General features: G+C 44.5%; 47 protein-coding genes (1 of these 47 running past the window's edge). 22 read left to right on the top strand and 25 right to left on the bottom strand.

All coding sequences use genetic code 11. From position 1 onward, the window contains the following. The first annotated feature begins 484 nt into the window (after positions 1–484). The gene (locus QL919_RS08720) at positions 485–2,011 is read left to right on the top strand and encodes a DUF3360 family protein (protein WP_290189162.1); all 1,527 of its coding nucleotides are present in this window, start codon (positions 485–487) and stop codon (positions 2,009–2,011) included. A 139-nt stretch (positions 2,012–2,150) separates the two neighbouring features. Beyond that, on the top strand, positions 2,151–3,995 hold the full coding sequence (uvrC, locus tag QL919_RS08725) for an excinuclease ABC subunit UvrC (protein ID WP_290189163.1): 1,845 nt from the start codon (positions 2,151–2,153) through the stop codon (positions 3,993–3,995). Positions 3,996–4,103: 108 nt separating this feature from the next. Here the strand turns inward: uvrC and QL919_RS08730 are convergent, their stop codons facing one another. From QL919_RS08730 to lgt, 3 genes are all read right to left on the bottom strand, one after another. Then, the gene (locus QL919_RS08730) at positions 4,104–4,676 is read right to left on the bottom strand and encodes a dihydrofolate reductase (protein ID WP_290189164.1); all 573 of its coding nucleotides are present in this window, start codon (positions 4,674–4,676) and stop codon (positions 4,104–4,106) included. A 48-nt stretch (positions 4,677–4,724) separates the two neighbouring features. Further along, on the bottom strand, positions 4,725–5,600 hold the full coding sequence (locus QL919_RS08735; RefSeq protein WP_290189165.1) for a thymidylate synthase: 876 nt from the start codon (positions 5,598–5,600) through the stop codon (positions 4,725–4,727). A 75-nt stretch (positions 5,601–5,675) separates the two neighbouring features. Continuing rightward, positions 5,676–6,560: a prolipoprotein diacylglyceryl transferase gene (gene lgt / locus QL919_RS08740; RefSeq protein ID WP_290189166.1), complete on the bottom strand. Its 885-nt coding sequence runs from the start codon at positions 6,558–6,560 to the stop codon at positions 5,676–5,678. A 303-nt stretch (positions 6,561–6,863) separates the two neighbouring features. Here lgt and QL919_RS08745 point away from each other — a divergent pair, with 303 nt between their 5' ends. Both QL919_RS08745 and QL919_RS08750 read left to right on the top strand, forming a co-directional pair. After that, positions 6,864–8,501 (top strand): DUF4139 domain-containing protein, encoded by a 1,638-nt coding sequence (locus QL919_RS08745; RefSeq protein WP_290189167.1) that lies wholly within the window; start codon positions 6,864–6,866, stop codon positions 8,499–8,501. Between the two features lie 15 nt (positions 8,502–8,516). Next, positions 8,517–9,344, top strand: a complete 828-nt coding sequence (locus QL919_RS08750; protein WP_290189168.1) for an NRDE family protein — start codon at positions 8,517–8,519, stop codon at positions 9,342–9,344. Between the two features lie 151 nt (positions 9,345–9,495). Here QL919_RS08750 and QL919_RS08755 read toward each other — a convergent pair whose 3' ends face one another. Beyond that, positions 9,496–10,014, bottom strand: a complete 519-nt coding sequence (locus QL919_RS08755) for an RNA pyrophosphohydrolase (RefSeq protein ID WP_290189169.1) — start codon at positions 10,012–10,014, stop codon at positions 9,496–9,498. A gap of 583 nt (positions 10,015–10,597) precedes the next feature. Between QL919_RS08755 and QL919_RS08760 the strand changes: the two genes are divergently transcribed. After that, positions 10,598–11,011 (top strand): OsmC family protein, encoded by a 414-nt coding sequence (locus QL919_RS08760; RefSeq protein WP_290189170.1) that lies wholly within the window; start codon positions 10,598–10,600, stop codon positions 11,009–11,011. Positions 11,012–11,025: 14 nt separating this feature from the next. Next, positions 11,026–11,451, top strand: a complete 426-nt coding sequence (locus QL919_RS08765) for an MAPEG family protein (RefSeq protein WP_290189171.1) — start codon at positions 11,026–11,028, stop codon at positions 11,449–11,451. 77 nt (positions 11,452–11,528) lie between these two features. Here the strand turns inward: QL919_RS08765 and QL919_RS08770 are convergent, their stop codons facing one another. The 7 genes from QL919_RS08770 to QL919_RS08800 form a co-directional block, all read right to left on the bottom strand. Continuing rightward, complete coding sequence (locus tag QL919_RS08770; protein WP_290189172.1) at positions 11,529–12,563, bottom strand: tRNA-dihydrouridine synthase; 1,035 nt, start codon at positions 12,561–12,563, stop codon at positions 11,529–11,531. A 79-nt stretch (positions 12,564–12,642) separates the two neighbouring features. Beyond that, the gene (locus QL919_RS08775; protein ID WP_290189173.1) at positions 12,643–14,142 is read right to left on the bottom strand and encodes a UvrD-helicase domain-containing protein; all 1,500 of its coding nucleotides are present in this window, start codon (positions 14,140–14,142) and stop codon (positions 12,643–12,645) included. Between the two features lie 261 nt (positions 14,143–14,403). Next, the gene (gene tatC / locus QL919_RS08780) at positions 14,404–15,270 is read right to left on the bottom strand and encodes a twin-arginine translocase subunit TatC (protein ID WP_290189174.1); all 867 of its coding nucleotides are present in this window, start codon (positions 15,268–15,270) and stop codon (positions 14,404–14,406) included. Then, complete coding sequence (gene tatB, locus QL919_RS08785) at positions 15,270–15,983, bottom strand: Sec-independent protein translocase protein TatB (RefSeq protein WP_290189175.1); 714 nt, start codon at positions 15,981–15,983, stop codon at positions 15,270–15,272. Before tatB ends, tatC begins: the two co-directional genes overlap by 1 nt. Positions 15,984–16,045: 62 nt before the next feature. After that, complete coding sequence (tatA, locus tag QL919_RS08790; RefSeq protein ID WP_290189176.1) at positions 16,046–16,315, bottom strand: Sec-independent protein translocase subunit TatA; 270 nt, start codon at positions 16,313–16,315, stop codon at positions 16,046–16,048. 291 nt (positions 16,316–16,606) lie between these two features. Continuing rightward, positions 16,607–17,455, bottom strand: coding sequence for a bifunctional phosphoribosyl-AMP cyclohydrolase/phosphoribosyl-ATP diphosphatase HisIE (gene hisIE / locus QL919_RS08795; protein WP_290189177.1), 849 nt, complete (start codon positions 17,453–17,455; stop codon positions 16,607–16,609). Between the two features lie 172 nt (positions 17,456–17,627). Then, entirely contained in the window at positions 17,628–18,071 is a 444-nt protein-coding gene (locus tag QL919_RS08800; protein ID WP_290189178.1) for a thioesterase family protein, read from the bottom strand. A gap of 436 nt (positions 18,072–18,507) precedes the next feature. On the opposite strand from QL919_RS08800, the gene rpmI reads away from it, so the two are divergent. The 5 genes from rpmI to QL919_RS08825 all read left to right on the top strand — a co-directional run bounded on the left by rpmI (position 18,508) and on the right by QL919_RS08825 (position 23,705). Continuing rightward, positions 18,508–18,705: a 50S ribosomal protein L35 gene (gene rpmI / locus QL919_RS08805; RefSeq protein ID WP_192523947.1), complete on the top strand. Its 198-nt coding sequence runs from the start codon at positions 18,508–18,510 to the stop codon at positions 18,703–18,705. A 152-nt stretch (positions 18,706–18,857) separates the two neighbouring features. Then, the gene (gene rplT / locus QL919_RS08810) at positions 18,858–19,214 is read left to right on the top strand and encodes a 50S ribosomal protein L20 (protein ID WP_011281252.1); all 357 of its coding nucleotides are present in this window, start codon (positions 18,858–18,860) and stop codon (positions 19,212–19,214) included. Positions 19,215–19,594: 380 nt separating this feature from the next. After that, positions 19,595–20,650 carry a phenylalanine--tRNA ligase subunit alpha gene (gene pheS, locus QL919_RS08815; RefSeq protein WP_201632650.1) on the top strand — a complete coding sequence of 352 codons (1,056 nt, stop codon included), beginning with the start codon at positions 19,595–19,597 and terminating at the stop codon, positions 20,648–20,650. Between the two features lie 104 nt (positions 20,651–20,754). Next, the gene (gene pheT, locus QL919_RS08820; RefSeq protein ID WP_290189179.1) at positions 20,755–23,160 is read left to right on the top strand and encodes a phenylalanine--tRNA ligase subunit beta; all 2,406 of its coding nucleotides are present in this window, start codon (positions 20,755–20,757) and stop codon (positions 23,158–23,160) included. Between the two features lie 245 nt (positions 23,161–23,405). After that, positions 23,406–23,705, top strand: a complete 300-nt coding sequence (locus QL919_RS08825) for an integration host factor subunit alpha (RefSeq protein WP_110923573.1) — start codon at positions 23,406–23,408, stop codon at positions 23,703–23,705. A 298-nt stretch (positions 23,706–24,003) separates the two neighbouring features. Here the strand turns inward: QL919_RS08825 and QL919_RS08830 are convergent, their stop codons facing one another. Beyond that, positions 24,004–24,366: a hypothetical protein gene (locus QL919_RS08830; protein WP_201599614.1), complete on the bottom strand. Its 363-nt coding sequence runs from the start codon at positions 24,364–24,366 to the stop codon at positions 24,004–24,006. A gap of 509 nt (positions 24,367–24,875) precedes the next feature. On the opposite strand from QL919_RS08830, the gene QL919_RS08835 reads away from it, so the two are divergent. Then, complete coding sequence (locus QL919_RS08835) at positions 24,876–25,766, top strand: neutral zinc metallopeptidase (RefSeq protein WP_290189180.1); 891 nt, start codon at positions 24,876–24,878, stop codon at positions 25,764–25,766. A 97-nt stretch (positions 25,767–25,863) separates the two neighbouring features. On the opposite strand, the gene QL919_RS08840 is transcribed toward QL919_RS08835, so the two are convergent. The 3 genes from QL919_RS08840 to trxA all read right to left on the bottom strand — a co-directional run bounded on the left by QL919_RS08840 (position 25,864) and on the right by trxA (position 28,636). Continuing rightward, on the bottom strand, positions 25,864–26,103 hold the full coding sequence (locus QL919_RS08840; RefSeq protein WP_290189181.1) for a hypothetical protein: 240 nt from the start codon (positions 26,101–26,103) through the stop codon (positions 25,864–25,866). A 374-nt stretch (positions 26,104–26,477) separates the two neighbouring features. After that, positions 26,478–27,746 (bottom strand): transcription termination factor Rho, encoded by a 1,269-nt coding sequence (rho, locus tag QL919_RS08845; protein WP_290189182.1) that lies wholly within the window; start codon positions 27,744–27,746, stop codon positions 26,478–26,480. A 563-nt stretch (positions 27,747–28,309) separates the two neighbouring features. Further along, positions 28,310–28,636, bottom strand: a complete 327-nt coding sequence (gene trxA / locus QL919_RS08850) for a thioredoxin (protein WP_057761928.1) — start codon at positions 28,634–28,636, stop codon at positions 28,310–28,312. 338 nt (positions 28,637–28,974) lie between these two features. Between trxA and QL919_RS08855 the strand changes: the two genes are divergently transcribed. Together QL919_RS08855 and QL919_RS08860 are read left to right on the top strand one after the other, a co-directional pair. Further along, positions 28,975–29,688 (top strand): RluA family pseudouridine synthase, encoded by a 714-nt coding sequence (locus QL919_RS08855; protein WP_290189183.1) that lies wholly within the window; start codon positions 28,975–28,977, stop codon positions 29,686–29,688. 72 nt (positions 29,689–29,760) lie between these two features. Next, positions 29,761–31,434: an NAD(P)/FAD-dependent oxidoreductase gene (locus tag QL919_RS08860; RefSeq protein ID WP_290189184.1), complete on the top strand. Its 1,674-nt coding sequence runs from the start codon at positions 29,761–29,763 to the stop codon at positions 31,432–31,434. Between the two features lie 34 nt (positions 31,435–31,468). Here QL919_RS08860 and QL919_RS08865 read toward each other — a convergent pair whose 3' ends face one another. Further along, the gene (locus QL919_RS08865) at positions 31,469–32,410 is read right to left on the bottom strand and encodes a D-2-hydroxyacid dehydrogenase (protein WP_290189185.1); all 942 of its coding nucleotides are present in this window, start codon (positions 32,408–32,410) and stop codon (positions 31,469–31,471) included. Positions 32,411–32,765: 355 nt separating this feature from the next. Between QL919_RS08865 and rapA the strand changes: the two genes are divergently transcribed. Both rapA and QL919_RS08875 read left to right on the top strand, forming a co-directional pair. Next, entirely contained in the window at positions 32,766–35,654 is a 2,889-nt protein-coding gene (rapA, locus tag QL919_RS08870) for an RNA polymerase-associated protein RapA (RefSeq protein ID WP_290189186.1), read from the top strand. A 401-nt stretch (positions 35,655–36,055) separates the two neighbouring features. Then, positions 36,056–36,958 (top strand): acyl-CoA thioesterase II, encoded by a 903-nt coding sequence (locus QL919_RS08875; RefSeq protein WP_290189187.1) that lies wholly within the window; start codon positions 36,056–36,058, stop codon positions 36,956–36,958. A gap of 100 nt (positions 36,959–37,058) precedes the next feature. Here QL919_RS08875 and mutY read toward each other — a convergent pair whose 3' ends face one another. From mutY to QL919_RS08900, 5 genes are all read right to left on the bottom strand, one after another. Next, positions 37,059–38,306: an A/G-specific adenine glycosylase gene (gene mutY / locus QL919_RS08880; RefSeq protein ID WP_290189188.1), complete on the bottom strand. Its 1,248-nt coding sequence runs from the start codon at positions 38,304–38,306 to the stop codon at positions 37,059–37,061. A gap of 67 nt (positions 38,307–38,373) precedes the next feature. Beyond that, positions 38,374–39,312, bottom strand: a complete 939-nt coding sequence (locus QL919_RS08885; RefSeq protein ID WP_290189189.1) for a GIY-YIG nuclease family protein — start codon at positions 39,310–39,312, stop codon at positions 38,374–38,376. 24 nt (positions 39,313–39,336) lie between these two features. Then, complete coding sequence (gene ylqF / locus QL919_RS08890; RefSeq protein ID WP_290189190.1) at positions 39,337–40,293, bottom strand: ribosome biogenesis GTPase YlqF; 957 nt, start codon at positions 40,291–40,293, stop codon at positions 39,337–39,339. A gap of 126 nt (positions 40,294–40,419) precedes the next feature. Then, positions 40,420–43,569 carry a DUF2339 domain-containing protein gene (locus QL919_RS08895; RefSeq protein WP_290189191.1) on the bottom strand — a complete coding sequence of 1,050 codons (3,150 nt, stop codon included), beginning with the start codon at positions 43,567–43,569 and terminating at the stop codon, positions 40,420–40,422. A 196-nt stretch (positions 43,570–43,765) separates the two neighbouring features. Continuing rightward, complete coding sequence (locus tag QL919_RS08900) at positions 43,766–44,506, bottom strand: dienelactone hydrolase family protein (RefSeq protein ID WP_290189192.1); 741 nt, start codon at positions 44,504–44,506, stop codon at positions 43,766–43,768. Positions 44,507–44,734: 228 nt separating this feature from the next. On the opposite strand from QL919_RS08900, the gene QL919_RS08905 reads away from it, so the two are divergent. After that, a complete protein-coding gene (locus tag QL919_RS08905) occupies positions 44,735–45,250 on the top strand; it encodes a YcgN family cysteine cluster protein (protein ID WP_290189208.1) in 516 nt (171 codons plus the stop codon). Here the strand turns inward: QL919_RS08905 and QL919_RS08910 are convergent. After that, positions 45,240–46,538: a DUF4105 domain-containing protein gene (locus QL919_RS08910; protein ID WP_290189193.1), complete on the bottom strand. Its 1,299-nt coding sequence runs from the start codon at positions 46,536–46,538 to the stop codon at positions 45,240–45,242. The two genes, QL919_RS08905 and QL919_RS08910, sit on opposite strands and share 11 nt — an antisense overlap. 255 nt (positions 46,539–46,793) lie before the next feature. Here QL919_RS08910 and QL919_RS08915 point away from each other — a divergent pair, with 255 nt between their 5' ends. The 5 genes from QL919_RS08915 to QL919_RS08935 all read left to right on the top strand — a co-directional run bounded on the left by QL919_RS08915 (position 46,794) and on the right by QL919_RS08935 (position 54,336). Beyond that, the gene (locus QL919_RS08915) at positions 46,794–47,693 is read left to right on the top strand and encodes a transporter associated domain-containing protein (protein WP_290189194.1); all 900 of its coding nucleotides are present in this window, start codon (positions 46,794–46,796) and stop codon (positions 47,691–47,693) included. Positions 47,694–48,046: 353 nt separating this feature from the next. Beyond that, positions 48,047–49,621, top strand: coding sequence for an apolipoprotein N-acyltransferase (gene lnt, locus QL919_RS08920; protein ID WP_290189195.1), 1,575 nt, complete (start codon positions 48,047–48,049; stop codon positions 49,619–49,621). Positions 49,622–49,782: 161 nt separating this feature from the next. Further along, complete coding sequence (locus QL919_RS08925) at positions 49,783–50,232, top strand: hypothetical protein (protein ID WP_290189196.1); 450 nt, start codon at positions 49,783–49,785, stop codon at positions 50,230–50,232. 336 nt (positions 50,233–50,568) lie between these two features. After that, a complete protein-coding gene (locus QL919_RS08930) occupies positions 50,569–52,131 on the top strand; it encodes a peptide MFS transporter (RefSeq protein WP_290189197.1) in 1,563 nt (520 codons plus the stop codon). 387 nt (positions 52,132–52,518) lie between these two features. Further along, positions 52,519–54,336, top strand: coding sequence for an aminopeptidase P family protein (locus QL919_RS08935; protein ID WP_290189198.1), 1,818 nt, complete (start codon positions 52,519–52,521; stop codon positions 54,334–54,336). A 133-nt stretch (positions 54,337–54,469) separates the two neighbouring features. Here QL919_RS08935 and QL919_RS08940 read toward each other — a convergent pair whose 3' ends face one another. The 3 genes from QL919_RS08940 to QL919_RS08950 all read right to left on the bottom strand — a co-directional run. Next, positions 54,470–55,327: a hypothetical protein gene (locus tag QL919_RS08940; protein WP_290189199.1), complete on the bottom strand. Its 858-nt coding sequence runs from the start codon at positions 55,325–55,327 to the stop codon at positions 54,470–54,472. 116 nt (positions 55,328–55,443) lie between these two features. Next, the gene (gene fabF, locus QL919_RS08945; RefSeq protein ID WP_290189209.1) at positions 55,444–56,715 is read right to left on the bottom strand and encodes a beta-ketoacyl-ACP synthase II; all 1,272 of its coding nucleotides are present in this window, start codon (positions 56,713–56,715) and stop codon (positions 55,444–55,446) included. Positions 56,716–56,950: 235 nt separating this feature from the next. After that, positions 56,951–57,671: the 3' portion of an anhydro-N-acetylmuramic acid kinase gene (locus QL919_RS08950; protein WP_290189200.1), read on the bottom strand. The gene runs 608 nt beyond the window's last position; the window shows 721 of its 1,329 coding nt (coding positions 609–1,329); the start codon falls outside the window, past its right edge — the gene reads right to left on this strand; it ends in the stop codon at positions 56,951–56,953.

Raw genomic sequence — 57,671 nt, forward strand, 5'->3', positions numbered from 1 at the left:
CCATTCTTCTTGGTGTGTTTATCACGACAAAAAGGGCAGTTTTTTGATTCATGGCGTTGATTCCTTGCAAATATAGACAGTATATAGCGTTAGACCCTACGCCAGCATGAATAATGTCCATTACACCTAAATAGATAGAAAATTACCCCATAAATTAAGAAACATTAGATTAAGGATTGATAAAAATAAAATCATAACTACTATTAGTTATCATCTGCATAAATTATATTCATGATTGTTGATCTCATTTTTTATTGGCTAGCTTCGCAAATAAATGTTTGATAAGTTTGCCAAAATTTCAAAAGAAAACTTTAAGTTATGGCTGATATAGATACGTATAGTATCTTTACATGGTTATCAGCTCGCATTTGACAGCCTTGTGGCATACAATAGCCTGCAATTTGTGCTGGGTGCTTTATTTGATATAGACTCAGCTCAGCACATTGACAGTCAATCGAAGCCTCAGTCGACATAAGGAAATGTGATGAGTAACACTCAGATCCCTTCTCCAGGGTCTAATCAACAACCATCAAATCCATCCAATTACGACAGCGAGCCACAAGGTAGCTACCTTGATTTACATAAGCCAAGCTCTAGCTTTGATAGTCGTGACGCTTATCTAAACCATGAACTACAAATCATGCAGCCAAAACGCTGGCGCATGAACTTACCTTTCCGTGATTATCGTTTTGAGTATGAAGATACCATTCCAGCGATGGCAGCGACAATCGGTAAAGTAGTGATGGTGGGCGCCATTGCGGCAACCTTTGCAGGACCGCTTGGTTTAAGCGATGCTTTTGTCCTAGAAAACGTCCGTTATGAGCTATTAATCGTCGCGTTCTTTGTTATTTTATTCTCAGGCTTTCTGCTACCGACTGCCAACCTTGCTGGTACGCATGGTCCACTGATTCCACTGATTCCTATCGTCGTTGCCGCCGGTGGTCACCCAATGGCCTTTGGTCTGCTCATTGGAGCCTTTGGTCTGCTGCTGGCTATTAGTAAAGGGGGTAGTCTGCTGGCAAACTTGACCAGTAAAGGCGTGTGCGGTGGGTTGCTGCTTTATTTGGGCTTTATTGGCACCATCTCACAAGTCAAAAATCTATTTGCTTGGGCAGAAGGCATTGGCATGGCGCATATCGCCTTTGTCGTGATTCTACTGACGATTATACTGTATGCCGTATTAGAGAATTTCCAAAAGCGTTGGCTCGCTGTGCCGCTTAGCTGCTTATTAGGTGGTGGTGTGGCATTTGCGATGGGTGCACCCTTTGCCTTTGAAACTGCACCTGGCTTGCCAAATATGAATCCGATGTATTGGTGGGGCGAAGATACGGGTTGGATGCTAGGCCTGCCAACGGTTGAGAGCTTCGTTGTGGTGCTACCTTTTGCAGTATTAGCCGTCGCCATGTGGTCACCAGACTTTTTAGGGCATCAAGTCTTCCAAAAAATCAGCTATCCAAAACGCACTGAGCGTGTGCTGATGGATATTGATGATACGATGACCAGTGCCTCCATTCGTCAGGTGGCAGGCTCAGTATTGGGTGGTGCAAACTTTGCTTCATCATGGGGTACATATATTGTGCCAGCAGCGATTGCCAAGCGTCCTATTCCAGCAGGCGCGGTATTAACGGGATTGTTCTGTCTCATTGCAGGTATCTGGGGCTACCCGATGGATTTGGCTATTTGGGAGCCAGTGATGTGTGTGGCGCTGATTGTCGGCGTTTTTATTCCGCTACTTGAGGCAGGCATGGAGATGACGCGCGAAGGTAAAACCACGCAGTCTGCAGCGATTGTGGTATTTGCATCGGCACTGGTGAATCCTGCGTTTGGTTGGTCGATTACCCTTGTGCTTGATAACTTGGGGCTGATTGGCTCTAAAGAGCGTAGTGCAAATCTCACCAAAATGAGCCGCTGGATTATCCCTGTCGTCACTTTTGTGATATTGACTGGAGTAATGGCTATCGTAGGTATGTTGCCAGGTATCCCAGCACTATTACCAAATTTCCGTCACTAGCATTTTTGAGTTCAATATAAAAAGTCAGCCTGGTGCTGGCTTTTTTTCTGTCTGACGTTACACTGATAGTTGCCTTGCAAAACTTTCGCTATCGCCCCATAAACAGCTATATATCAGTATCTTGAGAGCAATAAAATCTATGGTTAACGTCTCAGAAACAAGCCCCGTCGACGATAAAAAAGCCCGTCTGAAGCATTTGATTCAGCGCCTGCCAAATTTGCCAGGTGTCTATAAAATGCTGGGTAAAAATGGTGATATTTTATATGTCGGCAAGGCAAAGTCGCTAAAGAGTCGCGTCAACAGCTACTTCGCTAAGACGATTGATCATCCAAAAACACGGGCATTGGTGGCACGGATACATAATATCGAGACCATTATTACTCGTAGTGAGACGGAGGCATTACTGCTCGAGCAAAACCTGATTAAAGAGTACCGTCCGCCTTATAACGTGCTACTACGTGATGATAAGTCCTACCTCTATGTGTTTATTTCAGCGGACAAGCCTTATCCGAGATTGGCTTATGGTCGTGGCAAAGGCAATCATCAAAAAGGTCGCTTCTTTGGGCCTTTTCCCTCTGCTCACGCGGCAAAAGAGACATTAGTTTTGATGCAAAAAATGTTTCAGATGCGCCAATGTACCAATACCTTTTTCAAGCAACGTAAGCGCCCTTGTCTTGAGTATCAGATTAAGCGTTGCCGTGCGCCCTGTGTGGGCTTGGTGTCGCCAGAAGAATATGCAGAAGATGTGAATAATACCATTCGCTTTCTCAAAGGCGACTCTAGCGACATTCATAATGCTTTGATTGAAAAAATGGAAGGCGCCGCCGAAGAGTTAGATTTCGAAAAGGCGGTTTTTTATCGTGACCAGCTGTCTATGCTCCGCGAAGTACAAGCACGGCAAGCGGTTTATACCGTACAGGGCGAGGCCGATGTGATTGCGATAGCTAGTCAGGCAGGTATGACTTGTGTCAACGTATTGACGGTGCGCGGCGGGCGCGTACTTGGCGGCAAAAATTACTTCCCTGATGTTGATAGTAGCGAGCCGCTCGCTGATAATTTGTCAGCCTTTATTACCTCGTTTTATTTTCAGGTGACCGATGACTTGCCAGCAGAGATTATATTGAGTCATGAGCTACCTGATCAGGTTGCGGTGAGTGAAGCATTGGCCAGTCATTTTGGTAGCAAAGTCGTCATAAAAACCAATGTACGTGAACATCGTTCAGAATGGATGGACTTGGCAAAACTAAATACCAATAATGCGCTTAAGACTAAGCTGGGCGATTATTTAGAACTGCATTCGCGCTTTGGTGCACTCAAAGACGTGCTGGCCGATGTTACTGATAGAACCATCGACCGGATAGAATGTTTTGATATTTCCCATACCATGGGTGAGGCGACCATCGGTAGCTGTGTGGTCTTTGATCAAGGTGGTGCGCGCAGGCGAGATTACCGTCAGTATGCCATCCATGATATTCAAGGTGGTGATGATTATGCTGCGATGAAACAAGTGCTGACGCGCCGTTATAAAAAGCAGCCGTTGCCTGATCTATTGCTTATTGATGGCGGTAAAGGTCAGCTGGGAATCGCCAAAGAGGTATTGACAGAGCTGGGCATTCTTAATGATACGTTGCTCATCAGTGTGGCAAAAGGTGAGGGACGCAAAGCCGGACTTGAAGTGTTGCACTTTATCGATCATGAGCCGCTTGATTTGCCAATGGACAGCAAAGCATTACATTTATTGATGCACATTCGCGATGAGGCACATCGTTTTGCTATTACAGCGCACCGTAAGAAGCGTGATAAGCGCCGTTCATCGTCAGTGCTAGAGGTGATACCAGGGCTGGGTGAGAAGCGTCGTCGGGACTTGCTGAATCACTTTGGCGGTATGCAGCAGTTGCTTGGCGCCTCCCAACAAGAACTAGCAGGCGTGCAGGGAATTGGTCCGATATTGGCGAAAACGGTTTATAAGGTGCTGCATGAGTAAGTCGATTGATATTTTCTAAATTCGGACTTATTGCCATAAAAATGGGGCTGCTCTAGAATCGTCTAGAGCAGCCCCATTTTTTAATATTTTTTGATGAATGAACAGTTATTATTTATCAGATTTTTTCATATAAGTCACAAACCTAAAATCCAAATCACTCTTTTCATCGTGCATCTGCTCAGATTCTACAGATGTTTCAAAGTCGCTTGGCAGCTCAGGATAAAAGGCGTCGCCAGCAGGGATTTCGATATCGACATGGGTCAGCTCAATACGATCGGTGTACATGAGTGCGTCACTAAACACGCGCTCGCCACCAATCACCCAAATCGTATCAAGATGTGCACCGTGTGCGAGGCTGGCTGCTTGCGTTAAAGCATCATCTAAATTATGTACGACGTGAGCATTATTTTTGCCTACTAGACCTTTTTGTTCAGCATAATCTAATTGGCTGCTGATAATAAAGCTCACGCGCTTTGGCAATGGTTTGCTACCCATAGACTCAAAGGTCTTACGACCCATAATGACGATACCTTGAATCGCATCACCATTTGCTTTGGTTGTCATTTTCTTAAAATGCTGCAAATCTGCTGAGATATGCCATGGCAGTTCATTATCTTTGCCAATACAGCGATTGCTACTGATAGCAGCGATTTGGGCAACTTCAGTATGGGCATAACTCATAATATATCCTTATTATTCTCAACAGAAAATGACGTAAAAAACAGATTTTTATACCGCTACTTTTGCTTTAATAGCCGGATGCGACTCATAACCATTTACGCTAATATCTTCGTATTGAAAAGCAAAGATATCATTAACCTCAGGGTTAAGCGTTAAGGTTGGTAGCGTATAAAGCTCGCGTGTCAGTTGCAGCTCGACTTGCTCACGGTGGTTTTGATAAATGTGACAATCGCCACCCGTCCAGATAAACTCACCAACCTCTAGTCCGCAAACTTGCGCAATCATATGGGTCAACAGTGCATAACTGGCAATATTAAAAGGCACACCTAAAAATAAATCTGCTGAGCGTTGATAGAGCTGGCAGGACAGCTTGTTGTCCGCGACAAAGAACTGAAACAGCGTGTGGCAAGGGGGAAGGGCAACTTGCTCCGCTTCACCTGGGTTCCAACCGGAGACGATGAGACGTCGTGAATTAGGGTTGGTCTTTATTTGCTCGACGACTTGGGTAATTTGATCGACACCATCGTTATTATAGCGACCATCTTCGCTCTTAGTGGCACCATAGTTACGCCACTGATGACCATAAACGGGTCCTAAATCACCAGCAGGACGATTGAAGCGCGCCGTCTGCTCAGCGGTTGCCCATTCATTCCAAATACGCACACCATTCTCTTGCAGATAATCGACATGGGTACTACCGCTTAAAAACCATAATAGCTCATAGACAATCGATTTGAAGTGAACTTTCTTAGTGGTTAATAGTGGGAATCCTGACGCTAAGTCAAAACGTAGTTGTGCCCCGAAGTGGCTTAGTGTACCCGTACCAGTGCGATCACCTTTTTCAGTACCTTCACTCATAACGTGACGCAGCAAATCCAAGTAGGCTTGCTCGTTTTTACTCTGTTTGTTATTGCTAGTAGTCATAAAGTTACTCTTTTACGCTGTTAAAACGTATTTTAATATCGCTCTTAACATATAGTGCTTTATACAAGATGGTGCCTAATAAGCCGCTTGCTTACCCCAGTCATAAATACCGCGTTTGTAAGCATAAACCAGCATGATAAAGCCTGCGATAATCATCGGGGCGCTTAATAGTTGCCCTTTCGTCATCCACCCCAATAAGATAAACCCTTGGTCAGCGTCTGGCTGACGGAAGAACTCAATGATAAATCGGCTAATACCATAACCTAATAAGAATATTGCTGAGGCCGCCATACGTGGACGTGGCTTTGAGGAATACCACCACAAAAAGATGAATAACAGCAAACCTTCAGCAAGCGCTTCATATAGCTGTGATGGGTGACGTGGCAATAAATACTGCCCATTCACTTCTAGCATCAATTCCTGCAGTTCTGGGTTGGTCTGCAATTGTTGCATATCAAAAGCAGCGGCTTGCGGGAAGTAATTCAACCAATTATAACCGCCGTCAGAGACGCGCCCCCATAGCTCGCCATTGATATAGTTGCCGATGCGGCCGAACAATAGGCCGGTCGGTACACAAGGAACGATAAAGTCAAAAACTTGGAACGCTGTTTTTTTGTATTTACGAGCAAAAAACCACATGCCAAGCATCACGCCAAGGAAGCCACCATGGAACGACATGCCGCCTTCCCAAACCTTGAGAAGGTAGGCTGGGTTTTGTAGCAACTCACCGAATTGATAAAACAACACGTAGCCGATACGACCGCCCAGAATAACACCAAGCGCCCCATAAAAAACCAAGTCTGACACCATATCAGTGGTCCAGTTGTCGCGTTTGCTACTGCGATACCAAGCGAGACCAAAAGCGGCAGCAAATGCTAATAAATACATTAAGCCGTACCAATGTACTTCTACAGGACCCAAAGATAGCGCGACGGGGTCATATTGCGGATGAATCATCATAAGGACATCATTATTATTGATAATAGAATGTGGGTCATAATAGCAAAAATAGCTTGTTAGGCATACCAAATTACTATTAGGCGAATGCCATCGTAACAACTTATCTTCGACTGGTAACATCTAGAAAGAAAGACAGAAAACCGCTAAGATATAAAAAAGCACCTTAAGAAAAGCACTTTAAGAAGTAATGATTAGCATAATGACCATAATAAATATAGCGCCATGTTTGATAAAGCGTCAGAGAGCGTGAGCTTGCGCTAATGAAACGTATTAATGGATTAAACGTACTTTTAAGGAATGATTATGCAAGCTGATTTGTCCAAAGTGGCCATAGTACCTAAGTCAATTGCTAAGACACGGTTGATGCCGCTGAGTTTACTTGGCCTAGCGGCTTTAAGTCTGACTCCTGCTCAGGCAGTCAATAGCAGTATTGAGCAAGTCACTATCTATCAGGGTTTGGCCAGTGTCACCCGTGCGTTGCCAACCAACGGCAGTGGAGAGCAGACACTGATATTCTCCTGCCTGTCCCCTTATATTGATAAAGACAGTTTGAGTGTACAAGCGGCCAATGGCGTTAATGTTGGCGAAGTCAGTATCGAGACCTTAAGCGGTGAGCAAGCCGCGCAGTGTCAGTATCAAGGTGACACTAAGGTGCAGACGCAGCAAAATACCTTAGCCGACATTACCGCTGAACTAGAGGCTGCGAATTTGGCAAAAGCCTACTTGCAAAATCTGACCAAAGTCACGCAAATCAGTACAGATGGTACATTAGCGAATAATGCGCGCGATTTAGAGACGCAAGCGGCGAGTATTAATAAGCGCATCCTAGATATTCAGCAGCGCCAAGCTCGCGCGCAAGATGCGCTTAATCAGCTGATGGTAGGCAGTGCAACCTCAACATATAATAGCGTGACGCAAGTCAGTGTCCGTACTGCTAGCCGCACGCCAAGCTCGGTTAAGCTACATTATCAAGTGCGCGGTGCTGGTTGGCAGCCAACTTATCAAGCGCATCTAAATACCACGACTGAGCAGCTAAATATCACTGCATCGGCTATCATCGCCCAACAAACAGGGGAGAATTGGCTAAACGTCCCTTTAACTTTGAGCTCAGTGAATCCCAATCAAAACACCACTGGTCGGCTGCCCACTGTAGAGCGTCTCTCATTGTATGAAGAGGATGAAGGTAGACGCTCTAAATTTGCAGCACCAGCCATGATGGATGTGGAAGCGACTCCCATTGTCGTTTCTGCAAGAGATAGCTATGGCGGGATATCGGCACCAGATATGGCACCGCTGCCAAGCTTTACGGTTAGTAGTCAAAATAAAAACGGCATCACTGAATATAAACTACCGCAGCGAGTCAGCATTCCAAGCGATGGTAGGCATGTACGTACGGTCATTGATGAGCAATCTGGTAGTAGTAAGCTTTGGATTCGTAGTACACCTAGTGTCGAAGCCGCTGGCTATTGGTACGCATCTGCGCCATTCTTGACCCCTGCTTGGGTTGATGGTTCGCTACAGCTATATCGCGATGACAATTATATTGGTCAGTCACGATACAGTTATCAGACCCTAAAAGAGCAGGGTATTGGTTTTGGCATTGACCCTAATACGATTGTAAGGCAGATAGCTGATGAAGATAAACAAGGGGATAGGGGCGCGTTTAATCGCATGCAAACGCTGACGAAAACCCAAGCTTATCAATTCACCAATCAACACAATCGTAATATACGCTTGCAAGTATTGGGTAGCGAGCCTGTCAGCCGTGATGACAACCTTAAAGTGACCATTACCCATACGCCGCCAGTGACTGAGCGCGACTGGAATGACAATAAAGGCATGGTGGCATGGGAGTTTGATTTGCCAAGCAAACAATCGAAAGTCATACAGTCCACCTCTCAGGTGAGCTATCCTGCTAGTAAAAAACTGGCAATTAATTAGATAAAAAGGAGTCTTATGTGTATCGTCGCCATCGCTTGGCAACTATTTGATGAGCTGCCACTGGTGTTGTTATCAAACCGTGATGAGTTTTTGCAGCGTCCAACCGAGCCTTTGCACCAGTGGGCGGACATGCCCATTTATGCTGGACGTGATAGCCAAAGTGGCGGCACCTGGTTGGGTATACATCAAGAGCTGCATTCGGATTTTCATCAGCAAAACGGACGCTGGGCGGCAGTATTGAACTTTCGCGATGGTGTGCTGGCAAGACCTGATGAGCGCTCACGCGGCGAGTTGGTCACGGGTTTTTTGACCAGTGAGTTAAGTCCGATGGCATTTGCACGGCAGATTGGCTTGCAAGACTATGCTGGGTTTAACTTGATTATTGGTGATAGCCAGCAAGCGGTCATGGTCAATAATCGCGGTCATGCACCCACGCCGTTATATGCAGGATTGCATGTCATCTCTAATGGTCAGCCTGAGGACTGTTGGTTTAAAACTGAAAAACTGCGCGGTCGGCTACGTCAAGAAGTACTACCGCTGATTGCAGAAAACACCTCGCCTGAGTACTGGCAGCAGGCTGCTTTTACTGTACTGTCAGACAATACGCAAGCGCCAGCAGATAGGTTACCTGATACAGGCATGACCACTGAGATAGAGCAAACGCTGTCTTCCGTTTATATCAAGCCTATTGCTTTTGGTAATATGACAGATAATGTACCTACTTATGGGACGCGCACACAAAGTATCTTAATGCTGCACAAAGATAAGGATAGTGATAAGGGGTCAGCTATCACGGCCGAAATTATCAGCCGAGAATTTGATACTCGTTCATCACAAACTTAAAACTCAAAGCCATCCTAGACGTTCTCTATTTTAGCGGCTCCTTATCTCAAATACTTTCTATAAAAACACCCAAAAAAATCCCCACGATAACGTCTAAAAATGTAGATGTCATCGTGGGGATTTATGTTTATGGTACGAATAGAGAAAATGATTACACCAACAAATGATTGTCTTGTTCAGGAATAATCAGCTCTTGTTTTAGGGGTAGTTCGCGCACCAGTTCTTGTAAGGCGCGACGATATACTCCGCGTTTAAAGTGAATCACTTGTCCGAGTGGATACCAATAACTGACCCATTGCCAATGGTCAAACTCTGGTTTGCCCTCATCAAAGCGGATATGTTGGGTATTCGGCTCATCTAAGCGTAGCAAAAACCATTTTTGTTTTTGCCCAATACACAAAGGGTGTTGTCCATGACGCACATAGCGTTTTGGCAGACGATAACGCAACCAATCTTGCGTCACTGCCAATAAGTCTACATGACGCGGATGCAAGCCGACCTCTTCCCAGAGCTCGCGATACATCGCATCCATCGGCGTCTCCCCGCGGTCGATACCGCCTTGTGGGAACTGCCAAGCGTTGTGACCAATACGTTTTGCCCACAGAACTTGCCCTTGTGTATTTGCCAAGATGATGCCGACATTGGCGCGAAAGCCGTCTGCATCTATCATGACTAAACCTTTTAATTTGTTTAAAAATAGCTTATCTCAATCCGATACATTGATATCAATCATAGTTATTATAAGTCGATTGTTATCCATATCAGGTCAAAATAAGATTCATTACCGTTATTAAACCAAGAAACAAGCAAAATGTGTAACAGTATTTTGCTATAAAATGTTTCACGAGTTTAACCGTTTAAAATCAATGGTTTATAAATGGACATTTGTAAACAAAACTGATTGTATTTTAAGAGAGGTTACCGCTAACTTACCATTGCAATTATCTACAAAGCTAAAAATTATCTATAGATATGATTTTTAAAGTTATTATTTTTGAGTGAGCTTATTAAGCAATAAAAGCCCATCAATGCAGAAAATAAAATATCAAAGTACCAATCGCTCATGGTTATCGTTAAGCAAGATAATTAAAATACATAACTATGAGAAATAGCGACGAGAGACAGTTGAGAAAGTAGCCTAAGACAATGGCTCTATAAAATCTCAGTTTGGCTTGTGCTACACTAACAAAGTAAGGGTTATCATCAAAAATAAAAGGCAGACAATCTGCCAATTAAAATAAGGATTACTAAAGATGTCAGAGTCAAAAGCAAGTGTTACTTGGCAAGAAAATAAGGCGTTCATGGGCGTCTCACCATCAGGACATGATGTGCAAATCGATGCGGATAAAGCAAAAGGTGCTAGCCCGATGGAATTGATTCTACTGGGGCTGGGAGGCTGTGCCAGCTATGATGTGGTGTCGATTTTACAAAAATCCCGTCAAGAAGTGACGGATGTGCGTTGTGAGTTAACGGCGCATCGTGCTGAAACGGTACCAGCGGTATATACCGATATTCATATGCACTTTATCGTGACGGGGCAGGATATCAAAGACAAGCAGGTCGAAAAAGCAGTGAAACTGTCAGCAGAAAAGTACTGCTCAGCCAGTCGGATGTTGGTGCAAGGTGGCGTGAACATCACCCACGACTTTGAAGTTATCGCCGGGTAGGGACTGATATCATAATGAATCTATTTTTTGGGTTGATCCCTGATACCGCAGCGTCAGCCATTTGGGCAATGGTGGTGGCAAGCTTGTTACCGCTTGCGATGGCCATCACCGCAAAGGCCATCGGTGGCTTTAGATTGGCTGACAATGCCCATCCGCGAGATTTTTTGCAAGGTACGACGGGAGCAGCAGCACGTGCTAATGCCGCCCAGCATAACAGTTATGAGACTTTGCCAATATTTTTGGCCGCGGTATTAACCGCAATGCTATTCTTTGTACCGCAGTCGATTATTAATGTACTGGCATGGTTATACGTACTGATTCGCATTGGATTCTGCGTCGCTTATATCACCAATCTGGCAACGTTTCGCTCGATACTGTGGGTATTGTCGATAGCATGCTGTTTGATGCTTTTCTATCTGGCCATTCGGGTCAGTATGTAGACCGATGAGGTTGAGCGCGCTATTTTGACACAAGCTTTTTGAGCAATAGAGCGTTTTATCAATAAGGTGGTGATTTATTAAGCAACGCTTGCTTGTAGCGCCTTAATAATCGCTGCTTTATCTTTTTCTCGTTTGATAGCAGTCCACAAGTTTTGTGCTTCAGCATAGCCTTTGGTTAGCATCGCTAGCCACTGCTTATAACGACCGACCAATGCCACATCATTTTTTGCCTGACCTTGCAAAAATTTAATTTGATGAGGGATTAAGTCTTTCCATAACAGTGTTCTCGTATTCTCCAAATCTGGATAATATTCATTATCCACACGCGCAATTAAATCTGGACGGGTAACCGCACCGCGACCTAACATAAGGTGATTAGACCCTGACTGTGCCATACAGTCTTGCGCTTGCTCTGCATTCCATATTTCACCATTGGCAATCACAGGTATATCCAAGCTATTAAAGCTCTGAATTTTGTCCCAATAAGCAGGTGGCTTATAGCCTTGGGTCTTGGTGCGGGCATGAATGGTTAGCCAGTCAGCACCACTGTCATTAATTGCCCCGCGAATATCATCCATTCTGCTCGTGTCGGTATAACCCAAACGAATCTTGGCTGAGACAGGGATATGAGTAGGGACGGCTCTGCGCACGGCACTAATAATCTCGTACATCACTTCAGGCTCATCAAGCAGTACCGAGCCACCGCGATGACTATTGACGGTCTTGGCGGGACAACCAAAATTGATATCAATCGCAGGCGCACCAAGCTCACAAGCATAGGCAGCATTGTCGGCCATCAACTGCGCCTCACTACCTAATAGCTGCAAATGAATAGGCGTGCCGGCAGCGGTCTTGGCATCATGATGCAGCTCTGGTACATATTTATAAAAAACATGTGCTGGCAGGACATGCTGTGTGACTCTAATAAACTCACTGACTGACCAATCATAAGGTCGCCCCAAATCGGTCGCAATCTGGGTTAGGATTTGCCGCATTAACGGGTCGGTTAAGCCTTCCATAGGCGCAAGTAAGCGAACGGGGTTGGCAAACAAGCGCTGAATAGTGTGTTGGCGCTCTTGTAGTGCTTGGAATAAAGATGGAGTGTTATTCATGGTTGGCAAGTCATTTCTGTAAATTGAAATCGTTAATTGAGGTCGGCAAGGGCTATGATATGTGGGCTAGAAAGTAAAACTACGTGTTACCAAAAACCACCTTTTTACCTGTCTGCAATCCTGATATCAAGTCTTTAATATTATGAATATCTAAGTTGCTTTGTGCACGTGTGCAGGCAACATAGAGTAGACGCAGCTCTTCTGGACTGATTTTGACGGCATTGGTGGTCACATCGTAATAAAAGTCATCATCGAGCTGTACGCGTCCCCATTCAAGACCTTTCGCCTTATGCGCCGTTGAGATGACATAGTCAGCATTTTCGATACTGGTCAAGCTATTCACCGCTTGACTGAGTACATTGGTGCCATGGTCGTCGACCAGCTTAACCAAGGTTTTTAAATCACTGCCCTCATTGGTTTCAGAGTATTCTTGCACATCACCCCAATTATAAAAATATGCCAGCTCAGGTACACCATAGGCAGACTTACCGTTTTTTAAATTTTCGGCTGCCTGACAGAATTTAAGCATACGATCGGTATCGGCTTGTAGTGCCACGCGGTGACCGAGTTTCAGTCCAGTCAATAGCTGCGCCATCGCTGCGGCATTGGTACGGCAGAGAATGGCATCTTTTTTACTGTGTACCATGCCTTTTTCGGTAGAAGATTGCTTATTGGGATTGCCTTTAAGGGGTACATCTTCTTGTAATGCTTTGAGCAACGTATTGGCCACTTCTGCAATTGGCTCACCAAAACGAAAAGACTGGGTCAACAAAGTTTGCGGCAATGGCAGTTTTTTCATCGCATTGACGGCACCGCGCCACTCATAAATCTGCTGATGGGCATCACCTACGTAAATGACTTGTCGTGGCTGCTGAGTCAGAATTCCCATCATCAAAGGATCAGCATCTTGCGCCTCATCAAATAAGATGAAGTCCGCTGGAATGCTGGGCTTAGATAATGCCCAGAGTTTAAGGTAAATATCATGACCAATACCAGCAGGGTGACGGGCATCAATTGACTGTAACCAGCGCTGTTCAACGGCAGGGTAAAGCATCTCACGCAGCTGCTCTGAATCTGATTCATCAAGCCAGCTGGGAAATATTATATGCCTTGGTGCCGGATAACTGGCATGTGTACTACAAAAGTTACTGACCGCATCACTAACGAACCGTGCCAATCTGGCGGGCGTGAGGGTAATGTATTTATTCACACCGTCCATTTGGCGACGCACTTGTACCGGTTGCAAACCCAAATCATCTCCTAGACGTTTGGGTGAGAATCTGGGTAACGACAGTTTAGCGGTGATATCACGAGGAACGTGACGGTAGGCGAGTGAGTGAAACGTACGGCAGTCCACATGACCGGGGAATTTTTGCCGAGCATCATTGGCAATGGCTTTGTTGAACGCCAAATATAAGCCGCGGCCACGTAGGCGTTCACCGATTAGTTTGAGCGTCGTCGTTTTCCCTGCACCCGCATAAGCGACCACTTTAAAAGACTTGTGATCCATCGCCATGTTCAAGGCGCTTAGCTGCTCATCAGTGGGATCGCTCATATAAGCTGGCATAGATGCGGACATAGTAAAGCTACCTAAAATGCTAAAAGTGAGTAAAAATAATGTATGGGCCAAAAACAATGAGGGCAAAAAAAGCCACTGAATCAACAATGGCTAGCAGATAATAGCGGTACTCAATCATGATACTGAATGGTCAGGTTGGATCATGACAACAAGCACTGAGCTCATTAAAGGGGTAAGAGGAAAAGTAATAAATTTAAATATTATTAACTGACCAGATTGCAGGTTGCTCAACCAAGTACAGCAAAAAGTCTGTCAGTGCTTTCATTTTTTATCTGTTGCTATTGCAGAGCTGTTTTCTTCTTTAATCAATATTTTGGCCAAGAACAGCCCAAGTTCAAACAACAGCCACATTGGAAATGCTAGCATCAGCATCGATACACCATCAGGCGGTGTGACGACTGCTGCTACCGCAAAGCAGCCGACGATGATATAACGACGCTTATCTTCTAAGCTCTGAATGGAGACGATGCCAGCTAATATCAACAGTAAAGTAACCACAGGAATCTCAAAGGTCAGCCCAAAAACCATAAAAAGCTTTAAAGCAAAGCTCAAATAACTGTCGATGTCTGTCATCGGTAGGACGTTTTGCGGGGCAAACATGATAAAGAACTTAAGCACCCCTTTGAGTACAATAAAGTAAGAAAAAGCCACCCCTGCATAGAATAAAATGATAGAAGATAGCAGCACTGGAATAGCGACTTTCTTTTCTTTTTTATACAGACCTGGCGCCACAAATGACCAAATTTGATACAAGATATAAGGCATTGCCACAAAGGCGGCAACAAATATCGTTAAGCGTATCGGCGCCATAAAGTTAGATGTGATATCCGTCGCAATCATAGTCGAGTTGGCAGGCAACTGAGCGACTAACGGGTCCGATAAAAAATTATATAGCTCGCGTGAAAAACCAACCAAAGCTAAAAATATCACCAGTACTGCCACGCATATCTTAATAAGATGCTTGCGTAGGTCAATTAAATGCTCAGTGATGGGCATATCGCCGAGTGAGCTTAGTATGTCGCCAGAGTTGTCATCACCATTGTTAATCGTATCTGATGCGCTTGTGTCTTCTAAGCCTGCATTAGCGACTTTTTCTTGACGGCTTTTTTTGCGTTTAAACAAATCCATCAGTTGGTCTCCTGTGTATTGACAGAAGCCTGTGTGTTGGAGTGGCTGTGCAACGGACTGTTTAGCAGTATATCTGCTTTGTAGTTGGGTAAGTACGGCGGTGCAGGTAGGCGACGCGCTTTATCATAATCACCAAGACGAAACCACATATTCTCCCAAGGCTTGGTCATGGCAGGTTGAACAATGCTTTCTGCAGGGTCATTAGATTGAATGCATTGACTGTCTAGGCTTTCAGTCTCGTTACTATCAGCGGCGTCTGATATAGAGCCTTGCTGAGCGTCTTTTGTATCGCCAGTATCACCGTAAGCGTAATCAAACTCTTTTGGGGCAGAGGCTAGCTTGTTACTTACGCTATTTTCGTTCTCTGCAGTATGTTTGGAGGTGTCAACACTATTAGCGCTATCATGTGCTGCTTTTAGCGTTTGGTTCTGCGAAGACTCAAACTCTTGCATGCTGCCGCGCATTTCTGCCATCTCGCGCCTCATCTCCGCCTCAGTCTGACGAATTTTGGCCAGCTCCTTTTGCATCTGTTGCCGAGTTTCTGCCAAGTCCAATTCAGCCTCTATTTCAGACTGCAGAGTAGAGACCGTACGACGAATTTTGGCATACCATTGCCCAGCCGTACGCGCAGCTTGTGGCAGCTTTTCAGGACCTAAGACAATCAAGGCAATAACGCCAAAAAGCAATAATTCAGAAAACCCAATATCAAACATAAGAGTTGGTTATCACTATCTAGATGCTAGCAGTATTATACCCAGCACTATACTCGGTATTATCAAAGGTGCTTATCGTCAACAGAAGTCGTACTGATATCACTCTCGTTGACCTTGTCGGTCGTTGGGCGAGTGGTTGTCTTTGCATTGCCATCATGGTCGAGTACCACATGCTTTTTAGCATGCTCGGCATTTTCGTCCTTGACTGCTTCTTTAAAACCTTTGACAGCACCGCCTAAATCTTTGCCGGCATTTCTAAGCTTTGAGGTGCCAAATACGACCACCACAACAACCAGTAATATCAGCCAATGCGTAATAGAAAAACTGCCCATAATGGTATCCTTAATGTCCAAAGTTTCTGAGTGTTAATGCCTTGGTTTATCGTCTATTTATCAGTGCGTTTATTTTATAGAATATTGATCTATTTAACAAAAAATCCAGATGTCAGCATGACCTTCATCAGTTTGACATTGAAAAGCGTTATTATAACCTGCCATTGTGTCAAAATGGTAAAAGCAATAATAATGAGACAAAGTAAATCCTGACTTTACGATATCGCACCTTGGCTTTTCTGTTTTACTGCCTTCACTTTACGATACGATAGCACTAGACAGCATTAATAGTTATCGAGCTGCTTTTTCATCAATACCAGATAAACCAAAACGCCGACCCAACTCATTTAATACTGTGTCTGATTCGATATCGAACCAGGCTAGACCCACTAGAGTATGGAACCAAACATCAGCCACTTCATATATGAGCTCATGACGTGCCTCATCATATTGTTCTTTGTCAGTATATTCATCACAATGGGCAAAGTCTTTGGCAGCGATGATACTTTCTGTACTCTCTTCGCCAACTTTTTCTAATATTTTATTCAAACCCTTTGCATATAGGCTTGCCACATAAGAGCTGTCGGCATTAGCTTGTTTGCGTTCAGCCAACACCCGATCTAACTGCTGTAAAATTGATTTTTCATTGCCTTGGTTTTCAATAGCTGTAGCGTCAGCGTTAGCGGTATTATTTGTGTTTAAATCGTTAGACTGCAGGTCAGATTGAGCCGCTTTATTTGACTGATAAATGTCAGCAGGGTCTTTTAGTATCTTATCAACGGTTTGCCATTCAGGCGTTGGACCTGACAATTCCAATCGCTGATAAAAACAGGATTCGCGACCAGTATGACACGCGATGCCGCCCGCCTGAGTGACACTCAATACAATCACATCTGCGTCACAATCTAGGCGAATGTCATGTACCGTCTGCGTATGACCTGACGACTCACCTTTATGCCATAACTTAGCGCGTGAACGTGAAAAGTAAACAGCCGTCTTTGTCTCTGCGGTTAATTGTAGCGCTTCGCTGTTCATCCAAGCCATCATGAGAATACGACCAGACTCATGATCTTGAGCAATCGCAGGAATTAAACCATCAGCATTAAATTTTATAGTGGCAAGCCAAGCAGGTAGAGTCATAATATGTTTGTCGTCTTATAGAAATAAAATTAAGTAATAGAGGCGAATCAGCTGTTGCCGTTCCGAAGCGTGTAAAGCGGTTAATACCAATGTCATAAAATCATTGTTCACTTAACCAAGCACAGCAATCATAAAGCACTTGTATTCATTACTAGGGAAGTTATGAGCTGTATTACAGCCTAAATAGATGCGGGTATAGCGCTTCTTTGATAGTGCTATCAAGGCCAGTGACTTTATTCAAACGAAAGTCATAATTGACGAAATGCTGACGCGCTTTTGCCACTACTTCGCCCGTATGCATACGGGTGATTTTAATCAACAGGTTTCCGCCATTATCATACAACGGCTCAACGCCTACCTCAAACAGCAACTCTTCACGCGCTCGTACACGACTGCCAATACTGAGATGCAGCTCGTCGACAATGAGACCTTGATGGTCGGCGTTGACTTCTTGAATACCTTTAGCGTATAAAAACCTCAGCCGCGCCTCACAGAGTAACGCTGTCAGTGCTTCAAGCGTTACATGTTGAGCCCCGTCGATTTCAGTATTGCGCACGCGCATTACCGTTTCAAATACAAACAGGCCGTCGTCAAACTCTAGCTTTTGATTTGACACGTTGTCTCCTAGATTGACTGCAGGTGATGAGGTCTGCTAATCATGCTGTAGGGTAGCAGGGTCATAACCGATTAAAACTGTACGATATAAGGTCAGTTAATAAGATAAACGGTGTTTATTATCGATGTTTATATAAAAGCAAACCCTAGCCTATACTTAAGCACAGCTTGGGTTGACATTCAATCTATTTGCGAGCAAATCTAAAACTTTATGGAGGTTTCACTGAGTCCTTGATAAGTCGGCTTGTGTTCTTGAGCTGACTTTACTGGGTAATAGAACGTGGCTAAAACTTTCCTTGGCAAATCAGCACATTATTTGCTAAAATAACGCCTCCCACCTCGAGGCAAATAGAGGTTTAGTGGTTGTTTTTAAAGCTACTATTCGTTATTTACTATTTGACGACCAGGTTCTATCAAAGACAAAGAGGCAAATCATCATGAAAGTTAAGATGAAAACCAGAAGCGGTGCAGCTAAACGCTTCAAAAAAACAGCGAACGGCTTTAAGCGTAAGCAAGCATTCAAAAGCCATATCTTGACCAAGAAATCAGCTAAGCGTATTCGCCAGTTGCGCGGTCTAAAGATGGTGGACAAATCTGACGAAGCAGCAGTTCGTCGCATGTGCCCATACCTCTAGTCGACTATCGTCATTTTTTTAATCAAGCGCTTTTTAATTAATAAATAGCGACTGGATTAAAAAACACATGACTTTGCAATCTGATAACGATGTCTATTATTCAATGACATCGTGATTCGTTTAATAATGATTAAAATATCTTGGAGTAATTTATGGCCCGTGTAAAACGTGGTGTACAGGCGAATCGCCGTCACAAAAAAATCTTAAAGCGCGCAAAAGGCTACTACGGTGCCCGTTCACGTGTTTACCGCGTAGCGGTACAGGCAGTGACCAAAGCTGGTCAATATGCTTATCGTGACCGTCGCAACAAAAAACGTACTTTCCGTCGCCTTTGGATTGCACGTATCAATGCTGGTGCACGCTTAAACGGCTTAAGCTATAGCCGCTTTATCAATGGCATGAAAAAAGCTAACATTGCAATCGATCGTCGCGTACTTGCTGACATCGCTATGCATGACGCAGCTACTTTCACAGCATTGGTCGAAAAAGCAAAAGCGGAACTAGCATAAATATTAACCATCCTTTAGGATAGTCTGCTTGCCAAGTGCTTATTTATAAGTAATTTTTCTAAGTGGTTATCTATATGGATAGGGATAATATTGATTAATAGGTCGATATTAATAAAAGCTACCGCTGGTCGGTGGCTTTTTTTATATTAAATTATTCTATAGCTTATTCATTAGCGCTTAGAATAGTAGCGCATAATATAAAAATACTTGTTTTGAGAGTACATCTCTAACCGTCTAAATATTCAAGTCATTCATATAGCAGTCTTTATGTCGCTTTCTTTTAGGATAAAAGAGCAAATGGTTTGCAATATTTGGTCAAATCCCTACAATTACCAATCACTATTATTAATAGTCTGTCTAAATCAGGAAGAATGCGTCTTATGACTACCCCTGCTGCCACCATCGATTTGTCGGCGCTACCGACCTTGTCCTCAGAGCTCAGTGAGTTAAATGAAGCTCAGCTAACTGAGTTTGCCAGTGCCGCTGAAGCCTTAATCTTACAAGTCAATGATGTACGCTTATTACAAGATTTGCGTGTGCAACTGACGGGTAAAAAGAGCCCCTTAACTGGCTGGTCAAAGCAGATGGGTAAACTTAGCGCTGATGATAAAAAGACTTACGGTGGCTGGTTACATCAAGTCCGTAGCCGTATTCAAGAAGCGTTAACAGCGCAGCAGCAGCAATTAGAAGTCGCGGCATTAAATGCCAAGCTTGAAGCTGAAAGTATCGATATTACCTTGCCTGCCCGCGGTGGTCATAAAGGCCATTTGCATCCAGTGACCATGATTACCCAGCGTATGCAGCAGTATTTCATACAAGCGGGTTTCAATGTAGCAACTGGTCCTGAAGTTGAGAGCGATTACTATAACTTTGAAGCACTCAATATTCCCTCGCATCATCCTGCACGTGCGATGCATGATACGTTTTATTTTGATGCGCACTATTTATTACGTACGCATACCAGTCCGGTGCAAATTCGTACCATGGAAAAGAATGAACCACCAATTCGTATCATTTGTCCCGGTCGCGTCTATCGTAATGACTCGGATCAAACGCATTCGCCGATGTTTCATCAGCTAGAAGGGCTCATGGTTACTGAGTCGAGTACCTTTGCTGAGCTAAAAGGCTTGATTAGTGAGTTCTTAGAAGCATTCTTTGCCAAAGAATTGACCGTTCGTTTCCGTCCGTCATTCTTCCCATTTACTGAGCCTTCTGCTGAAGTAGATATCCTCGATGATAATGGCAAATGGCTTGAGGTCATGGGCTGCGGCATGGTGCATCCACAAGTATTGACCAATTGCGGTATTGATAGCGATAAATACACGGGCTTTGCTTTTGGCATGGGTATTGAACGCTTTGCGATGTTGTATTACGGTATCGATGATTTGCGCCTGTTTTTCCAAAACGACGTACGCTTCTTAAAACAGTTTGGCTAGAACTTGTCTTATTAATATGACAGGTGCTCCTTGTTGATACAACAAGTTGATTCGCCAACCTTCAATCCAAAATCTTTATTATAAAATTCTGATCCGAGATATTTATGAAAATTAGCGAACAGTGGCTACGTCAGTGGGTAAATCCAAACAATAGCAGTGAGCAATTGGCCGAACAACTCACGATGGCAGGGCTTGAGATTGACGATCGCTTTGCGGTTGCCCGTGCCTTTAGTGGTGTGGTCGTCGGTGAAGTCATTAGCGTTGAGCAACATCCAGATGCTGATAAGCTGCGCGTCACGCAGGTTAATATTGGTGCCGCTGAGCCGCTACAAATTGTTTGCGGTGCGCCCAATGTGACTGTCGGTATGAAAGCACCCGTTGCTACCGTTGGTGCCGTATTGCCAAGTGATGACAAGAAAGGCTTTAAAATTAAAAATGGCAACCTACGCGGTGTGGCATCTAATGGTATGCTTTGCGGTGCCTCTGAAATTGATTTGGTTGACGATATCGATGGTCTGCTTGAGCTACCAGCTGATGCGCCAGTCGGTACTGATATCCGTGAATACTTAGGCTTAGACAATCAGATATTGGATATCTCCATCACCCCAAACCGTGGTGACTGTTTTAGCGTCCGCGGTATTGCGCGCGAGATATCAGTCATCAATGATTTACCGATGCAAATGCCCGAGATTCCTGCCAATCTAGCAGCTACTGATAACAGCGCAACACCAGCGGTGACAGTGAATGCGGTTGAGGCTTGCCCACGCTATTTACTACAGTCGATTAGCAATATTGATCGTAGCATCGATACACCAAAGTGGATGCAAGATGCGCTAGTCCATTCAGGGCTACGTTCACACAACTTCTTGGTTGATGTGACTAACTATGTGTTGATGGAATTGGGTCAGCCGTTACATGCGTTTGATGCCGATACCATTGTTGGTGATATCGTCGTACGTTTGGCAGAGCCTAGCGAGACCATTACCTTATTAAATGAGCAAACCATTACTTTAACCGGTGATGAATTGGTCATTGCTGATGATAAAAGTGCACTTGCACTTGCCGGAATTATGGGCGGTCAGCGTAGTAGCGTGACTGATAGCACGACCAATATTGTATTAGAGAGTGCTTTCTTTAGCCCATTGGCTATTGCTGCGCGCGCACGCCGTTTTGGTTTGCATACCGACGCCTCACAACGTTTTGAGCGTGGCGTGGACTTTGAATTACCAGAGTTAGCGTTGGCACGTGCTACTGACTTGATTACCAGTGTCACGGGCTCTCAAGCAGGGCAAATAGTAAAAGCAGAAAGTAGCGATAACCTGCCAGCACGTGCGCCCATTACCTTGCCAATTACTAAAGTTCGTGATGTCATCGGTATTGAGATTGAACCAGCAGTGATGGTGCGTATCTTGAATCAATTAGGCTTTGCAGTAGAACAGCAAGCGGATAGCCTTATTTGTACACCGCCATCATATCGCTTTGATATGAGTATCAAAGAAGACCTCATCGAAGAGATTGCCCGTATCTATGGCTATGACAATATTCCAAGCGTCTTGCCACATTTGCAAGTCAGTATGGATTATGAGGATACCGCAGACTTGACACATGAAATGAAGCTGGCATTGGTCAATAATGGTTATATGGAAGCAATCAGCTTTAGCTTCAGTGATGCAAAAATAGAAGCATTGCTCGATGATAAAGCACTAGGGGAAGTGTTGGCACTGGCCAATCCTATCTCAAGTGACTTGGCGGTGATGCGCCGTACTCTATTATCGAGTTTATTGCCTTGTGTGCAATACAACCTCAATCGTCAGCAGCCACGTGTCCGTTTCTTTGAGACGGGTCTAAGTTTTGTCGGTCAAAGCATTAGTGATTTGGTACAAACGCCTAGTATTGCTTTGGTAGCAGTCGGTAATGTTTGGGACGAGCAAGCGTATCAAAATCGTGCGTTAGACTTTTATGACCTCAAAAACGACATTGAGCAGTTGTTACCTGCACAAATCGACAGTGCGCGTATCCGCTATGAGCGTAGTGCGCTTGCTTTCTTGCATCCGGGGCAGAGTGCCAAACTCTATATCGATGATGAGTATGTCGGTTGGTTGGGTCAACTGCATCCTAACACGGCTAAACAGTTGGATCTGCCAGCCACGTGGGTTGCTCAATTATCACTGGCACCTTTACTGGCCCTCGTGCGTGAGCAACATGCCATTACTACCCCAGGTAAATTTCCACAAGTACGTCGCGATATCGCCATCTTGGTAGACAGCGACATCAGCTTACAGAGATTAGAGTCAACGATACGTGCTGCGGCAGGTGAGCTGTTGACTGATTTATGGCTATTTGATGTTTACCAAGGCGATAAAGTACCGACCGGTCAGCGTTCACTAGCTTTTGCTCTAGTATGGCAGGACAGCACGCAGACATTATCTGATGAAGCAGTGAAAACTGCCACTGATAAGGTGGTACAAGCACTAACCGAGCAGCACTCTGCCCAGTTGCGCGATAGCTAATATTTAATACTGACAATAAACAATGCTCTGTAGCCTCATAGGTGGCGCTACAGAGCATTGCTATTTATAAAAATTATTATTCTCTAGAGTTTTTATTGATAAAACAAGTTAAGTGGTTATTAATAAAGGATTTAATTTAGACTTTATTAAAAAAGGTGACAAAAAACCTTTATAATAACCAACATCAACCCTCATACCGCTAAACCATGATATTCGACATCACGACATAGCATAGGAGTCGTACTGTGAGCACCTTAACCAAATCTGACATGATTGAGCATTTGATGAGTCATCTTAACCTAACACGCCAAGAAGGCCGTTGTTTGGTAGAGAATTTCTTTGATGAATTGTCAGAGAGTTTGATTGACGGCAAAGAGGTCAAGCTTTCAGGCTTTGGCAACTTTGAGCTTAAAGATAAAAATAGCCGTCCTGGGCGTAATCCAAAGACTGGTGAGCCTGTTGCTGTGTCTGCGCGCCGCGTGGTCACCTTTAAAACGGGACAAAAATTTCGTCAACAGGTTGATGAGCGATTATTTGATGCCTAAAGCAGAACATATTTGTTTGCATTAATGATAGGCACGCGACGTTTTTTTAGACTTAAACATGTCGAGGTTTAAATATGTGCAAACGTAGGTGCTTTTGGCTGCTCTGTGATTACTCTAAGAGTATAAGAGCATTCAACGGTTCAAAAGATAAGTGATGGCTGGCTTACCTATGCATAAGGAGGTCAGTGGATATCATGCATTGGCTTGTCACTGATTCACTATCATAAATTGCAGGCATAAAAAAAGAGAGCATAGGCTCTCTTTTTTTTACTACAGTGTTTATTGTATAAACAATAAATTACTGAGCTTCTTCAACTACAACAACTTCGTCAGCTGCGTCTACAGCAGCAGTATCAGTTTCGCTAGCTACGTCTACGCTAGTAGTAGTACCGTCTACAGGAACTTCAGCGTCCATTTCGTCGGTAGCAGTCGCAGCTTGTGCTTCAGCGATGTCAGCTTCAGCATCAGCAACAGCAGCTTCAGCGTCAGCAGAAACAACTTCGCCTTCAGCAGCAGCTTCGTTTAGCTCTTCAGAAGCATCTTGCACTTCTTCTTGCGCGTCAGATAAATCTTCAGCAGCGTTTTCAGTGTTACTGTCACAGGCAGTTAGGCCCATAGATGCAGTCATGATACCAGCAAGAGCAAGTAATTTAAGATTCATAGTATTTTCTCCGGAAAAATGAAATGAGCAGTAGCAGCAACAAAGGTCGAAGTCCGAGATGTCTCAGAGTTCAACTAGTCTTAGTTACAGCTACTCAGCTTTCACGCATTCTATATGGTTTCTTTCTAAATGGAAAGAGGCTGTACAATTAAGTAACAATAAAAATTGTAAAATTAATTTTACATTTGACGTTTATTATAACTATTAATACAACAAGCCATATTTATATACGTATAATCGATAAAACAGAGCCATTTTAAGAGCTTAGCAGCCATTTTGATGTCTGTTATCTGTTGAAATCGTGTGACTTATTTTTATTAAATTTAATAAAGATGATGCAAAATAGGCATTAATACTATAGGTCATGTTCTCGATTCAATCGATCATGTTCTAAAGAGGCTAAAAAATGGCTCACGTATGAACCATAAAATCAAGGGATTGATATCGCACTATATCGAAGTCTTATAATACAAATAGTTATGTAATTATTATGTTTGAAGGAGAAGGTTATGAAATGGCAAGGTAGAAGAGGTAGCTCCAACGTTCGCTCTAGTAAAGGCGGCGGCAAGATGATTGGTGGCGGTATCGGTGGTATTATTATCGCAGGTATTTTGTGGTTGGTTTTTGGCGTCAATCCGATGACGGCTTTACAAACAGGTCAGGTCGTAGCAGGCGGAGGAAGTAGTGGCAGCGCCACCGAACCTGCCACTGCGACGGATCGTGATACCCAGTTTGTAAAAGTGGTATTAGCCGATACAGAAGAAGTTTGGCATCAGATATTTAATGAAGCAGGCAGCACTTATAAAGAACCATCATTGATTTTGTTTAACGGTCAAGTCAGCTCAGCTTGTGGTAGTGCCAGTTCTGCAACAGGACCGTTTTACTGTCCGGGCGATCAGACAGTGTATCTAGATACGTCTTTTTTCGTAGAAATGCGTCAAAATCTTGGTATCGCAGGTGATCAGCAGGGTTCAGGTAGTCAAGATAACGAAGGTAAGGCAGGTGACTTTGCACAAGCTTATGTCATCTCGCATGAGGTCGGTCATCATGTGCAAACCCTATTAGGTATCACGCAACAAGTGGGTGAAGCCAGTCGTCAAGTTACCCGTGCAGAGGCCAATAAATTATCGGTGTTACAGGAGCTACAAGCGGACTGCTTCGCTGGTGTTTGGGCGCAGCGTAATCAAGAGCGTGTACAGTTTTTAGAAGCGGGCGATATCGATGAAGCCATCAATGCTGCTGGTCAAATCGGTGATGATCGTTTAGCACGTGCGAGTGGTGGTGCGGTAGTGCCTGATAACTTTACGCATGGTACTAGCCAACAGCGTGTGCAATGGTTCACACGTGGTTTAGAGAGTGGCAACGTGCAATCTTGCGATACGTTTAGCGGTGCTTTGTAAAATTTATTTTTAGTTATAAAAACATTCAAGCACAAAAAAGCCTGCAATCAATTGCAGGCCTTTCTTTAGCTATCTAAAGGACAGCGATATAAATAAGTTATCTGGTCTGGTCTAGGATATATGCACCAGCGCCACCAACTGCAGCACCACCAAGTGCGCCACGAGCGATGTCTTTACTGTCGCCACCACTTCTGATAAGTGCACCAGCAGCAGCACCAGCAGCAGCACCTTTAGCGGTGTTGTTCAAACCAGTGTTGTATCCGTTAGTTGCACAGCCACCCATGATAAGTGCTGAGCTAGTAAGAGCAGTCATTGCAATCGTTTTAGCAAGTTTCATATTATCACCTATTAAGTCATCCAATTTAAAATACAACACCTTTAAAATACAATCTTTATGATATTTTCTAAGTATGTTCCACTACTGCCAATAATAGCCCGTTATCGATAGCCAACGCGTAGTAGAAACGCTAAGCTTTACAAGTGAGATGTAAACGATGTTTCCACACTGTATCGTTGGTAGGGCTTATGATGAGGATTATTGTATTTCCCTCAATAGTAGGCTAACTGATATTGTCTAACCTGTAAACAGCAAAAAGACCGCCTGAGGGCAGTCTTCATGGTATATATATAGTTAATAACTAATCAAAAACTATGATGCTGAGTGAGAAATGATAAGTAGTGCTGAGTAAATATAGCTCAGCGCTACGCAAATTAATTCTGTGATTTACGCTTCATTTGCTCAAAGAATTCATCGTTGGTCTTCGCTTCTTTTAGACGGTCTAACAAGAACTCAGTCGCTTGGACGCCATCCATCGGCTGTAGCAATTTACGTAAAATCCAAACCTTACGCAGTTTGTCTTCATCGAGTAGACGTTCTTCACGACGTGTACCAGATTTTTTGATATTAATTGCTGGGAAAACGCGTTTTTCGGCCAAATCACGTTCAAGCGTGATTTCTTGGTTGCCCGTACCTTTGAATTCTTCAAAGATAACGCTGTCCATCTTACTGCCCGTATCGATAAGCGCACTGGCAATAATGGTCAAGCTGCCACCTTCTTCGACGTTACGTGCTGCACCGAAGAAACGCTTCGGACGCTCAAGGGCGTTGGCGTCTAGACCACCGGTCAATACTTTGCCTGATGACGGGATAACGGTGTTATAGGCGCGAGCAAGACGGGTAATAGAGTCAAGTAAAATGACCACGTCTTGCTTATGTTCAACCAAACGTTTGGCTTTTTCGATGACCATTTCAGCCACTTGCACATGACGCTGTGGTGGCTCATCAAAGGTCGAAGCAACCACTTCACCGCGTACCGTACGCTCCATCTCGGTCACTTCTTCTGGGCGCTCATCAATCAGTAGAACGATTAGATAGCATTCAGGATTGTTACGAGTGATTGACTGTGCGATCGTTTGTAGCAGCATCGTTTTACCAGCTTTTGGCGGTGCGACGATGATAGAGCGCTGACCTTTACCAATCGGGGCAATCAGGTCAATAATACGACCAGTCAAGTCTTCGGTGGTACCATTACCAAGCTCAAGCTTTAACTGCTCTGTTGGAAATAATGGCGTTAAGTTTTCAAAGATAAGCTTATGGCGTGAGCGGTCTGGCGTATCAAAGTTGATTTCACCGACCTTTAATAGCGCAAAATAACGCTCAGAATCTTTTGGTGGGCGAATCGTGCCAGCAATACTATCGCCAGTCTTTAAGCTAAAGCGGCGAATTTGGCTAGGGCTGACATAGATATCATCAGGGCCTGCTAAATAAGAGCCTTCTGATGAGCGCAAAAAGCCAAAACCATCAGGAAGAACCTCAAGCACGCCGTCGCCATAAATGGCTTCACCGTTACGAGCATGGGTTTTAAGAATAGCAAAAACGATGTCTTGTTTACGGCTACGCGCCATATTATCAAGTCCCATTTCTTTGGCAATGGCCAAGAGCTCAGAGATTGATTTTTTCTTTAATTCAGTAAGATTCATAGATAGGTCATTAGCAAGTGATCAGATGAGAGATGCCATTAGCAGCACAAGTCACGACATTGATTAAAACAACGACAGTATGGCGATAGAGGGTGCGTGCACAGAGCGAGAATTTATGTAGTTTGGGTGTTGCATGTCAGCTTATGTACGCGTGGCAATGATAGCGTGCACGGCAATAAGAAGTAATGATAAAGAAGACCACATAAGAGTCTGCGTCAAAAACTCAATATCAGTAATTGTGTTTAGTCATTTCGTTCAGTAATGGTGTTTATAATGACGATTGTGTTTTTGTTGATAAACACGAGGAGAATAGCGACAAGATACTTAGGAAAACCGTTAGTTTTCTCTTGTCAGCAGACTATACGGTCTTCACAATGGCATTGTCAATAAATTTTGCCAAAAAAGTTGTATAATTGAGCTTTTTGCATAAAAAACAAGCAAAAAACCATTATCTCAGTCGGATAATGGTTTTTTTGACTAGACTGTTGGTATTGCAAGTCCATTACTTTATAAAGCGGCTCACAGCAGAGTCATCGATGTGAGTATCGCTTTATTTATAGTACTTATAAATGCTTGTCTAATACTTTGGCCAGTTCCGCTTTTGGCTGTAGGCCCATCACTGAATCTACTTTTTCGCCGTCTTTGAAGACAAATAGCGTTGGGATGTTGCGGATACCGAAACGGCTAGCCGCCTGCGGGTTGTTGTCCACGTCTACTTTGACGATTTTAACTTTACCTTGGTACTCAGTTGCTAGATCTTCTAAAATAGGAGCGATGGCTTTACAAGGACCACACCATGGTGCCCAGAAGTCTACTAGTACAGGTACGTCTGATTGTAGAACGTCTTGATCAAAGTCTGTGTCGGTAGTATGTACAATAAGGTCTGACATAATTTTATCTCTCTTGTTTTATTATCTTTATCGCCGCCCATCAACTTATATATTGGTTTATTAATAGAGTGATGAGCGACCAAAGAACGGTTTAGAAGTGGTGAAAATGTGCCATTATATTAACATGTTTGGTCAAAGTTGACAGATGCAGGCCGTTTAAATTGTTTAACAATTACTATTAACACAATGAATCGACACATAATGATACAGGTTATGGGTTATCTGTCACCTGACTGAAATGGCGGTAGAGAAATATCAATAACCAGTATCAATTACCAGTATCAATCAGTCTTAGTATTTATACCTATCAGTCTTAATCAATATAAGTAGTTAATTTTATGCCCTTTACTGATGAAAAAGTCGCTGCCCTCAATGCTCAAGAAGATGCTTATCCGCTTGAGTTTTTTCAAACCTTTGCACAAGACATTACGGTCTATGAAGATGATGATATTTGGGTGGTTGATAAGCCGGCCGGACTGTTAAGCGTTGATGGTAAGACGCTAAAGGTCAGTTTGCTGGCGCGGCTTGAACGTGCCAATCCTGCGGTTAAATTGATTCACCGTCTTGATATGGATACCTCAGGGCTGATTATTTTTGCCAAAAATGCCGCAGCACAAACCAATATCAGTAAGCAGTTCATCGAACGTTTGCCGCAAAAAAAATACCAAGCGCGCGTTTTTGGTCAGTGGGAAAGTGTGGGCGCAACCGGCAAAATATCAGTGCCTGTACGCTATGAGCCTACTACCAAACCGCGTCATATCGTTGATCATGAATGGTCAAAGCATGCGCTTACGCTGTATGAGGTACTGGCTCATGAAACGTGCAGCGGTCAGACAGTCACGCGAGTGATGCTAAAGCCTGTTACGGGCCGTAGCCATCAGCTACGAGTACACATGGTCCACGTCGGTCATGTGATGATTGGCGACCCTATTTATGCAGAAGGTGATGCATTGACAATCGCACCGAGACTGAATTTGCACGCACAGCAGCTACGCCTTAAACACCCGACATTGGGTGCATGGATGGACTGGGAAAGCCCAAGCCCTTTTTAACTTCTTAAATGGGTATGTTTAAACAGACTTTAATTTATGCAAAACCCGTCATGCAAAAACAAGGATTGTATTGTGCTAGATATTAAGTCGGTCAAACAGGCAGTTAACAAACGCTTAAAACCTAAATCGACACTCTCAAGTCAGTCAGCAGATTATCAGGTGCTCATCATTGGTGCAGGTATCGCTGGTATTGGCATGGCCAGTCGATTGCAGCAAAACCGTTTGTTGGATAATCAGCATCAAAGCCTCTTTGGTCATAAAATATCTGACAAGCCAACGTTTAAGCGTAAAAATAAAAGCGCTAAGCAAAAAGCTGCACCGCGATTTGTGGTGTTAGAAAAACGCGCTGACTTAGGTGGTACGTGGGATTTGTTCCAATATCCAGGGGTGCGCTCAGACTCTGATGCACTGACTTTTGGTTATAGTTTCAGACCGTGGTTAGATCATAGAATACTGGCAAAAGGCGACGATATTAAAAGCTACATCGCCGATACTGCACGCGAGCTAGGTGTCACTGAGCACATTCGTTATCAGCATGAAGTGCAGCAATTATCGTGGTCGAGTGCAACCGAGCTGTGGACTGCCACAGTGAAAAATCATGGCAGCGGTGAAGTATTTACTTTGAGTGCAAATTTCGTCGTTGGTGCCACTGGCTATTACGATTATGAACAAGGCTATCAACCACATTTTGAAAAACAAGCAGATTTCCAAGGTCGCATCGTACATCCGCAGCATTGGCAAAACGTCGATTATGATAATAAAAAAGTCGTCATCATTGGCAGTGGTGCTACAGCGATGACAATGCTGCCTGCTATGGTTGACGAGGATGCTGCCCAATGCGCGCAGCACGTCACGATGTTGCAACGTTCGCCGACCTATGTGGCAAGCGTGCCAGGCGATGACTATGCGATAGAGTGGCTATCGGGTAAGTTTTCTCCATTATCAAAAGAACAGGCCTATAAGGTACTACGTACCCGTAATGTACTGCGCCAACAAGGGTTGTATCAAGTTGCCACTCGCGTGCCATCGCTGATGAAGCTGTTATTAAACCGTGGCGTAAAAAAAGAGCTAAAAGACAGTGATGTCGATATCGCTCACTTTATGCCCGACTATAATCCGTGGGAGCAAAGGGTGTGTGCAGTACCTGACAGTGATTTTTTCAAAGCCTTGCATGGTGAGCGCGCGGCAGTTGTCACCGAGCAAATCAGCCACTTCACCCAGTCAGGCATCATGCTCGATTCTGGTAGGCGTCTTGATGCTGATATTATCGTGACCGCGACAGGGCTTAAGCTACAAATGCTCGGCGGTGCCAAGGTATATGTCGATGGGCAAGCGACTGATATCGGTCAGCGTATGACTTATAAGGCAGTGCTGGTCGAAGACGTGCCCAATATGGCAGCATTGTTTGGCTATACCAACGCTTCGTGGACGCTGAAAATAGATTTGGCTTGTCAGTATGTGGTGCGCTTGCTGCGTTATATGCATAAGCATCACTATCAAGTGGTCATACCAAAAGCACAGACTGACCGTCATAGATATGATAAAAATGACAAAAGCAGTAGGGCGGTTATGCAGCCAGACACAGTGATGGGGTCGCTGTCAGCAGGCTATGTCAAACGCGCTTATGACACGTTACCCAAGCAAGGCGACCGCTATCCTTGGTATGTGACCAATAACTATGTCAGTGATCACATTATGCTAAAGTACCGAAAAATCAAAGACGATTGGCTGCGTTTTAGCCGTTAAGATGGTTTGAGGTTTGTCATTTATTAATCATCGTTTATTGGGACTCGATAAACTCACTCACTTGTTTACTAAGTATTTGCCATAAGGTTTCTTGTGCGCTTTTACTGCCCCAAGCATTATGTGGGCTAAATATCACCCGCGGATGGTCATTGATAGTGAGCAGCGGATCATTATCAGTGACGGGCTCCTGCTCAAATACATCGGTTGCATAACCAATAATCTGCTCACTATGAATAGCCTCAACCAAAGCGTTGCTATCGACGATACCGCCACGTGCAACGTTGACCAGTAATGGCTTCTTAGCCATCTTTGTCAATGTATCTGCATTAATAAGATGCTTGGTTTCTTCATTCAAAGGGGTATGTAAGCTAATGACATCAGACTGGGCGAGTACCTCATCAAAGGCAGTATAATCATTACTGCGCGGTGTACGACCCTGATGCTCTGCCCACAATACGGTCATTCCAAAGGCACGAGCAATTTCAGTGACGCGCTTGCCGATAGTACCAACGCCGATAATCCCTAATGTCTTGTCTTCCAAATCTATCAGTGGCACGTCGAGCAGACAAAAGTTACCGTTATTTTGCCATGTGCCATCGACGACTTTTTGATGATAATGGATGCTGGCACGCATGGCGTTGAGCATCAGCATAAAGGTGTGCTCAGGGACGCTTTTGACGGCGTATCCTGCGACATTATAAAGTGTGACATTATGCTCATCACAAGCATCTTGATCGACGTTATTCATCCCTGTAGCTGTCAGTTGGATAAGCTTAAGGTTGGGTAGTTTGGCGATAACATCGGCATCAATCTGTACTTTATTGGTGATGATGATATCAGCGTGACGGCAGCGCTCGATAATGACATCGTTGTCTTTTGGCGTGTCATTATAAGTCACATAATCCGTGATACCTGCTGGGGCTGGCAACTCAACGTTATCAGAAAAAGTACCTTTATCTAAAAAAACCGCTTGCATGGTGACTCCTTATTTATTTTATTGTTTTTATATCGATTTTCTACTAATGCTTTCGTATCGGTAATGCTTGGCTTAATGTAGCACGTTGGGGATTTTAGTCAAAAATGAATCGCCCAAGTACCTTGTAAAGCCAGTTACTATCTTAATTGACCTCTTGAAAATTCAACTTAACGCACTCATCTAGCCGCTAACGTTATATAATGGTTCGCTTGAATTGCTGGCTTGGTTTTTGTTGTGGCCTCTAGTGGATGTTTTTGACAATCTGCTGCTTGCATCACCTGAGCTGCTATCATTGCTAACGTCTGATTGCTATCTATCTAATTTCTTATTACCTGAGTACAAAAGACATCGCCTTATGACTATCTCTATCGCTTCATTGCACAGTACTGAATTCGCCGTTGGTCAACGTTATTTATCTGATACGGAGTCTGAGCTTGGCTTGGGTGTGGTCATCGATGTTGACGACCGATGTGTGCATATTTTATTCCCACAAAGCGAAGAGACGCGCGTTTATGCCAAAAACTCTGCGCCATTATCGCGCGTGGTGTTCAAGGTTGGCGACAGTATTTATGACCAAGATGGCAAATGCTATACAGTCAATGCGGTCGACGAAGTCATGGGGGTGCTTAAATATGGTGTTGATGAGCACGAGCGCGGCATCATGGAAACCCGTTTGGCCGCCAATATCACGCTTGCCAAACCGCTTGAGCGTTTGCTGGCGGGTCGTATCGAGCGCGGTGATTGGTACGAGCTGCGTCAAGATATCTTGCGTATGCAGTCAGCGCTAGCGGGTCACCCTCTCAAAGGTCTAATGGGCGCGCGTGTCGATATTATTGAACATCAGCTCTATATCGCCCACGAAGTCGGTAAGCGTATCGCCCCGCGTGTGCTGTTAGCTGATGAAGTCGGTTTGGGTAAAACCATTGAGGCAGGTCTGATTATTCATCAGCAACTGCTAACGGGTAAAGCTGAGCGTGTCCTCATTCTCGTACCGGACAGTTTGCAATACCAATGGATGATTGAGCTGCGTCGTCGTTTTAATCTAAATTTCGCCTTGTTTGACTTGGTGCGTGCTGCTGCTATCAAAGAACACGACCCTGAACAAAACGTCTTTGCCACTGAGCAATGTATCATCGCTGGTATGGATTTGCTCCTTGACCATCCTGACTTGTATGACCAAGCGATGGAGGCAGGTTTTGATTTATTGGTGGTTGATGAAGCGCATCATCTGCATTGGGATGAAGCGCAGGGCGGTAATGATAAGTATGACTTGATTGCTGATTTTGCCGAAGAAACACCTGGGGTCATGCTACTGACTGCGACACCCGAGCAGCTTGGCGCACAAAGCCACTTTGCCCGTTTGCGTTTGCTGGATTCAGATCGTTTTGATGATTTGGATGAATTTATCGATGGTCAAGAAGCCTTCGCTGAAACGGCAGCAGTCGCTGGCGTATTGATAGAAGATAAGCCATTGAGCGATGGTCAAATTGCTGCTTTGAGTCATCTATTAGACATTAGTATGGATGAGTTGGGTGCGATTAACGATGATGAAAAATTGCGTACTTATGCGCTCAATGAGTTACTAGATCGTCATGGTACGGGTCGTATCTTATTCCGTAACACGCGCGAAAGCGTTAAAGGGTTCTATGGTCGTAGCAGTCAGCCTTATCCATTACCGTTGCCTGAAGCATGGAAAGATAGCTATCAAACCAATGGTAAATTGCGCGAGCAGCTATGGGGCGAAGAAAATCAGCCTGATGGTGGTTGGTTGGAAGATGACCCACGTGTCCCTTGGTTGATTGATATCTTACGCGGCGAGCTTAAGCATCAAAAAGTGCTACTGATTGCCCGTAGCGGTGCGACGGTTGAGAGCTTAGAGGCGGTGCTGCGTCTGCATGCGGGAATTAAGACTGCTATCTTTACAGAGCAGATGACCCTACTTGAACGTGACCAAGCGGCGGCGTTCTTCGCCGACAGTGAAGGCGCGCAGATATTATTGTGCTCAGAGATTGGCTCAGAAGGTCGTAACTTCCAGTTTGCCAGCCAGTTGATACTGTGGGACCTGCCTGCTAATCCAGATACCTTAGAGCAGCGTATCGGTCGCCTAGACCGTATCGGACAGACTCAGCAAATCATGCTGCATATCCCTTATGTGCAAGGCACCGCACAAGAGCGACTGTATCAGTGGTATAACGACGCACTGAATATGTTCAATCAAATTTCGCCGACTGCCCAGAGCGTGCAAGAGCAGTATATCCAAGAGTTAAAGCCAATGCTTGAGGGTGCGGATACTGCTGAAAATAGTGTGACTTTGCAAAGTATTATCGAAGAAGCACTACAAACGCGACTGGGATTAGAGGCACAGCTGCAAGCGGGTCGCGACCGTCTGCTTGAGTACAACTCGTGCCGTCCACGTGTCGCTGGCCGTATCGCTGGTGCCATGCGTGATTTTGACAGTCACAATCTGTTACCGCAATTTATCGAGCGCTTTTTTGCATCCGCCAATATCGATCATAATATCCAGCGTGATGGCTCATGGGTGATTGCACCGATTGACAGCACCGAGATTAGCGATTATATCGATGGTTTGCCACTGGGTGATGAAGACGGTATGACGTTGACATTCGAGCGTGAGCAAGCGCTGCAGCGTGAAGATATTGAGTTTATCACTCATGAGCATCCGTTGATGCGTGCTATCTACGAGCTGGCAAGTACCAGTACCTTTGGGAATACCACGGTGGCGATGCTAAAGAGCGCTGCCGTTCCACAAGGTATGGTTCTGCTCGAAGTGAACTTCCGCGTCGAAGCCATTGCGCCAAAAGTGCTCAATCTGCCAGGCACATTGAGTACGCAAAATATCCGTGTGTTTATCAGTGAACAGGGCAGTGACTTGTCTGCGCGTATCAGCGCCGAGATGATCATGCCGCATATTGAGCGTTTGGATAAAAACCGTGCCCGCCAAGTGATTAAAGTGCGTGGTGATGTGATTGAGCAATGTTATTATGAAGCAGAAGACATTGCACGTCAGCAGCTAGCAGAGATTGGCGAACAGGCAAGTGCTCGTTTTAGTCAGCAATGGTCACGTGAGATTAAACGCTTAAAGCATCTGCAAACCATCAACCCTAACGTGCGTCCTGCAGAGATTGAACGTCTAGAACAACTAAAAGCCCAAGGCGAGCAAGCGCTAAGTAATTTATCATTGGTACCAGATTCTATTCGTGTGCTGGTCGCAGTAAAACCATAAATGTCAGAAAGTTAAAAAACGAGATGGTAAAATCATCTCGTTTTTTTATGGTTAATGCCGCTTATGCTCATACTGCTAGTATTCATGTCTCGCTTGTTATTCCATGGAAAAGTGAATCAGATTGATACTCGCAAGTAGGCGGAGACTAACTAGTCAAAACCATCAATATTGGGTAAGATGTTTACCTTTTCGAATTATAATACAGGCTATGGCTGTATTTTTTACGCTAAAAATTTTGTTCTAAACCTCTCTTGTGTATTTTCAGCAAGTGATTTCATATTATTTTACATTCAAATGCAAAGGATTTGTCGCGATGTCATATTGATGTCGTTAATGGCTTATTTTCAGCTGCTCGTTTTAAATGCTTCGCGTTTTTGATAAAAATAAGGAAACATATCGTCATGTCCGATTATTCGCAACTGATTGATGAGCTGCTGGCTACTGTCGCGCTTATCGAAGTTACCCCTGATATTTTTGAGGGTAAAAGCCATGACTATGTTGGCAGTCGTATTTTTGGTGGGCAAGTGCTGGCGCAAGCGATTATGGCAGCGGCGCATACGCTAGATAAAGACAAGCCTTGTCACTCACTGCACGGCTATTTTTTGCGCGGTGGTGATATCAATCAGCCCGTTATCTATAAAGTGCGCCGCTTACGTGATGGTCGCAGTTTGTCTGCGCGTGAAGTTACCGCGATTCAATACAAAGAAGTGCGCGGTAAAGCCCCTATCGAGCAAGTAATATTTTCGATGATTGCGTCGTTTTCACCGATGGAAGAGGGCTTAGAATATCAAGAAGATATGCCAGTCTATCCACCGCCAGAGGACTTGCTCGCCGAGCAGGATTTAAAAGAAGAGTATGTTGGTAAAGTCCCAGATGCACTTAAGGCGCGTTTTATGCGTCGTCGTCACGTCGAGATTAAACCGGTCAAACCGCGTGATCCTATTCATCCAGAGCCAATGAAACCCAAGCAGGCCAATTGGCTGCGTATCCGTGAACTGGGCAATCAACCAGTGGCTATTCAGCAAGCGCTATTGGCATTCTCGTCTGATTTCTACTTGGTAGGTACGGGGCTGATGTCGCATGGTGTGAGCTTTATGACCAGCGGTCTGCAAGCGGCCAGTATCGACCACTCGATGCATTTTCACCGTGATTTTGATTTAAATGATTGGTTACTATACGACATGTGGAGTGATACCACCTCTAATGCCAAAGGCTTAAACCACGGGCAGTTTTGGCAAGATGGTAAGCTGGTTGCTACGGTGCAACAAGAGGGTTTGATGCGGTTGCGAGTGCCCAAATCTTAAGTTCTGTCTTAAGTCTTTAGTGTTTTATTAATGAAAAAAGCGACTCAGAATATATTTTGAGTCGCTTTTTTTATGAGTTTCATTTAGTTGAGTTTACTCATTACTCTAAAATCTTAACCATCGCGCGTGGCAATCCAAGTGTTGCCCGTGCATCATCAGCACTTAGCCAATTAATATTAATATCTGCTACTTGTAAGGCTTTGCTTATTTCGGCCGTTTGTTTGGCATCTAAAGTGACTGATTGCGGTGTCAAATACCAATGGAAATGGGTTAGTGAATGCTTAATAGGCGCATCTTCTAATAATGAGTGACTGACTGACTCTGCTATTAATTCGTTCTTTGCTAACCATTCATGAATAATCTGCTCAGCGGTGGTAAACTCTGCTTCGTAAACTTTTTCATTGCGACGTACGTCACTTGGCACAGCCAATGGCTTATCATCGTTCGCAACTTGCTTTTTATCAGTCGCTTTGCCACTCGCTTTGCCTTCAATCTTTTCTACAAACTGTAAAGGCAAACTCCACAATCCACCCCAAATGCCATTGTCAGGACGCTGTAGCCACAGTATTTTGCCGTTCGTATCTTTAATTAATAGCGCATGACTAAATTTGCTGGGTTTGGGCTGCTTTTTGGCTTTGACTGGATAGTCGATTTCACGACCCTGCGCATGTGCCAAGCAATCATTTTGCAGTGGACACAATAAGCAGGAAGGCTTGCTACGCGTACACAGGGTTGCGCCCATATCCATCATCGCTTGTGCAAACAGTCCTGAATTTTCCCTAGGTGTTAAACGTTCTGCCAATGCCCACAGCTCTTTAGTGGTGGCAGATTTAGTAATATCACCATCGATAGCCGCCCAGCGTGTGAGAACGCGTTTGACATTACCGTCACAGATAACACCATAACGATGTAACCCCATTGCCATAATCGCGCCAGCAGTCGATGGGCCAACGCCAGAGATGGCTTCCCAACCTGCTAGTGTTTGTGGAAAGTCGCCCGTCTCATCAATCACTGCAACCAATTGCTTTGCGCCTTTATGCAGATTACGCGCCCGCGCATAGTAGCCAAGCCCCGCCCAGTGTTCTGCCACCATGTCCCATTCTGCTGCGGCTAAATCCTGCACGCTCGGAAAGGAGTCCATAAAACGCGCAAAGTAGGGCAGCACCGTAGTCACTTGCGTTTGCTGTAGCATGATTTCGGATAGCCAAACAATATAAGGGTTAGGCGTATCAGTTTGGTGTTGTTGCCAAGGCAGGTCATGGCGACCGTTCGTTTCGAACCAATCAAGGAGGCGGGGGGCGAAGGAGTCGAGGTTGGTCTCGCTATGGATAAAAGTAATAGATGTCATAGGCAATGGGCGAGCAATTCAAAAAGTATGAGAGTTATATGAGGGTCGCATGTTGGGATTAAAGGCGTTATCGATAAACACTGTCTAAAGTTTGACCTGTGGCATCTTTCCATTCAATCCAGCCGTTAGTCGAACGACCTGATACTAAAGAACTGGCTCCACTGGGTGTTTTAAATAAATGGTTTTCAGTGAGCTTATAGCTTGTATCATTTACCGCTATGAGTTTGCCGCTACTAAGCAAGCTCTCTTTTAATCTGGTCACAAAGGGTGGCGCAGATACTGCCTGTGCTTGTCTAATTAAAGAGCCTGCTAATATTACAAAGCCATCGTCATCATAATAGCCTTGTGCATCGCAATCTTTTACCTTGTAATAAAACAGGACTGGGATAGGTTTAGTTGGAGATATTTCAGCTGCTTTTTCAACTTTAACATCAGTGGGTGTGGTCAGTTTATGTGCATCAGTCTCGTTACTATAAAGGCTATCGTGAATAGCTAAAGATTCAAAAATAGGTTGCCCCAAGGTTGATAGCAAAACATCAAGGGTGTGAAACAACTCTTCGCAGTCAGCTTTTAATGGGTCGGGTGTATGCGGCTTATTACCACTATTACCATTTTTTAGCTCATAGCGCCCAACATTAATGGCAGTGGCAATCGCTTTATGCTCCATATACAGCGCATGGGTTTGGGTCATGGAATTATTGGTTGAAAGCATGACAAAAGCCCGCGTCCAAAAGTCTTTTTTATGATGTTGATTGAGACGAGTTTTCAAATCGCCAGTTTGCCCGATATAAAGTAATGGCTTATCTATACTGTCGGTGTCACCAATCAAAAAATATAAGCCAACTTGATTGGCATCTGGCATCGCAAAAAAATCATCAATATGAATGCGTGGAATCTCAATCAAACGCACCGTACGCGTGGTCATCTCTGCCAAGCGCAATCCGCGAGGATTACCTTTTGGAAGATAAATCTGAATGGTTTTAGCAGAGGGTATTAACGGATTCATAGTAGCCAGTATTCTTTATGCAATTTATTTACGATTCTTCCGCGTTTTTAGACGACGCAAACGTTTCTCTTCTTCTTTAGCGATTCTTTTCTCTTCGGCAGCGATGCGTTGTTCAGCGACGACCAGCTCTTCAGCTTCTGTCATGGCAGGCGTCTCGAGCGTAATATCACCAAGCTTGCCACTACGCAGCTCATTAATTAGAATCTCAGACATGCGGTAGGTATCGACTTGATTGCCCGCGCGAACACAGCCGCGATTACGTCCGGCCACTTCAAAAAACTCCCAATCCGTCTTTGGTAATTCTTCAATTTTATAGCGGCTTTTTAGCAGTTCAGGATAGGCTTGCATTAGATACTCAGCGGTATAACTGGCCACGTCAGCGAAGTCAAAAGCGGTATCACGAATACCGCCGGTCGCCGCCAAGCGATAGCCAGAGTTTTCATTTTCGACCTTTGGCCATAGCATACCGGGGGTATCATAGAGCATGATGTCATCGTCAAGCTTAATCAGCTGTTGCGACTTGGTCACCGCTGGCTCGTCGCCGGTTCTTGCCACGGCGCGTCCCGCTAAGGTATTAATCAACGTTGATTTACCAACGTTTGGAATACCCATAATCATGGCTTTTATTTGGCGACCGGTACCGACTTTATTGGGTACGAGGGATTTGCATATTGCGATAATACGCTTGACGTCATCGGCTTTATTATTGTCGCAAGCCATGGCTTTAACGCCATCTTGTTGCTCAAGGTATTCCATCCACGCTTTGGTCAATTCAGGATCAGCGAGGTCGGCTTTATTTAAGATTTTGATGACTGGTTTTTCGCCGCGTAATGCTGCGACCATTGGGTTTTCGCTACTATAAGGAATACGCGCGTCAATCACTTCGATGATGACGTCCATCTGTGGCATGATTTCTTTGATTTCGTTACGGGCTTTGTTCATATGCCCAGGGAACCACTGAATACTTGCTCTCTTATCCATCTGTTTTCATAACCTTTTATAAAAAATGCTAAAAGTAAGACAATCAACGTCTACTTTCTAATGGTGTTCAGTTTACTACACAACCAGCGTCGCCACGTTACAATTTCATGTAACGCTCAGAGCAGACTATCCTGCAGACTCGTCTGTTGAATCCTCACGTGCTGGTGGTAATGGTGCCAAATAACCAATGACCAAGATTAAGCTACCCGCGCCAAGGAAGGAAATGACTCGCCAAATCGCCTCAGTTTGTGATAAATCGACGATTACCAGTTTTAGCACGATAACGCCCAGCAGTCCAATGCCTATAAACCATAGTGTTCGCTGTCCATAGCGGCTGGCGATAATAGTGGCGACCAAAGCAATGAGCGTCCATAAAATAGTTAGCCCTGTTTGTACTTGCTCGCTACTCCAAGCGCCACCCTTAACCCCATATGAGCTGCCAGTCCATAACGGCGTGCCGATAAATGCATGCAGCGTCCTGACCAACATACTCGAGCCTATCCAAAGGCCAATCAGCGCTAACACAATTAACAGCATATCGTTTTTAGGAATGGCTTTTAATAGATTTCTCGAACCGCTACCATATGGCTGACGGAGTAAATAAACGCCCAAGCCGTAAAACACCACCAGCCATAACGTCACATCATATAAGTTAAATAAAGGAAAGTAGGGCAGTTCCCAAATAATACCATCGTAAGTGAAGTTGGTAAAAATGGCCCAGCCTAAAGTCATAGGCACAAAGAGTTTGGCACTGTCTAATAGTGACTGATGCCAATCAAACCAATAAGGCGCCAATGGTGAGGTTGCCGCTTTCGATTGCGGGTGTGACTTCTTATCATTATATTGAGCCATGGCATGACGCTGTGTCCACCACAAGCCTGCCAACATCAGCGCAATCGGCACTAAAATAGCCATGACGCCTTTTGAATCGGGCAGGCCGTAATACATGGCTTCTGCCAATAGGATGATTCCAGCGCCAAGCCAGCTTGCGCTATCAAAAATTTTTAACTCAGCTTCGTTATGCCATGACTTTAACCATAGTTGCCCAACGACCAACCAACCTATGAGTAGTGTGATAAATATAGGCCAATGAAAGGTTGTCCATTGATAATCAAATTCATATTTTTGCGGAAGTTGAAACAGCAACATGGCATAAAATAGCAGCACCAAACCATGGCTAAACTGCCTAATCTCGCGCCACGAATGATAGTGATTAATTGCCTGATAAATAACAAGGCTAGTTAAGGTGGCTAAGCCTAGCAGTGCCGTCGTTGCTAAGCGCCAGCTGGCAAACCATTGGTCAAAATCGATGACCAATACAGACAGCAGCCAACCCATTGCGGTAAAGGTCAAAAAGCGACTCAAAATCGGACTGCGCCACATCAGGTTAAACGCCATACTTTGGCTATTGATACTGGTAAGCCATTGCTGAGCAGCTTGGCTACTGATACCTAGCGACTGAGCGACTCTGGCTGTTGCGTCAGGTATGATAGACATTGAATCTGTAGTCGCATTTTTCTGTGCAGGAAGGTTTTCAGTATCGTCTAAAGAGGCAGGCGAGTTGCTAGCACGTAAGATAAACATCGTTGCTAAATAGCTGATAGCTGAAATCGTCAATGCCAGCGTTGGATAATCTTTGATAGTAAAGAACACAGTTATCATCAGCATCGCAATACTGAGCAGCTGTAATAACAGGCCGAACAGTAATGACCATGCACGTAGTGAGCGTCGTCCGAACCATACCAATGCCAGCCCTTGTACCGACCAGCCAAAGGCAATCCATTCAGCATCGAATGCCAGCGGAATCACTAATGCTAAAAAGCCAAACCCTAATGCCAGCATGCCTTCAGTAATTAAGGCATAACGCTGACTTCGCTGCACAAACAGCCAGCCAATGCCCAAATAAATCGCCGCTAAAACAGCACTGGTGATGGTTAAGGCGTTAGGAACAGCGTCTAACAGCGCCGCAAATAAACCAAAGGCCAATATAGGCACGGAAAATAGTAAACCGGTATCGATGGGAAAAACATAGTTGTTGTTTCTTAGAGGAACCTTATCTATGTGGTTGACGTTGCTTGTACTATTAAAAGTATCTGTAGTATTGGCGACATCTGTATCAGCGAAACCTGCTTCATTAAGTGTGTTGTAAGCGATAATTTGTTGCGCATAACGAATGACGACAAATAAATATAGCAGTACATGCAGCGTCACTAGTAATACTAACGACCAACGCTGCATCTCAATGACAGCAGTGAAGTTTTCCGTCGCACCCCAATAATAGGCCAGTCCAAAGGTGACCATCACGCCAAGAAGGTTGAGCATTTTCCAAGTGCGGTAATGAGCGATGATAGCAATAGTGACGTTTAGTAATAGATAGTAGCTGAATAATGTTGCTAAATTACCAATATCACTACTGGTCAATATTGGCGCAAAAAACCCGCCAGATAATGCTAGTAAAGCCAACGGCAAGGCATTTTGACGCACCGCTAAGCCGATGGTTATGGCTGACAAGAGGCCAAGTCCCATAAAGCTCGGCACACTTGAGAGCACGTGATAGACGCTATAAGCAAAAAAGGTGGTTAAATAAGCAGTCGCTAAACCTGCCCCTTGCAAGGTGATGCCATAAGCAAAACGGTTTTTTGCTAATTTTAATCCAAGCGCCGTGAGTCCTAAGCCAATAATACCAATGCCAATGAGCTTCGCGGTAATCGGAATTTCAATATAGTCGCTTAATAAGCGTAGCAATAACACCACGCCGACGAGCAATACCAATACGCCAACGCGCACCACTAAGTTGCCACCGAAAAACCAGTTTTGTATAGAGTGAATCAGTGAGGTGACGATAGGTAGGGAGCGTTCATCTGGCTCTATGGTTGCAGTGGCTTTTTGTGGGATTTTAGATTGTGGCAATGAGGGCGATTGTGGTGACTTTGATAATATCGGCAGCTCTGGAGGTGTTGTTTCGAGGTGCTGATTGTTTATAGATTCGACAGTAGCAATAAAAGTAGTTTCAGAAGCATCAACAGCGGAGGTAGCCAGTTCTTCTACTGATTGTGTTAATGAATCAACTGATTCAGACCAGCTCTGTTGAGTAGGATGTATATCCGCAGCGTGCGAGGGCTTTGCTGTATTCACGCTATATTTATGCTGCTCAAGCTCAGCTTGTAACTCCGTCATATCATGGCGCAACTGCTCAATTTGCCGATTAATCTTGGTATATAGCACTACAACCACGATTAATAGAACAATAAAAGCCAGCCAACCCAGTGGGCTCATTAATAAATACAGCATCCTAATCACTCAATCCACTTGATAGTAAACTGATAATGACGCTATTTGCTAATAATCACAACATGAGTCATTGTAGTTATTGTATATGGCGATAAAATAAGGGTCACCTACACTAGTAAGTGACCCTTATTTTTAATATTATCTTTATTTATAATAGTTTTAATTTCAAACCACTTTAAAACTATTGACCGAGATTGGTTTTCATAAATTCAAGCATGTTTTCCCAGCTTTGCTTGGCTGCGGTCTCATTATAACCAAGATCCACCTCGTTTTTAGCAGCGCGCTCATCGGCATGCGGATTGGTAAAGCCATGCTTAGCATTGTCGTACACATCGATAGTGTAATCGACATCAGCGGCGTCTAACTCAGACTTTAGACCTTCGATGGCATCCATCGACACCATTGAATCATCACGGCCATGAGCGACCAATACTTTGGCTTTGAAGTTTTTGTCTGCTGGCTGTTTTGCTGATGGGTTGCCGTGGAAAGTGGCGACTGCTTTTAATGGCATGCCTTCACGCGCCATATCGAGGACAACTTTACCACCAAAGCAATAGCCAATCGCTGCCAAGTTATCGCGATTAACGGCCAATTGGTCACCAAAATCGTTGAGGATTAAGCGGCAGCGATCCATCAGCATGTCTTGGTCTTCAAGTACTTGTGTCATCCACATATTTGCCATTGCTGCATCGCTGGTCAGTTTGCCTTCACCATAAACATCCATTGCTACAGCAGCATAGCCTGCTTCTGCCAGACGCTCAACCACCGATTTTGGGTGGTCGACCACGCCCCACCATTCTGGTGCGACCAAAATACCAGCGACTGGATTGTCATCTGATGCACTTTCTGGTAGCGCGACATAGCTGATAAGTTCAACGTTGTTTTCAGTAGTACTGATTAATTCAAAGGTCTTAATTGACATATTATTGTCCTTTTTTATGTTATGAGTTTTGTTTATAGCAAGGCGTTTTTCTTACTTTAACTACCTTAACGCTCATGTTAAGCAAAAACAGCTATAATACTGTAACCCTCTTTATCAAAATGTCTCTGTATAAAAATCGAACACAACACTATGACTATAAACTTGTTAAATAAATCTGCACCCAACTCAAAGTCTGACCCAGAGTTCGACTCAGAGGAGCAATTAACGATGAGCTTGTTTCCTGAAAGTCAAAATACCTCTAATGAGACCATACGTCCGCAGTTCTGGTCACGTTTTGCATTATCAGAGCTAAACCATAGCGAATGGGAAGCCTTATGTGACGGCTGTGGTAGCTGCTGTTTGATTAAGTATATTGATGAAGATGAGCATGGCGATGTGGACGAGGAGCTGGTCGAATATACCGATGTGACTTGTCAGCTGATGGACTGTGCGACGGGCTATTGTCAGCACTATGACACGCGGCAAGAACATGTGCCCGATTGTATTCAACTGACGATGGAGAATTTGCCGCAGATGATGTGGCTACCGTCGCACTGCGCTTATAAGCGCTTGTATAAAGGGCAGGATTTGCCAAGTTGGCATTTGTTATTAACGAGGAATGCAGTGGTGACCCAGCAACAAATGCGCGCTGCCAATATTGGCGTGGCAGGGCGCTGTGTCTCCGAGGTTGGTATGTCTGATGAAGAGATGGAGGAGCGAGTGGTGAATTGGGTTAATCCTTAGCATCAGCCGCCGCCTGTGCGCTACTTTCAGCCTCGGTTTTAGAATCCGCTAGGGGCGGCATAGGCATATCCTGACGAATCTGCTCAGAGAATTTGCGGCTATTCGTCGCGCTGTTTCCTGCCAGATTGTCAAAGCCGCGAACCTTTGGATTGATATGAGTGCGCTCGTACCACGTATCCATCGACCAAGGCTGCCCATCTTTTTCTCGATTGGCATCGAGCATACCAACGTCGTATAGATAGTTTGGTAGCCAGCCAGATACCCAAATCCGGTAATCCCATGGCAGACGGTCACCACTGACAATACGCGCCATATAAAAGATGATATTGGTACAGTTACTAATCAGCGTATTATACCAAGCGGGCTTGGCATTTAGCTCATCAGCAGCGGTTAGATAAGATTCAAATAAGGATTTGACCTCGTGCTGTTGTAGATGACTAACGGGAAATACATAAACTTGCTCACCACGCGCATTACTACGCGTGTAGATAATATCGCGCTCTTCTGCGGCAATCAGGCTGAGCTCATAACGTCTAAAAAACCCAGCAAGTGCAGAAAAAGACTCTCCTTCTTCTTTACGAATCTCAAACGAGAAGGCAAGGGGTCTATCATCTTCAAAGCGGAAGCTGACCAAAGTATGCGCAATCAACGGTCCCATCCAGTACGAGTTGGTGACATCGACACCAGACAGCTTGGACATATCGATGGTACGTGTGTCCCAATGCTCAGTCGCTTCTTCATTTGTATGCCAGTCAAAATTACGCACATTGGTGAGGGTAATCAAATCAGGGTTGGTCACATCGCGTTGATAAGAAACCTGTTGACTGACTTCAGGCATCCAGTCGCGCTGCTGCTTAGGTTCAATAGAAAAAAACCACCCAACACCGACAAACCAAATAGTAGCGTATAAGCCCATCAACCATTTGCTTGCTACTTTTTTACTGGTGTTTTTGCTTACTCTTGCGTGATTAATTGATTTATTATCTGATTGAATATGGCCTAATGTTTTAGCGTCTCTGGCCCCATAACGGTTAACAAGCAAAGCTGCCAGCACGCCAACAATGACAATGGTCGTCAGCCAAGTAATGAGCGAGCGCATGCCAAACTGATACCAGATTGCCATCAGTAACCAAATAGCAGATAGCAGCAAGGTTGTGATGATTAACACCTGTACAAGGTAATATCGCCATGTCCGCTTTTTATGATCATCAGTGGCTGTACCATTTTCTGCGCGATGGCTTTGTGAGTATGGCATGAGCAGGCGAGAGAAAAATGAGCGTAGTGACATAGTGTTTGTTATTGATAAATAAAGGCTTTGACCATAGCAAAGTTTATAACACACTGACAATACAATTTGAGTGAATTTGTCGTTGAATGTCAGTAAGGCTTGCGATAAAGTGAAGCTAATTTAGTCTGGTCTATTTATATTTATTATTTAACGCGGCATAATCCTAAAACGGCTGTTTTATTTGGTATTTTTATCCCCATCTACGTTTTTTGCTATTCTTATTGTTATTAACTAAAGAGGTTAAATCACATCACCATGTCTGACGACACTCCCAGCCCGAGTAGTTGGTCGATGCGCGGCTTAAAACGCTGGCTATCGACCGCCCCCGAAACCCGTGATGAACTGATTCGCTTGGTACAGGACTCGCGCCAGTTCTTAGAGCCTGATACCGTGGATATGCTCGAAGGTGTGCTGGATCTGCCTGCGACTCAAGTCCGCGAAATCATGACCCCGCGCCCGCAAGTCATTGGGCTGCATGAAAGCACCAGTCTTGCTGAAGTGATGGATATCATCTTAGAAACCACCCATTCGCGCTATCCGGTATTTGATAGCCAAGACGATGATGCGGTTATCGGCATCTTATTGGCAAAAGATTTGATTCCTATCCTTGTGCACATGGTGCGCGATCAAGAAGACAAAATCGATAGCAAACGTCTCAGAGACCTTGTCCGTCAGCCACTTTACATCAGTGAAACGGCACGTTCTGATACCTTGTTACGCTCACTGCAGCGCACCCAAGTGCATATGGCGATTGTCGTTGATGAGTTTGGTAACTTTGGCGGTGTGGTAACGATGGAAGATTTGCTCGAGGAAATCGTCGGTGATATCGTTGATGAGCATGATGATTTTGATGAAGACAGTGATATTAATAATATCGTCGCTGATCCTGAAAAGCCAAACACTTGGCGTGTGCAAGCGTCGACCGTGATTGAAGATTGTAATGATGAGCTTGGCACCCATTTTGATGATACCGATGTCGATACCATGGGTGGTTTGGTCATGCAAGCGCTTGGTTATGTAGGTGACCTAGAAGGTGAAAGTGTGTTGATAGATGATTGGCAAATCACGATTACCGATGTCGAAGGGCGCTTTATCCAAAACTTGGAGCTCACTAAAATCAACGCTGACCAGCAGATATTAATAGGCAGCCATTAATTTATTATTGCGCTTTTTATTATTGATTTCTAATAATTGCCTAGCAGGTTTCTCGGTTCAAGCTTCCTAATTCAAGATTATCAATGACAGTTATCAATAATCTTGTCATTTGATGTCTTAGAGAGCCATAAAAAAACACGATTGCGGTCGTGTTTTTTTGCGTTTTGCGCTGCGATTTTTGCTACGCAATTTTACCCATTGATTGATTTAGACTGGTATCATGGGCAGGTTTAATTTTTGCGTGCTATATCGTCATATGGTTGGCTATCAATTAAACGTTGAATGAGCCACTGATTGGATCACTCAATGTTCACGTTCTACATTATTGAATAATATGGTCTTGGATAACTGTTATGCGTCTGTCTACTGTTGATTTGCAAAAACGTCTGAACCCCGATAAGCCAAAGGGTTTACCTATGGTGCTGACTATATTGATTGCGTGGCTAGCAGGGGCAGTATTTATCTTTGCACTCGCACCCTATGGCGTTTGGCCGCTAGCATTGATATCGCCTGCTATATTGTATGCGCTATTGATGCCTGACATGAGTGGCAAGCGCGCCTTTCTTATCGGTCAAGCATATGGCACAGGTCTGTGGTGCGTGGGTGCATTTTGGCTTTATACCTCTATCCACGTCTACGGGGCGACGCCTGCTTGGCTGGCGCTGATTATGATAGCGCTAATGGGCTTAGGCATGGGTTTATTCCATGGCTTTTTGGCATTGATATTTAATCGGGTGGTCGGCAAGCAGCCTTTGTCATTTGCCGCGCTTTGGATACTGCAAGAGTGGATGAAAACGTGGTTGTTTACGGGTTTTCCGTGGTTGTTTATCGGCTATGCCTTTACCGAGCAGTATTGGTTGTCCTCATTAGCGCCGGTTGCTGGCGTGTTTGCTGTCTCCTTCGTAGCGGTATTATTGGCAGCCAGTTTAGTCGAGCTACTGCGTCGTCGCGGTGGTTATATGGTGGCTTCGATTGCACTATTGGTTGTCAGCACCTCATTGTGGCTGATCAATCCGCAGTGGACTAAACCAAAAGGCACGCCTGATTTATCGGTCTCATTGATTCAGGGTAATATTCCTCAAGACTTAAAATGGCTCACTGAATATCAAGTAGAAACCTTAAAAATCTATGCCACACTGACACGTACCGAGTGGGGACGTGATATTGTTTTGTGGCCTGAGTCGTCAATTCCGATGTTTCAGACAGATGCGATTGGCTTTATTAATGAAATGGTCAAGATGGCCAAAGCCACCAATACCACATGGGTGACGGGTATTCCTTATAAGGATGAAGCGGCATTCGATGAAACCAATGATAAGTATCCGCCATTCTATAATAGCGTGATTGCGTTGGGCGCAGATGCAGAAGGGCTTTATAAAAAGCAGCGCTTGGTACCGTTTGGCGAGTATATTCCGTTTGAAGGCTTACTCGATATTTTGCCAAACTTGGCAGGCAGTCAAGAGATTATGAGCTATAGTCGCGGTAGCGACAATCAGTCACCGCTGCGTGTACGTGGTCATAACCTAGGTGCGGCAGTATGTTATGAAGTTGCTTATCCTGATACCACCCGTAAAAATGCGATTGGTACGGACTTCTTATTAACCATCTCAAACGACGCTTGGTTTGGCACTTCAGCAGGTCCGCTGCAACATCTGCAAATGGTACAGATGCGCGCGCTTGAAAATGGCCGCTGGTTCATGCGAGCGACCAACACTGGTGTCACGGCTATCATAGATCACAAGGGTCGTATCGTTGAGCGGGCACCGCAGTTTGAACGCACGGTATTACGGGGTGATATTCAGGCGCGAGTTGGCAACACGCCATTCATGCGTTTTGGCAATTACCCTATTTTGTTTATCATAGCATTGTTACTTTTGCTCAGTTATCTTGGCAAACGCTCGACGACTAGGGCGCGGTTAGGCAAATAGCTTAACTCATGTCTAAGTTATCGATAAATATCAATGGTAAAAGTGAATAATAAAGCTTGTCGATAATAAATCTTTTAAATACTTAAGGGTTTTAACAAATCGGCATAAATTGCGATATAATAGGTCAATATTTCAAATATTTTGTGCAAGGTGGATAAGGTATGTCAGAAGGTATCGTTAATAACAATCCAAAAAAAGAGCTGTTATATTCTCTAGGTGGCACTGCCTTGTTTTTAGGTATTGTCCTGCTTATCGGTATTTCTGGATTTTTACGTCCAGCGGGCGAACATATTACGGCTGAGCCTACTGAGGCATCAGCCACCGCTGATGAAGCAGAAGCGATTGCTGCCGAAGATGCGAAGGTTACAGAAGATGCCGCACTTGTTGAAACAGCAGAAAGTGACGCAGCAGCGACTGATACTGCAGCTGATGCAACGGTCACGCCAGCGACAGACGCAGATAGTGCTGTGGTCACTGCAGAAGCCGGTACCGCAACCGCTTCTGGCACAGTCAGCCAAGCGGCAGTGGCAGATGCGGATTTAACCGCAGAGCAAGCAGATGGAGATTTGGAAGCCGGCGACGTTGCTGATGAAGCGGCTGTAGCACAATAAATTGGTTTGGTTGATTAGTCATTTTACCAATCTCATACTGTAAAGAATAATGCTAAAAGCTCGCTGCATTTAAAGTCTGAAAGGGCAGTGCTATTATTTATAGCTATCTAAAGCGCTCTCAGTCTCAGCATTGCCACTATTAATATTATTTCAATCATCAAAAACTCGCTCTCCGTTAATGGGTGCGGGTTTTTTTGTGGGTGTTTGTGTAATTATTAATGCTATCAATCTTTACTTGATTCATGACAGGTGAAACAATATTGCTCCTATATGACCGCTTATCGGAATAATTAGGGGTTTGGTCATCACTAAAGTGGTCTTTCAAGGAATAATGTTATGAGCAGAGAATCAGGTTCTGAGGTCAGCGCTGCTGAATTAGAGTCGCTAGACAATGCCTTTATGGGACATCCAAAGCCGCTGCGCCCGCTGTTTTTTACTGAGATGTGGGAGCGGTTTTCTTATTATAGTATTCGCCCGCTATTGGTCTTATTCATGGTGGCAACAGTAGGCAGCGGTGGTTTTGGTTTTGATGAAGTCACCGCATCTGCTATCTATGGTATCTTTGCTGGCTCACTATATTTAGCAGCGGTTCCAGGAGGCTGGTTGGCCGATAACTGGCTAGGTCAAGAGCGTGCTCTGTGGTGGGGTAGTATTATTATCGCCCTTGGACATTTATGTATTGCACTCTCCGCTATGTTTGGCATGACGCTGTTTTTTGTTGGTCTCATGTGCATTGTTATAGGTTCCGGACTATTTAAAACCTGTATCTCTGTGATGGTTGGTGCGTTATATGATGAAGGTGATGTACGCCGTGATAGTGGCTTTACCTTGTTCTACATGGGCATCAATATCGGCGCGTTATTAGCGGCGCTTATCGTTGGTATTTTCAAAGAAAAAGGCATGTGGCATGTCGGCTTTGGTGTCGGTGGTTTGGGCATGTTAGTATCATTGCTCATCTATCGTTTTTCTGCTCAAAAAACACTGACCCATTACGCGCAAGCAAAAGGCATCACTCCTGAGTGGGAACGCTCAAATGACCGTTATAAAAACATAGGTCGTTGGGTCGCTGGATTCTTAGCCTTATTAGTGGCAGTCGTCGTCTTAGTTTCAACAGGTATGATGCCGTTTCAGCCACAAATGGTGGCAGAGTACATGACCTATATCATCGCAGCTGTGGTGATACTGTACTTTGCCATTATGTTCATCTCACCTAGGCTTGATAAAACTGACAAGCTGCGTTTGTTGATTTGCTTCATTTTAATTATCGGCTCAACGCTGTTTTGGTCAAGCTTTGAGCAGCAGCCAACCTCTTTTAACTTGTTTGCTGATCGTTATACCGATTTGAATGTCTTTGGGTTTGAGATACCAAGTATTTGGTTCCAGTCATTGAACCCTTTATTCATTCTTTTATTGGCGCCAATCGTTAGCATTATTTGGGTTAAGCTTGGCAATAGAGGTATTGAGCCGAGTAGTATGGCAAAATTTGCTTTGGGAATGTTGCTTGCTGCCGCAGGCTTTGGCTTAATGATTGTGGCGTCTAAGAGCATTGTGACCAATGATACTGGTCTCGCTTCCCCTTTATGGTTGGTGGGTAGTTTGCTGCTACTGACACTTGGTGAGTTGGCACTGAGTCCTGTAGGTCTATCATCGATGACTAAGCTTGCGCCAAAAGGCATGCAAGGACAGATGATGGGGCTGTTCTTTGCTTCTTTGGCCATGGGTAACCTAGTTGCCGCATTCTTCGGTGGTAATGTCTCAGCTGACAAGATTGAAGGGTTGCCAACGTTGTTTACGACCATGACAGTATTTTTGGTGGTAACAGCAGTCGTCTTATTATTATTGGCGAAGCCTATCAATAATATGCTAGAAAAGAGTGAGCACGCTGACAAAGCAAGCTAGTTATTAGGATTAATGGAATTTTAATCAGTTGTTGACCAGTGCACCCCACCAGTCGATGACAGATGATGAGACGTGTTACCATGACTGGTAGCACGTTTTATTGTTTCACTTGGTGAGATATTTCTCCTAGACCATTGAAAGCGTACTTTCTGCCCAAACATCTAATGATGTTCTGCTTTAATAATACTCTACCAAAATAATAGTTGGTCTCATTTATATGGTATCTGACTATTTACGACATTTTAATTCTCAGTATTTGAATGTGGTTGATTGAAATTCAAATACAGATTGTTCAATGAATATTTAAAAATTTACCCGCTCAAATAAGACGACTAACCATAGTCGCCTCACGATAAAACTTTTCCAAAACTCATAAGGACACTTTTAATGAATAAACAAATCATTCATGACCGTATCGAGAGCTTACGTAAAAGCTTAGCTGCCCAAGACCTTACCGCAATTATTGTGCCATCTGCTGATCCGCATTTATCTGAGTATTTACCAGAATATTGGCAATCACGTTTGTGGTTGTCAGGGTTTACCGGTTCAGTCGGTACGCTCGTTGTTACGGCTGATTTTGCCGGCCTATGGACCGATAGTCGCTATTGGGTGCACGCCGCTGATCAGTTAGAAGGCACAGGTATCAGCTTAGAGAAGCTTGCTCCAAGCCAGCCAAACCATATTGATTGGCTTGCAGAGCATTTGCAAGAAGGTGATAGCGTAGCAGTCGATGGTAATGTGCTGTCTATCGCTGAGCAAGATAAATTACTAGACGCTTTTGATGCCAACGATATTACCTTAATTACTGAGCGTGATGTACTGACCGAGATATGGGCAGATCGTCCAGCGCTGCCATCAGCAAAGTTATATCAGCACGATGAGCAGTTCCTCGCACAGTCTGCTACCTCAAAGCTTGCTGCCGTGCGAGCAGGTATGGCCGACGCAGGTGCAACGCATCACCTGCTTTCAAGCTTAGATGATATTGCATGGTTGACCAATTTGCGCGGCGCTGATGTCGATTATAACCCAGTGTTTTTAGCGCATATGCTAATCAGTGATGACAAGGCAACATTGTTTGTTGATAATAATAAAGTCAGCGCTGACATTGAAAAAGCGCTAAAAGATAGCGGTATCACGCTTGCTGATTATGATGCAGTACAAGATGCATTGAGTGCGTTGACGCCAGAGGATTTATTGTTATTAGATCCAAGTAAAGTCGCAGTGGGTACGCTATCGAAAATGGCGGATGATGTGGGCTTTATCGAGCAAATGGCACCAAGTACGTTACTTAAATCTGTTAAATCTGACTCAGATATCGATCATGTACGTGAAGCAATGCGTCAAGATGGCGCTGCATTAAGTGAATTCTTTGCCACATTTGAGCAGCGTCTAGCAGATGGTGAGCGTTTAAGTGAGCTGGACGTTGATAGTATGCTGATTGAGGTGCGTAGTCAGCAGCCACATTATGTATCGCCAAGCTTTCCAACGATTGCAGGCTTTAATGAAAACGGTGCATTGCCGCATTACCGTGCGACGCCAGAAAAATTCAGCTACCTTGACGTCGCTGAGGGCGAAGGTGGATTATTGCTGATTGACTCAGGAGCCCAATATCAAAACGGTACCACCGATATCACTCGTGTGGTCGGTATTGGAAAAGTAAGCAGCGAGCACAAACGCGACTTTACCACGGTACTCAAAGCCCATATTGCTTTAGCGCGTGCAAGCTTCCCCGATGGTATTGCTTCACCACTCATTGATGCGATTTGCCGTGCGCCATTATGGCAAGCACAGATGGATTATGGTCATGGTACAGGGCATGGTGTTGGTTACTTCTTAAACGTTCATGAAGGCCCGCAAGTCATCGCTTATAGTGCCAGTACGCCAAAAGAGCGCGCGATGAAAGAAGGCATGATATCCAGTAATGAACCAGGTCTATACCGCGAAGGTAAGTGGGGTATTCGTATTGAAAACTTGGTGGTAAATATGCCAGTGGCGAGTCCGACTGAGACTGAGTTTGGTAAATTCTTAAACTTTGAAACCATCACTTACTGCCCAATTGATACCCGTTTGATTGAAGCTTCGTTGTTGGATCAAGTAGAGATAGATTGGTTAAACGACTACCATAGCCAAGTCTTTGCTGAGCTAAAAGGTCGCGTTGATGGTGCGGCACTTGAGTGGCTGACCGAGCGTACAAAAGCTATCTAAAGCTTGTATTTGGGAATACAGGTCCTTTCCTAAAATGGAAAAATCCCCGTAAATTATTTACGGGGATTTTTCCATTTTAGGAGACTCACTGCTAGAGATTTATGACTATCGGTTTATGAATGGATAGCAGTATTTAGCTTTTTTGCGATTCTTTGTTATTTCCTACTCTATTGTCAGTTAGATTTTGAGTCACTTCTGCACGTAACCAAGACTTTAGATTCTCAGACATCAGCATCATTTGTTCACTGAGGTAATCATCAATTTGCATTTCAAGCTCACGGATCAGCTCTTGATGTTCTTTGCTCAGGTCTGCATCTTTTAATGCCAGTTTAATGGTAGCACTGGCTTTATCATTGACCGCTTTGATGCTGTAGTCATCTTTAATATGCTTATCATCATTAATCGCATTACCACTAATGGTTTTATTTTCAGAGCTGGCGCTAGGGTCGTTATTAGCGTCAGCTTTTATGGCAGTCGATTGTTCAGGGGTCTGGGATTTACCAGCGTCTGAATTTTTAACATCAATCGTGTCATTAGCGTGAGCATTAATGGCTTTAGTATCAGAATCGCTTTTGTCCGCTGCTATTTGCTCATCTTTCTGTTGTTCTTTTTGTGCCGCTTCCGCTTCTTCACGTTGTCTGGTTTCTTCTTCTATCTTAGCCTCTGCTTTACGCTCGGCTTCTTCTGCCGCTTCTATTCTTTGTTGTTCTTCTAGGCGTTCTTTTTCAGCAGCAGCGCGCGCTTGGGCTTGTTTATCTGCGATGGCTTTGGCAATCGCTTGTTCCGCTTCATGATTCTCATAGAGATCGTCAAGATGCTCGTCTAAATCATGGGTGCTGAAAACAAAGCTTTCAAACGGCGTCTCTATTTGCAATAACGTGGTGATGTCTTTGAGTTCTTGGGTGATTGCCGCGCGTATAGGCTCAGGCGCACACGTCCAGCGCTGATAAAACTGATGGGAAAATGAGTAGCTTGACATGGTATCTTCCATAAATGTTCCAAAAATTACCCCTTATCATACGCAAGTACGATAAGGGGCTGCAAGTGGACAAACGTAGCGAATCTGACACCAAGGTTACAACGGCTAATAATGCAGGGTTTTTGGTGTTACTGATTAACTGGCCAACGGGCAAATATCAATGAGCCGTTGGTACCACCAAAGCCAAAGCTATTGGACACTGCATATTGTAGATTATCAACTTTACGTGATTGATGAGCGACATAATCGAGATTACAGTTGTCCTCGACGTTGTCTAAATTGATGGTTGGTGGTACATGCTGATGCTGTAGGGCAAGCACAGTAAATATCGCTTCGATACCCCCAGCGGCACCCAGTAAATGTCCCGTCATGGATTTGGTCGAGCTGACCAATATACTGTCTTTAACTGGCGCAAAGACGGTTTCAATCGCAATGGATTCGGCGACATCGCCAGCAGGGGTGCTGGTCCCATGAGCATTGACGTAGCCAACTGCAGCAGGCTCAATACCAGCATCGTTTAAAGCATTACGCATGGCTCGTGCTGCACCGCTACCATCTTCTGGTGGCGCGGTAATGTGGCTTGCATCATCACTCATACCAAAGCCAACCAGCTCAGCCAATATCGTCGCACCGCGCGCTTTAGCATGCGCAAGGCTTTCAAGCACGACGACCCCAGCACCATCACCTAGTACAAAACCATCACGGTCTTTATCAAACGGACGCGAGGCCTTGGTTGGCTCGTTATTGCGAGTGGAGAGCGCATGCATCGCCCCAAAACCTGATATACCAAGCGGGCTTGAGCCTTTTTCACTGCCACCCGCCAGCATGACATTGGCATCACCATAGGCAATCAAACGTGCGGCAAGCCCCATTGCATGGGTTGCGGTGGTGCAAGCTGTTGAGGTCGCAAGGTTTGGACCTTTCAAAGTGTGTTTAATCGCCACCAAACCTGCTGCCATATTGACGATAGAGCCTGGAATGATAAAGGGCGATACTTTGCCAGCGCCTTTTTCACGTAGGGTGTCACGGCTGTTTTCAATGGTTTGAATGCCACCAATGCCTGAACCCAAAATCACGCCAAAGCGCTCTTGGTCGACATTTTGCACAGGTGCATCAGCAGCGCTGACTTCGTTAATGAAGCCAGCGTTTTTTAAAGCCATGGCCGATGCTGCAACCGCATAATGCATAAATTCATCATAGCGGCGCGCGTCTTTGGCATTCATATATTGCTTGGCATCGAAATCTTTGACCACGCCAGCAATTTGCGCGCGATAGTCTGTTGCATCAAAATGGGTAATTGGTGCGATACCACTTTCACCATTAAGCAGGCTTGCCCACGAGCTTTCGACATCTAATCCCAAAGGCGTCACTGCGCCCATACCGGTCACCACCACGCGCATCTCATCAGAACGCTCGTAGTGCGGTGGCTTCTGTCTTTTCTCGCGCTTTGGATTTTGTACCTGTGTGACGGAATTGTTTGTCGCTTGCTCGGTAACTGAGTTGGTCGGTAAACTGCTGTGCTGGCTCATGTGCTATATCCTGTACTTACGGTCCTAAGAGGATGTCATTTCAGAAGCCATTATAAAACACATAAGTGTACGTATGTAAACTAAAATTTAACCAATTAATCAGGAATTAAGCAAAACAGACTTGTCCCAGTACCACGCCCTTACTTGCGCCAGTCACCGCTGGCAAGTTACCCGTTTCGCCCATTAGGGTCTGGCGTGCCAACCACGCAAAGGCGACGGCTTCGACCCAAGCGGGATTCAGCCCTAAGCTGGCAGTGGTTTCTACGTTGCAATGAGGCAAATGCGCCTGTAAGCGTGTCATTAAGTAGTCATTTAACGCACCGCCACCGCAGACGTAAACCGAGCTATTTTCTTTTGCATCAATAAACATATTGATTTGCATACTGGCACTCATAGCGGTCAATTCAGTGAGCGTTGCTTGTACATCCGCTGATGAATAGCGAATATGAGCAGAGGCTTGGTCAAATTTTTGCAGCTCACTCTGTAGCCATGCTAAGTTAAAGTCTTCACGGCCCGTGCTTTTTGGATAGGTTCGCGCAAAAAATGGATGTTCTATAATTTGATTAAGTAGCGGCTCAACGACTTGTCCTGACTGCGCCCATGCGCCACCAGCATCGTAACCTTTATCAGTATGCAAAGCTGTCCACGCATCTAATAATAAATTGGCAGGGCCAGTATCATAGCCAATTACCGGGCTCTCATCGGTTGGCAATACCGTGATATTGGCAATACCGCCCAAGTTTAATAACACTCGTGTGCTATCAGGTGTGGCAAATAAGGCTTGGTGAAAGGCAGGAACCAAGGGCGCTCCTTGCCCACCAACAGCC

It is taken from the genome of Psychrobacter sp. APC 3426 (genome assembly GCF_030408035.1).
GTDB lineage: Bacteria > Pseudomonadota > Gammaproteobacteria > Pseudomonadales > Moraxellaceae > Psychrobacter.

Bases quoted from the DNA above. Each gene is read 5' to 3' on its own strand.
- QL919_RS08720 (WP_290189162.1), top strand. From the start codon at position 485: ATGAGTAACACTCAGATCCCTTCTCCAGGGTCTAATCAACAACCATCA.
- uvrC (WP_290189163.1), top strand. From the start codon at position 2,151: ATGGTTAACGTCTCAGAAACAAGCCCCGTCGACGATAAAAAAGCCCGT.
- QL919_RS08730 (WP_290189164.1), bottom strand. From the start codon at position 4,676: ATGAGTTATGCCCATACTGAAGTTGCCCAAATCGCTGCTATCAGTAGC.
- QL919_RS08735 (WP_290189165.1), bottom strand. From the start codon at position 5,600: ATGACTACTAGCAATAACAAACAGAGTAAAAACGAGCAAGCCTACTTG.
- lgt (WP_290189166.1), bottom strand. From the start codon at position 6,560: ATGATGATTCATCCGCAATATGACCCCGTCGCGCTATCTTTGGGTCCT.
- QL919_RS08745 (WP_290189167.1), top strand. From the start codon at position 6,864: ATGCAAGCTGATTTGTCCAAAGTGGCCATAGTACCTAAGTCAATTGCT.
- QL919_RS08750 (WP_290189168.1), top strand. From the start codon at position 8,517: ATGTGTATCGTCGCCATCGCTTGGCAACTATTTGATGAGCTGCCACTG.
- QL919_RS08755 (WP_290189169.1), bottom strand. From the start codon at position 10,014: ATGATAGATGCAGACGGCTTTCGCGCCAATGTCGGCATCATCTTGGCA.
- QL919_RS08760 (WP_290189170.1), top strand. From the start codon at position 10,598: ATGTCAGAGTCAAAAGCAAGTGTTACTTGGCAAGAAAATAAGGCGTTC.
- QL919_RS08765 (WP_290189171.1), top strand. From the start codon at position 11,026: ATGAATCTATTTTTTGGGTTGATCCCTGATACCGCAGCGTCAGCCATT.
- QL919_RS08770 (WP_290189172.1), bottom strand. From the start codon at position 12,563: ATGAATAACACTCCATCTTTATTCCAAGCACTACAAGAGCGCCAACAC.
- QL919_RS08775 (WP_290189173.1), bottom strand. From the start codon at position 14,142: ATGTCCGCATCTATGCCAGCTTATATGAGCGATCCCACTGATGAGCAG.
- tatC (WP_290189174.1), bottom strand. From the start codon at position 15,270: ATGGATTTGTTTAAACGCAAAAAAAGCCGTCAAGAAAAAGTCGCTAAT.
- tatB (WP_290189175.1), bottom strand. From the start codon at position 15,983: ATGTTTGATATTGGGTTTTCTGAATTATTGCTTTTTGGCGTTATTGCC.
- tatA (WP_290189176.1), bottom strand. From the start codon at position 16,315: ATGGGCAGTTTTTCTATTACGCATTGGCTGATATTACTGGTTGTTGTG.
- hisIE (WP_290189177.1), bottom strand. From the start codon at position 17,455: ATGACTCTACCTGCTTGGCTTGCCACTATAAAATTTAATGCTGATGGT.
- rpmI (WP_192523947.1), top strand. From the start codon at position 18,508: ATGAAAGTTAAGATGAAAACCAGAAGCGGTGCAGCTAAACGCTTCAAA.
- rplT (WP_011281252.1), top strand. From the start codon at position 18,858: ATGGCCCGTGTAAAACGTGGTGTACAGGCGAATCGCCGTCACAAAAAA.
- pheS (WP_201632650.1), top strand. From the start codon at position 19,595: ATGACTACCCCTGCTGCCACCATCGATTTGTCGGCGCTACCGACCTTG.
- pheT (WP_290189179.1), top strand. From the start codon at position 20,755: ATGAAAATTAGCGAACAGTGGCTACGTCAGTGGGTAAATCCAAACAAT.
- QL919_RS08830 (WP_201599614.1), bottom strand. From the start codon at position 24,366: ATGAATCTTAAATTACTTGCTCTTGCTGGTATCATGACTGCATCTATG.
- QL919_RS08835 (WP_290189180.1), top strand. From the start codon at position 24,876: ATGAAATGGCAAGGTAGAAGAGGTAGCTCCAACGTTCGCTCTAGTAAA.
- QL919_RS08840 (WP_290189181.1), bottom strand. From the start codon at position 26,103: ATGAAACTTGCTAAAACGATTGCAATGACTGCTCTTACTAGCTCAGCA.
- rho (WP_290189182.1), bottom strand. From the start codon at position 27,746: ATGAATCTTACTGAATTAAAGAAAAAATCAATCTCTGAGCTCTTGGCC.
- trxA (WP_057761928.1), bottom strand. From the start codon at position 28,636: ATGTCAGACCTTATTGTACATACTACCGACACAGACTTTGATCAAGAC.
- QL919_RS08855 (WP_290189183.1), top strand. From the start codon at position 28,975: ATGCCCTTTACTGATGAAAAAGTCGCTGCCCTCAATGCTCAAGAAGAT.
- QL919_RS08865 (WP_290189185.1), bottom strand. From the start codon at position 32,410: ATGCAAGCGGTTTTTTTAGATAAAGGTACTTTTTCTGATAACGTTGAG.
- rapA (WP_290189186.1), top strand. From the start codon at position 32,766: ATGACTATCTCTATCGCTTCATTGCACAGTACTGAATTCGCCGTTGGT.
- QL919_RS08875 (WP_290189187.1), top strand. From the start codon at position 36,056: ATGTCCGATTATTCGCAACTGATTGATGAGCTGCTGGCTACTGTCGCG.
- mutY (WP_290189188.1), bottom strand. From the start codon at position 38,306: ATGACATCTATTACTTTTATCCATAGCGAGACCAACCTCGACTCCTTC.
- QL919_RS08885 (WP_290189189.1), bottom strand. From the start codon at position 39,312: ATGAATCCGTTAATACCCTCTGCTAAAACCATTCAGATTTATCTTCCA.
- ylqF (WP_290189190.1), bottom strand. From the start codon at position 40,293: ATGGATAAGAGAGCAAGTATTCAGTGGTTCCCTGGGCATATGAACAAA.
- QL919_RS08895 (WP_290189191.1), bottom strand. From the start codon at position 43,569: ATGAGCCCACTGGGTTGGCTGGCTTTTATTGTTCTATTAATCGTGGTT.
- QL919_RS08900 (WP_290189192.1), bottom strand. From the start codon at position 44,506: ATGTCAATTAAGACCTTTGAATTAATCAGTACTACTGAAAACAACGTT.
- QL919_RS08905 (WP_290189208.1), top strand. From the start codon at position 44,735: ATGAGCTTGTTTCCTGAAAGTCAAAATACCTCTAATGAGACCATACGT.
- QL919_RS08910 (WP_290189193.1), bottom strand. From the start codon at position 46,538: ATGTCACTACGCTCATTTTTCTCTCGCCTGCTCATGCCATACTCACAA.
- QL919_RS08915 (WP_290189194.1), top strand. From the start codon at position 46,794: ATGTCTGACGACACTCCCAGCCCGAGTAGTTGGTCGATGCGCGGCTTA.
- lnt (WP_290189195.1), top strand. From the start codon at position 48,047: ATGCGTCTGTCTACTGTTGATTTGCAAAAACGTCTGAACCCCGATAAG.
- QL919_RS08925 (WP_290189196.1), top strand. From the start codon at position 49,783: ATGTCAGAAGGTATCGTTAATAACAATCCAAAAAAAGAGCTGTTATAT.
- QL919_RS08930 (WP_290189197.1), top strand. From the start codon at position 50,569: ATGAGCAGAGAATCAGGTTCTGAGGTCAGCGCTGCTGAATTAGAGTCG.
- QL919_RS08935 (WP_290189198.1), top strand. From the start codon at position 52,519: ATGAATAAACAAATCATTCATGACCGTATCGAGAGCTTACGTAAAAGC.
- QL919_RS08940 (WP_290189199.1), bottom strand. From the start codon at position 55,327: ATGGAAGATACCATGTCAAGCTACTCATTTTCCCATCAGTTTTATCAG.
- fabF (WP_290189209.1), bottom strand. From the start codon at position 56,715: ATGCGCGTGGTGGTGACCGGTATGGGCGCAGTGACGCCTTTGGGATTA.